Consider the following 45,141-nt stretch of genomic DNA (forward strand, 5'->3'; position numbering starts at 1 on the left):
GGTAGTGCTGGATTGGTTTAATGGCCGCCGCACCCCCAATGCCAATCAGCGGCTAAAAGGGGTGATTACCGATCTGAATCTGGGCACCGATGCCCCGACACTATTTGGTGGTTTTATCGCCGCCACGGCGTTTGGCGCGCGAGCCATTATGGAGTGTTTTGAACAGCAGAATATTCCGGTGGAGAATGTGTTGGCGCTGGGCGGTATCGCCCGCAAATCACCGGTTATCATGCAGGTTTGTGCCGATGTGATGAACCGCCCGCTACAGATAGTGGCGTCGGATCAATGTTGTGCGCTGGGGGCGGCGATTTTTGCCGCCGTTGCGGCGGGCGTTTTTGCTGATGTCCCCACGGCACAGCGCCATATGGCCTGTAAAATTGAGCGGACTTTGACGCCAAATGCCGAGCAAGTTGCACGTTATCAGCAGCTTTATCAGCGCTATCAACAGTGGTGTTTATCAGCAGAACCACACTACGCCCCGTTAGCGAGGCTATGCACTGATCTTAATGATTAGCCTGATTTATAACTGCATATTATTTGTACCCTATATATTAATTGGAGTATCAGATGGACGTATTCAAACAATCAGAAGTGTGGTTCGTCATCGGCAGCCAGAACCTGTATGGCCCTAAAACCCTGCAACAAGTGATGGATAATGCCCATCAGGTGGTCAACAGCCTCAACAGCGAAGCGGGTTTGCCGATCAAGCTGGTACTGAAACCCTTGGTCACTACGCCGGATGAAATTACCGCCCTGTGCCGTGAGGCGAATTACGATACTGCCTGTATCGGGGTGATGACCTGGCTGCACACCTTCTCTCCAGCCAAAATGTGGATTGGTGGCCTGACTATCCTGAACAAGCCATTGTTGCAATTCCACACGCAGTTTAATGCGCAAATTCCGTGGGAAACCATGGATATGGACTTTATGAATCTAAACCAAACCGCCCATGGTGGTCGTGAGTTTGGTTTCATCGGCGCACGTATGCGTCAGCAACACAGTGTGATCACCGGTCACTGGCAGGATAAAGCAGCACATCAGCGTATCGGTCAATGGATGCGCGTTGCAGCCGCCAAACAAGAGAGCCAACAGCTGAAAGTGGCCCGTTTTGGCGACAATATGCGCGAAGTAGCCGTGACGGATGGCGACAAAGTGGCAGCCCAAATCCAGTTTGGCTACTCGGTTAACGCCTATGGTATTGGTGATCTGGTCACGGTAGTGGATGCCGTCAGCCAGGGCGATATTAATGCTCTGGTGGAGGAGTATGAAGCCACCTACCGCTTGACTGATGCGGTGAAACTCAATGGCAATAAACGCGAAAACTTGCTGGATGCCGCGCGAATTGAGTTAGGCATGAAGCGTTTTCTGGAGCAAGGCGGCTTTAAAGCCTTTACCACCAATTTTGAAAACCTATATGGCCTGAAACAGTTACCTGGCCTGGCGGTGCAGCGCCTGATGCAACAAGGTTACGGCTTTGGTGGCGAAGGTGACTGGAAAACCGCAGCACTGCTGCGCATTCTGAAAGTGATGGGCACCGGCCTGAAAGGCGGCACCTCATTTATGGAGGATTACACCTATAACTTCCAGCCGGGTAATGATCTGGTGGTCGGCTCCCATATGTTGGAAGTGTGCCCCTCGATTGCCAAAGAGGAGCAACCGCTGTTAGACGTCCAACATCTGGGCATCGGCGGTAAAGCGGATCCGGCGCGCTTGATCTTCTCGACGTCAGCAGGCCCCGCACTGAATGCCAGCTTGATTGATATGGGAGATCGCTTCCGCCTGTTGGTCAACGTGGTTGATACGGTTGAGCAACCGCACCCACTGCCAAAACTGCCAGTGGCACGGGCCATCTGGCAGGCGCAGCCCTCACTGGCAACCGCCGCCGAAGCCTGGATCATCGCTGGTGGCGCACATCATACCGTGTTCTCGCAAGCCATCGGGGTTGATGAGTTACGCCTGTATGCTGAGATGCACGGCATTGAGTTCCTGTTGATCGATAACGACACCACTCTGCCAGCATTCAAAAATGAGATCCGCTGGAACGAACTCTATTTCCATCTCAACCGCTAAGTTAACTGGTCACTCAAGGGCTTATCCCCCCTGAGTGACCAGAGTAATCACCCGGTTTGCAACCGCCACAAGCGGGCATAAACCCCCGCCTGCTCCACCAACGCCTGATGGTTGCCTTGCTCCAGTACTTGCCCATCTTTTATCACCAAAATGCGGTGACATTGACGCAGTGTGTTCAGCCGATGGGCGATACAGATAACCGTGCGATTACGGATGATCTCCGGCAACTGGCGCATAATGGCGGCCTCCGACTCATAATCCAGCGCACTAGTGGCCTCATCAAGGATCAGAATCTTAGGATCAGCCATCAGCGCCCTTGCCAGTGCCACCCGCTGCCGCTGCCCACCCGACAACATACAGCCCCTCTCCCCAACTTGCGTTTGATAGCCCTGCGGTAGCGACATAATAAAATCATGCGCCCCCGCCTGGCGGGCAATATGCTCCACCTGAGTCTCATCCGCATCCGGTCGGCACTGGCAAATGTTGTCCCTAATGGTGCCGGAGAACAACACGCTATCTTGCAAAACCACACTCATTTGGCGGCGTAACGTGGTGGCATCAGTAATGGCCAAATCCTGCCCATCCACCAGGATCTGTCCGTGCTGGGGGATATAGAGCCGCTGTAGCAGTTTAGTCAAGGTGGATTTCCCGCAGCCGGATGGCCCGGTAATGCCGATAAACTCGCCACCGGCAATCTCCAGATTGAGATTTTGCAACACTTCGGCGGTGTCGGGGCGATAGCGAAAGCGTACCTGTTTAAAGGCCAAACTCCCTGTCCGCTCACTCCCTGACGACAACCCCGCACTTCCCGGCTCGGTCGGGCAATCCAGAATAGTGCCAATCCGTTTCAGGGCCACTTGTGTGTGCTGGAAATCTTGCCATATCTGCGCCAGACGCAAGATAGGTTGGGTCACGTAACCTGAAAACATAGTAAACGCGATAAATTGACCAGGGCTGAGATCACCCACCAAAACCAGCTTCACCCCATACCACAGCAAGATAGCAGAGGTGACTTTATTGATGAGCATGATACCTTGCTCAGCAATATTTGCCGTGCGTGCGCAGGCAAACGACGCCCGGACATAGCCAGCTAATGATTGCCGCCATCCTCGATTAAACTGACGTTCTGTCGCCGAGGTTTTGATGGTCTCCAGCCCGCTGATGGCCTCCGTCAAAAACGAAGTATTCTGTGCACTGGCTTCATATTGACGTTCAACCCGCTTACGTAATACGCCACCCACCGCCCACCAAAATAGCAGGTAGCACACCAGTGAGAACAACACTATCCAGGTCAGTTGGCTGCTGTAGCAAAACATCACCGCAATAAATGTGCTGACAAAAACGAGATCCAGCAACATGGTCAATGCCGAACCGGTTAAAAAGCTGCGAATTTGCTCCATTTCGCGGACTTTGGCGATGGTTTGCCCGGTTTGTTGCGCACCAAAGTAACCCAGCGGTAATCCCAATAAGTGGCGATAAAGGCGGGTGTTGAGTTCTGCACCCACACGGCTGGAGAGATGGGAGAATAGCCAACCGCGCAAGAAGGTGTAGCATGGCTCGGCAATTGCCAGCGCAATCATGGCACTACCCAACACCATCAGGCTGCCGACGCCCCGACTCACCAACACTTTGTCGATCACGGTTTCAAACAGCATCGGTGTTACCAGCAAAATGCCCTGTAGCAGCAACGACACCAAAATAATGTTGCGCAATTGGTGACGATATTTGGCAATCACCGGAATAAACCAGCCAAAACCAAACGCGGTTTTCTTCTGCTCCTGTCGCTCGGCTTTCGCCAGTAAGATAGCCTCACCAGACCACAAGCTGGCAAGCTCCTGCTGGCTGACTTGCTGCTGTTGACCATTGGCCGCACAATAGATAACCGCCCCCTGCTCATTGAGAGCCAGCAACACATACCACTGCGGGCCATCACTGAACAGGATAGGCAGCGCCAAATTGCCCACCCGTTCAAGCTGTTGATACACCTTTCTGGCGCGTAAACCAATCCAGCCAGCGCAGCGGCACAGCGCGATGTTATCTATTTTATCCGGTGTTAATCCCAGTTGATGGGCTAATTGTGATGGCTCGACAGCCAGATCAAAACAGGCCGCAGCACGGGCTAATGCCGCCAGTGGCTGAATAAGCTCAGTTGAGGTTGAATTCGTCATATCAACGCTCCCTCATTGCTTCTGATTGGTACTCTTGCAGCGGGCTGAGTAGGTAGTCGATAACCCGCCGCTGGCCGGTTTTAATCTCTACGCTGACCGCCATCCCCGCAGATAGCCGCACCGGTTTCCCCTCTACCATTAAGGTATCGCTATCCAAGCGGATGCGCGCAGGAAACACCAGCCCCAGTTGTTGGTCCTCCATGGCATCACGGGAGACATGTTTGACTTCGCCAGAGAGTGTGCCAAATCGGGTGTAGGGGAAACTGTCGATCTTCACCTCCACCGCCTGCCCCGGTAACACAAAACCCACGTCTTTATTGAGGACCATGACGTCCAGCTCTAGCGGGTGGTTTTCCGGTACTAACACCATCAACGGCTGAGCAGCCGTCACCACGCCGCCCAGGGTGTGAACCGCCAACTGTTGGATAATCCCCGCCACCGGTGCGCGTAAGCTTTGTTGGCGCTGTTTTTCCATTAACTTAATCTGCTCCTGCTCTAGTTGGTTGATAACCTCATGGGCCTTATTTAAGCGCTCCTGATAGCTCCGTTTTTTTTCAGCCAAATAGTGCAAGCGGGTTTGGGTCAGGTTGAGCGTTTTCGCTTCTAAAATGGTTTGCTCACTCTGAAAACGGCTGGCTTCTGCGGTGGCATTTAGCCATTCGCGCTCCTGGACCAATAACTCGACTTCCGCAATTGATTTGGATTTAGCTAAGGTTCGCAGTGCCTGTAACCGCTGATGGATGTTTTTCATCAATACTTTTTGGTTGGCGATGTTGGCAATGCCTGCCTGTATATGGGCTTGATTCACGGATTGTTCGCTCTCCATACGGGATAGCTCGGCATTGACCTCATCATGCTCTTTCAATAACAGCGCCTGAGTCATCATGCGCAACTCTTGAGGGGTATCAGGGGGCGAGACGAAGTGTGTTTGCGGATCATCGCTCAGCAGTGCAACCATTCGCGCAGCCTCTAGCAAACGATGCATTAATTGCTTATTGATATTGCCCAGCTCCGCATCAATACCAATTGGGTTTAGCTCAATCAATACCTGACCCGCGTCAACTCTGTCGCCATCGCGAACATTGATGGCGGCCACCACGCCAGGCTCTAATGGCTGGATCACTTTCGAGTGTTCAGAAACAATCACTTTGCCATTGGCTGAGGCGTGAATATCGAGTTTCCCGACAATCGACCAGATCAAGACCAGCAGCAGTGTTAGCACCAGAAACCATGCCGTGCGCCGTGCCAGTGGGGCAACGGGGCGTTCCACGATATCCAGATATGCCGGGAGAAAATCATACTCATCACGGTGGCGATCAGCCGGAAAATAGTGTTGCCAGCGGCGTTTTATTGCCTTAATCAGTGGCGATTTAGCCAAAAATTGCATCAACTTCATTTTGATTCCTCATGGCTAAAATCAGCCTGTTGCTGCCACAGTCGGGCATAGACGCCATTACGCGCCAGCAGTTCGTCATGGTTAGCCAACTCAGTAATCTGGCCTTGGGTGATTACGCCAATACGATGGCAATGCCGCACAGTCGAAAGCCGATGCGCAATAGTGATAACTGTCCGATTGGCAATAATGCGTGCCATATTTTTCTGCACTTCAGCTTGCGACTCATCATCCAGTGCGCTGGTGGCCTCATCGAAAATCAGAATTCGGGGGTTGGCGAGCAGTGTGCGGGCAATGGCAATCCGCTGGCGTTGCCCACCAGAGAGGGATGATCCCCCCTCCGACAGCACTGTGTCGTAACCTAATGGCAGCGCCAGAATAAAGGTGTGCGCCCCCGCCAGAGATGCAGCTTCCACCACCTCACTTAGCGACGCGGTGGGTCGTGAATGAGCAATGTTTTCACGCACGGTGCGATTGAACAGATAGCTCTCCTGCATGACGACACCCACTTGCCGCCGCAAATATTCGGGGGAGAAATTGCCTATCGGGTATCCATCAAAACTGATGACCCCTTGTTCCGCGATATAGAGCCGTTGCAGTAGTCGGGCCACAGTACTTTTGCCCGAACCGGATGGCCCCACCAACCCAATATGCTCCCCCGCCCGCAGAGAGAGTGAGAAATTACGCAGTACCGGGTCTAAATCGGGGCGATAGCGGAAAAGCACATTTTGCAGCGAGATGTCACCGCGAATATGGCGGTCAGCGGGGGCGGCACCGGTGGCCTGCTCCACCGGTAAGCTTAAAATATCTGATATCAGCATCAGTCCGACTTGCGCCCGGATGCTCTGTTGCCACAGATCAACCAACTTGCTCATCGGCATTAATGCCTGTACCGCCAACATGTTAAAGGCGATCAATTGCCCAATACTGAGCTGAACAGACATCACCTGGTACGCGCCAACCACGATCACCACCGCACCGGCCAGCTTTTGCAATAACTGCGCCGTCTGGCTGCTGAGATTTTGCAGGTTTTGCACCTGAAAATTGGCTTGTGCATAGTCACGGGTTTGCGTCTCCCAGCGTTGCTGCATTTGTGGCTCTAGTGCCAAACTTTTTACAGTTTCAACACCAGCGACCGACTCGGTTAAAAAAGCACCATTTTGTGCTGCGCAACCGCACAACACTTCCACTCTCTTTTGCAATGGCCGGGTGGTGAGAGCCGCTAATAGCAGATAAAGCGGCAGTGCGCCCAGTATGATTGATGTCAATAAGGGAGAAATGCACCACATAACGACAAACAATATGAGAGTAAAAACCACATCCACACATAACGTCAAAGCTGAACCGGTGATAAATTCACGAATATTATCTAACTCCCGCACTCTGGCGACAATATTCCCGACATGGCGCTGCTTAAAATAGCTTAATGGCAACTTGATTAAATGCTTAAATAACTTACCGCCTAATAAAATATCAACACGGGTCGTGGTATGGGTGAAAATATATTCACGCAGGAATTTTAATACGACTTCATATACCCCAACCACCAGTAGTGTAATGATTAATACATCTAATGTTGTTAGTGCATTATGCACCAGCACTTTATCCATGATGACCTGAAAGAACAGCGGCGAAATTAATGCCAGGAACTGTAACAACATGGATAACACCAGCACTTGGATCAGCGATTTTTGATGCTGGAGTAAAACAGGAATAAACCAACGGATATTAAAGCGCGAATGGCTACAATAGATCACCACCCCACTCCACATATCAGCAAGCTCTTGATATGTAATAATTTCCGGCTTATTACTGTCGGCATATTGCAGCAAGACTTGCTTCTCATTAAACCGCGCCAGTAAAATAAAGTTGCCTTGCATATCACGAAATGCAAGGGGCAACTGTTCAGGTTTAATTTTACTTAATTGCTGTTTTTTTACTTTGAAACGCGCCGTTGTGGCACTTGAAAATTGCGACAAATATCGCTGCAATAAAGCAAGCGTGACCATCGTCGAACGATCTATTGCCGTATTCTGACCAAAATCCTCAGCAGTTTGCGAATTCAACCCCGCTAAACGGAGTAGCCGTGCAGCGCAGACTAGTGAGGAGTGAACATGGTTTTCCATAAATTACATTACCACCTAAATGTTTAGAGACGTCGGCCACTGAAAATAAATATCGGACCCGTCAAATAATATATAACGCAGGTATCATAGAGGGGGTTTTATATACAATCTGCATTAAGTAAGAGTGTGTAATATTTAATAATTAAAAAAATCTTGCTTACAGATTAAAAGAAACATTCAATTCATATCAGAAATACGCAAAGTAATAACATTAAATCTATATATTAATATTTCGCTATTAAGCATCATAGCCTAGAGCCAACGCACTATTTGCGCTGAGTCACTTCACATTTATTGATTTATATCGCCAATTACGGATCTTTTTATGTGATAATTTTGCGGTGATTTATAGCCATAGTGGTTGGTTGCCGCCGTTTTATCACTGATAACAGGACTTTTTCTCGCCATGATACCGACAATACCCGCTACTGCCGATGAGCTATCCCCTATTGCTGATTTCCCGACTCCTGATTTGGACCATGACACCCGCTTGCTACCGATCCAACAGATAGCGCAGCAATTGGGTCTGTCGGCGGATCACCTCATCCCTTATGGTCATCATATGGCGAAAGTCGATATCCGTGCATTACGACCGCAAGCCCCACAAGGTAAGCTGATTTTGGTCTCCAGTATTACGCCCACGCCATTGGGGGAAGGTAAAACCGTCACGACAATTGGGTTAAGTCAGGGGATCAATCGGTTAGGTTATCGCAGTGTCGCCTGTATCCGTCAACCCAGTCTTGGCCCGGTTTTTGGTGTTAAAGGCGGTGCAGCGGGCGGCGGCGCTTCACAAGTGATGCCGATGGAGAAACTGAACCTGCACCTGACTGGCGATATCCATGCGATTAGCGCCGCGCATAATCTGGCCGCTGCCGCACTGGATGCGCGGTTGTATCATGAGCAGCGCCTGGGCCAGTACTTTAGCCAACAAACCGGTATGCCATTGCTGAATATTGATCCACAGCAGATCCTCTGGCCACGCGTGGTTGATCATAACGATCGGGCGCTGCGGCATATTCGGGTAGCTATCGGCGGTGGCACCAATGGGGTTGAGCGGGCTGATCATGTGGAGATAACCGCAGCATCTGAATTGATGGCTATTTTGGCATTATCAGAGAATTTGCAAGAACTGCGCCAGCGTATTGGGCGCATTATTTTGGCTCACTCAATCACCGGCCAGCCGATTACTGCTGATAATCTGGGCGTCGCCGGTGCCATGACCGCACTCATGAAAGAGACTATCCACCCGACACTGATGCAAACCAGCGAACAGACACCGGTGCTGATCCACGCCGGGCCATTTGCCAATATCGCGCACGGAAACTCTTCAGTGCTGGCTGACCGTTTAGGGTTGCAATTAGCCGATTATGTGGTGACAGAAGCGGGTTTCGGTTCAGATATGGGGATGGAGAAATTCTTTAACATCAAATACCGCCAATCAGGTATCGCCCCCGCCTGTGTGGTGTTGGTGGCAACCGTGCGCAGCCTGAAAGCCAATAGCGGTGCTTTTGATATCAAACCGGGTCAGCCGCTACCTGCCGCGATCCTCCGCGAGAATATTCCGCTGCTGAATGCCGGCTGCGCCAATCTTAAGTGGCACATTAATAACGCCAAAAGCTACGGCTTACCGGTGGTGGTGGCGGTCAACCGTTTTCCTGACGATAGCGCCACAGAGCTGACACTGCTAGCGGACTATGCGCTGTCGGCTGGCGCACTGGCCTGTGAATACAGTGATGCTTTTGCCGAGGGGGGAGCCGGAACACTGGCGCTGTCCCAACAAGTTATCAAGGCCTGCGAACAGGCAACTAAGCCGCGGTTGCCCTACCCTGATAGCGCCTCGTTGGAACAAAAACTGCATATTTTGGCCCAAGGCTATGGCGCGCGGGAGGTGACCATGACCCCGCAGGCCCGGCAACAGTTAGATGAGATAAGCGCCGCCGGTTTTGCTCATTTACCCCTGTGCATAGCTAAAACACCGCTGTCGATTAGCGCCGATGCCAGCCTAAAGGGGGCGCCACATGATTTTGTGCTGCCAATCACCACCTGTGCACTGTCAGCCGGTGCCGGATTTGTCCGCATCTATGCCGGTAACATTATGACCATGCCTGGTCTGGGCGCTCAACCTGGGTATTGCCATATCGATATAGATGACGAAGGGCACATTTACGGGTTAAGCTAGATACATTAATTGAGGTGATGACTTGTGGATTGTCATCACTTTTTATCAGTAGATAAAAAAGGCTTGGCATGTCTCAACCGCAGGAATATCAACGTATCGGGGGCTGGTTATTGGCTCCATTGGCCTATCTTATTGTGACCCTACTGAGTGCCACCTTGATGTTGGCGCTGTATGCCATGGCCATTTTTACGCCAGCGTCGAGAGAGTATCTGGTGATCAACTCGCAGGCGTTTACCTTGCAGTGGTACTTCTCCGTCATCACCACTGTTTTGATGTGGGTTTATACGCTCTGGGTGATTTGGCTGTTTTGTAGCCGCTCCCGGCGCCTGGTGAAATGGTTCATTCTCTGGCTACTCATCACGGTATTATTGGCGCTAAAAGCCTTCGCTTTCTCACCCATCAGCGACGATATGGCGTTACGTACCTTAGGGTGGCCCCTATTAGCGGCGGCAATTTTCGTGCCTTACATCAAGCGATCCCAACGGGTGAAGCATACTTTTACCGAGGATTAAGGGAATTAAGCACATTTCCCTCCTAAAATCGCAATAACCCTGCACTTCATCTGTTGTCGTTAGGCCGCCAATTTTGGATAATAGGCGGCTTTTATTTTTTTAGGTTCCGCAATGACTGAATACCTGCTCCTGTTCGTCGGTACTGTGTTGGTAAACAACTTTGTTCTGGTCAAGTTTCTTGGCCTGTGCCCGTTTATGGGTGTCTCCAAAAAACTGGAGACCGCCATCGGTATGGGGCTGGCCACCACTTTTGTCCTGACACTGGCCTCGGTTTGCGCCTGGATGGTCAACAGCTTTATCCTGCTGCCCCTAGGTTTGGTCTATTTGCGGACCCTCTCATTCATTTTAGTTATCGCTGTTGTGGTGCAATTCACTGAATTGGTGGTACGCAAAACCAGTCCGGCACTTTATCGCCTGCTGGGTATCTTTTTGCCCCTGATCACCACCAACTGTGCGGTGTTAGGTGTCGCTTTGCTCAACGTGAATCAATCTCACAATTTCATGCAGTCGGCGGTTTATGGCTTCAGTGCGGCGGCCGGTTTTTCTCTGGTGATGGTGCTGTTCGCAGCTATTCGTGAACGGCTGGCGGTGGCCGACGTTCCTGCGCCCTTCCGTGGCTCCTCCATCGCCCTGATTACCGCAGGGCTAATGTCACTGGCCTTTATGGGCTTTACCGGATTGGTGAAGTTCTAATGATGTCGTTATGGATTGCCATTGGTGCATTAAGTACATTGGCGCTGATTTCAGGTGCCGTGCTGGGTTTTGCTGCCCGCCGTTTTCAGGTTGAGAGTGATCCGGTGGTTGAGCAAGTGGAAGCCATCTTGCCACAAAGCCAGTGCGGGCAATGCGGCTACCCAGGTTGTCGCCCTTATGCCGAAGCGGTCTCCAGCAATGGCGAAAAAATCAATAAATGCGCCCCCGGTGGCGAGCAAGTGATGCTCAAGCTGGCGGAGTTGCTGGCGGTGGAGCCACAACCGCTGGATGGCGATGAAGCGGCAGCCCATCCGCAGCGTAAAGTGGCGTTTATTGATGAGGCCAACTGTATTGGTTGCACCAAATGCATTCAGGCGTGCCCAGTCGATGCCATCGTCGGCGCAACCCGTGCCATGCATACCGTGTTGCCGGATCTCTGTACCGGCTGTGACCTTTGCGTCGCCCCTTGCCCGACCGACTGTATTGAGATGATCCCGGTGGCTACCACCACCGCCAACTGGAAGTGGGACCTGAACACCATCCCGGTGAAAAATCTTCCGGCTCAATTAGTTGCCTCGCAAATGATTCCGGTGAAAATGATAAGTGTGGAGCAAGATGTTTAAGCTGTTTACTGCCCGCCAACGCGACAATATTTGGGATTTTGACGGCGGTATTCATCCCCCAGAAATGAAGTTGCAATCCAGCACCGTGCCGATGCGGGTTGCCTCTTTGCCTGATCAGATGATCATTCCGTTGCAGCAACATCTTGGACCGGAAGGTGAATTGTGTGTTGAGGCCGGTGAACAGGTGTTAAAGGGCCAGCCACTAACTGTTGGCCGCGGCCGCACCGTGCCAGTACATGCATCGACCTCCGGAACCATCACCGCAATAGCACCCCATACCACCGCCCATCCATCCGGTCTGGCAGAGTTGTGCGTACATATTACCCCCGATGGCGAAGACCGCTGGCGTCAACAGCAGCCGTGGAGTGATTACCATCTGCGGGACAAAAACAGCCTGCTGGATCGCATTCATCAGGCGGGGATTGCCGGTTTAGGCGGCGCGGGTTTCCCAACCGCCAGTAAATTGCAGGGTGGCTTAAATAGCGTCACCACATTGATTATCAACGCCGCCGAATGTGAACCTTATATCACTGCCGATGATAGGTTAATGCAAGATCATGCCGATGAAGTGATCACTGGCATCGAGATTTTAATCCACTTGCTGCAACCTCAGCAGGTGTTGATTGGCATTGAAGACAATAAGCCGCAAGCCATTGAGGCACTGCAACAGGCCCTGCTCGGCCACGATGATATTCAGTTGCGGGTGGTGCCCACCAAGTATCCCTCCGGTGGGGCCAAGCAGCTCACCAAGCTGCTGACCGGTCAAGAGGTCCCCTGCGGTAAGCACTCCTCATCCATCGGCGTGTTAATGCAAAACGTCGGTACCGTGGTGGCTATCAAACGAGCCATTATTGACGATCAGCCGTTAATCGAGCGGGTGGTGACATTAACTGGCGATGCACTATCAAAACCAGGGAATTTCTGGGCCAGAATCGGCACGCCAGTGCTGCATTTGCTGAAGTTGGCGGGGTTTCAGCCACAGAGCCAGCCAATGGTGATTATGGGCGGGCCATTAATGGGCTTCACCCTGCCCAGTTTAGAGGTGCCGATCGTTAAGATCAGTAACTGCATTTTAGCCCCCGCAGAAGCGGAGATGGGGCTATCAGAAGCGGAGCAATCCTGCATTCGCTGTGGTTTATGTGTCGACGCCTGCCCAGCCGGCTTATTGCCGCAGCAACTCTACTGGTTCAGCCGTGGTGAAGAGCATGAGAAGGCGCGCAATCATAATTTATTTGATTGTATTGAGTGTGGTGCCTGCGCCTATGTCTGCCCGAGCAATATTCCGCTGGTGCAGTATTACCGCCAGGAAAAAGCTGAAATACGCGCCCTCGATATTGAGAGTGCGCGCGCGGCTGAAGCCAAAGCCCGTTTCGAGGCCAAACAAGCCCGTCTGGCGCGGGAAAAGTTGGCCCGTGAGTTGCGCCATCAGCAAGCGGCGGTCAAATTGACCGCTACTGACCAGCAGACCGTTGAGGCTGCCGTTAACCGTCTCGCCCGACAACCGGAGAGCGCAGATTCAGTTATCAAGGTCACCGCCGGGCAAACGCCGGATAACAGCGCGATGATCGCCGCCCGTGAGGCCCGTAAAGCCGAGGCTAGAGCGCGTCAGGCGGAGAAACAGCTAGCCGTCGAGGCTGCCACGCCAGCAGAGGGCGTTGATCCACGACAGGCCGCAGTTGCCGCCGCTATTGCCAGAGTGAAGGCCAAAAAAGCCGCGCAGGCAGAGCAATCGCCAGTGGTCGAGCGGCTTGAAACTGCCGCAGTTGAACAGGACCCGCGCAAGGCCGCAGTTGCCGCCGCCATTGCCAGAGTGAAGGCCAAAAAAGCCGCACAGGCAGAGCAATCGCCGGTGGTCGAGCAGCTTGAAACTGCCGCAGTTGAACAGGACCCACGCAAGGCCGCAGTTGCCGCCGCCATTGCCAGAGTGAAAGCCAAAAAAGCGGCGCAAACTGTTAACTCCGATTAAGGCGCGTTAACAGATAAAGAGTGTCAGCTCACTGACATAAGATAGTTGTAATTGCATGAAATATCGCGCATTTTCGATTCAGCATGGCAACTATCAACCTCAATAACCTCCATTTCCACACCTCGGCCAAACTCTTCACGCAGTTTGGGTAAGACGTCATTAAACAGATAAATTGAGAACTTCACGCACTCTTTGGCGCTGCCTTGATGGGATATCGACAAAAATTCGCCTGCAGGAATTGAAATATGATCTATTTCGCGATGCCCCTGAATTTCATGGCGTTTCTCTTTATCAATCGCCGTCGAATAGTGCACACTGTTCTGACCTTGCTGACACTCATCGGCAGAGAACAGGGAGTAGACTCGCTGGCAAGAGAAGTTAACTTCCTTAAAGAAATCGAGCAAAATTTCATCTTTCATCGCCATACAAGATGAGTGTTGACCGCTACAATGGTTGCGCTCATCAAAATCCAACCGCCGTGTAAAGCCTACCAGCTGTCGTTCTGGTAAAGATATCCGCTTGATTTCTGGCGTATAATTCTCATAGAAACCAAAACGGGGGATCATCCCCTGCACATCCCAATGTGCCATTTGGCGAAAACTATTCGGCGTGATACCAAAACGCTTCTTAAATGTGCGGGTGAAGGTCTGTTGTGAGTCAAAACCTAGCTCATCGGAGATCTCAATGATTGGCCGCCGAGATATGCGCAACGCAACCGCAGCGCGGGTCAGTACGCGCCCACGGATATAGGAGGCTAATTGTAACCCCACAATACTTTTAAATTTTCGTTGCAGATGCCATTTTGAATATCCTGAAATCTTCGCCACATCGTCCAATGTGGGTCTCTTTTCTAAATTGATTTCAATCCACTCAATTAACTCTTCTATAAACAATATGTCTTCGTTTATCATTTCATTATTCTTTAAATATATAATTATAATGCATACTACATTAATCTATCATTATGCCAATGCTTTTCTCAACTCTAAATCAACACGTTAACAAATCGTTAATTTACAATTGGTTACCCATGAATTGATGGATAAAAACTCCTATTAAAACAACGGCATCAAGTTATCTTTTTGATACAAATCACTAATTACCACCTCAGCTATCAATCCGTGCCAGTCGCTATATCCTTGTTACTATCGCGATATAAATTGCAAGTTAAATCTTTAAATTAGCGTTATTAATGAGAACATTTTGGGCGTTAATATTATCGTACTGGATGAATAATAACCCTATAATTAAGGCGTATTACACGCCGCTTGAATAGGGTAGAATGCGCAGCACTATTATCCCCGATGACGGCTAAGTGTATCGATGCCCGCAAGAGTCGCTTGCTCGCACGGTGCCTGCATTTAAGAGCCCAGTTAAGTATTCGACATATGGTTGCCATTTCATGAAATTCAGGCCAGTAACACCGACCCAGAACAGAGGGTTGCAGATCGCCAGTTCCCCTTTTACCCATAACCAGCGCAGCACGCGCAGCATCATGCTACTGGTGATTCTGGCCTCTATTCCCGGCATCCTCGCCCAGACCTACTTCTTTGGTTATGGCAGTTTGATACAGGTGGCATTAGCCATGATCACTGCCCTATTAGCTGAAGGGGCAGTTTTGCAGTTACGTAAACAACCGGTGCTGATCCGCCTGCAAGATAACTCTGCCCTGCTGACCGGCTTACTATTAGGGATAAGTCTGCCGCCGTTGGCTCCCTGGTGGATGATTGTTTTGGGCACCCTATTTGCTATCGTCATCGCCAAACAGCTTTATGGTGGTCTGGGGCAAAACCCATTTAACCCGGCGATGGTCGGCTATGTGGTTCTGCTGATTTCATTCCCGGTGCAAATGACCAGTTGGCTGCCACCATTGCCGCTACAGGGCACGCCGGTCGGATTTTATGACAGCTTTTTGACCATTTTCACCGGTTATACCCACAGTGGCGCAGATATTCATCAATTGCAGATTGGTTTTGATGGCGTCAGTCAGGCCACGCCACTGGATAGCTTCAAAACCGCCTTGCGCTCCCAACCCGCCGGGCAAATACTGCAACAGCCCATCTTTGGCGGAGCCTTAGCCGGCGTGGGCTGGCAATGGGTTAATCTCGGTTTTCTGGCGGGTGGCTTGTTACTGTTATGGCGCAGAGCCATTCACTGGCACATTCCCGTGAGCTTCCTGCTGGCATTGGTCGGTTGTGCCGCCATTAGCTGGATGATCGCCCCGCAAAGTTTCGCCTCACCAATGTTACATCTGTTTTCTGGTGCGACCATGTTAGGCGCTTTCTTTATTGCCACCGATCCGGTCAGTGCCTCCACCACCCCCCGTGGTCGCCTGATTTTCGGTGCATTAATTGGTATTTTAGTGTGGTTAATCCGGGTTTATGGCGGCTATCCTGACGGTGTCGCCTTTGCGGTGCTACTCGCCAATATTACTGTGCCACTAATTGACCACTATACCCAGCCACGGGTTTATGGCCACCATCGCTCCGATAAACGCAGCCGCATCAATAAATAGGGCCGATTATGCTAAAAACAATGAAGCGTCACGGTATCACGCTGGCCCTGTTTGCCGCTGGGGCCACCGGATTGACGGCGGTGGTTAATGCATTGACCGAGACCACCATCGCCCATCAGGCAGCTTTGCAACAAAAAGCGCTGCTAGATCAGGTGGTTCCGGCTGAAAACTACGACAATGACATGCAGGGTGAATGTTACGTTGTCACTGATCCTGCGCTGGGCAATATGGCCCCTCACCGCCTCTATCTGGCGCGCAAGGGAGAGAAACCGGTTGCCGCCGCCATTGAGACTACCGCGCCAGATGGCTATTCTGGTGCCATCCAATTATTGGTGGGTGCCGATTTTCAGGGTAATGTTTTGGGCAGCCGCGTGGTTGAACATCACGAAACACCGGGCCTCGGTGATAAAATTGATATCCGTATCTCTGATTGGATTAGCCATTTCAGCGGCAAACACCTTGATGGTGAGCAAGATAAGCGCTGGGCGGTGAAAAAAGATGGCGGTGATTTCGATCAGTTTACCGGTGCCACTATCACCCCCAGAGCGGTGGTTCGGGCGGTGAAAAACACCGCGCTCTATTTGGAAACCCTGCCCAACAAGCTTGATAGCTTGCCGGTCTGCGGAGAGAGTCAATGAGTGAAGCTAAAAATCTGTTAGCCCAAGGGCTATGGAAAAACAACTCGGCATTGGTGCAGCTACTGGGCCTCTGCCCACTGTTGGCGGTGTCCTCTACCGCCACCAATGCCCTCGGTTTGGGGCTAGCCACCACCCTGGTGTTGGTGTGCACCAATACCGCAGTATCGGCGCTGCGCCGCTGGGTGCCGAATGAGATCCGCATTCCTATCTACGTGATGATCATCGCTTCGGTGGTCAGTACCGTGCAAATGCTGATTAACGCCTATGCCTTTGGCTTATATCAATCGCTAGGGATATTCATCCCGCTTATTGTGACCAACTGCATCGTGATTGGTCGCGCGGAGGCGTATGCCGCCAAAAATCCGGTGGGATTATCGGCGCTGGATGGCCTGGCGATGGGGCTAGGGGCAACCTGCGCGCTCTTCGTGCTGGGTTCACTACGTGAAATTTTGGGTAACGGCACCCTATTTGATGGTGCCGATATGCTGCTGGGTAGCTGGGCAAAAGTGCTGCGCATTGAAGTGATGCATTTAGATAGCCCGTTCCTGCTGGCCATGCTACCACCGGGTGCCTTTATTGGCTTAGGATTGTTGCTAGCCGGTAAGTACGTCATTGATGAGAAAATAAAAGCGCGCAAAGCCAGTGCTCTGGCGACAGCGCCACAAGATCAGGATATCGCGGCAGAGAAAGCCCTATGAATAGAGAGAAACGTGTCGCCATTTTGACCCGTCTGCGGGACAACGACCCGCATCCCACCACCGAGTTGGTCTATACCACCCCTTTTGAGTTGCTCATTTCGGTGCTGCTTTCAGCACAGGCAACCGACGTCAGTGTCAATAAAGCCACCGCCAAACTCTATTCGGTGGCCAATACCCCACAAGCGATACTGGATCTTGGGGTTGATGGCCTGAAGTCATACATTAAAACTATAGGTCTGTTTAACACTAAAGCTGAAAATGTGATTAAAACCTGCCGTATCTTGCTGGAGAAGCATCACGGCGAGGTGCCTGAGGATCGCGCAGCACTGGAAGCCCTGCCCGGTGTAGGCCGGAAAACTGCCAATGTGGTGCTGAATACGGCCTTTGGCTGGCCGACCATCGCGGTAGATACCCATATATTTCGGGTCTGTAACCGCACCGGTTTTGCCCCCGGTAGCAATGTTGATCAGGTGGAAACCAAATTGCTCAAAGTGGTGCCCGCTGAATTTAAGCTCGATTGCCACCACTGGCTGATTCTCCATGGTCGCTATACCTGCATTGCCCGTAAGCCCCGCTGCGGTTCGTGCCTCATTGAGGATTTATGTGAGTATAAAGAGAAAGTTTATCCGGAACATTGATACATATCCCCTTTTGGTTTGGCAGGGCCAGCAATGATGGGGTACGGATAGGCCCATGAATTTAACTGGGAATTTCCTTGCAACGTGATATCTCGCTTGCCCGATGAGGCTGATTCGCGTAAAACTGTCAGCCGGATTAAACCCACTCACTACCGCATTCACTGGACGCTATGTTTCAAGATAACCCGCTGCTGGCGCAGCTAAAACAGCAACTTCACACTCAGACCCCGCGCGTTGAAGGCGTAGTGAAAGGTACTGAGAAAGGCTTTGGCTTTCTTGAGGTAGACGGACAGAAAAGTTATTTTATTCCGCCGCCGCAGATGAAGAAAGTGATGCATGGTGACCGGATTATTGCCACCCTGCACACCGATAAAGATCGCGAAATTGTTGAGCCAGAAACATTGGTTGAGCCATTTTTATCCCGCTTTGTCGGCCGCGTACAACGAAAAGATGACCGCCTCTCTATCGTTCCTGACCACCCACTGCTGCGTGATGCGATTCAGTGCCGTTCTGCCACTGAATTGCCCCATGACTTCCAGAGCGGTGATTGGGCAGTGGCTGAAATGCGCCGCCATCCATTAAAAGGTGATCGTGCTTTTCATGCAGATCTGACCGCCTTTATTACCCATGGCGAAGACCACTTCGTGCCTTGGTGGGTCACATTGGCCCGTCATAATCTGGAGCGTGAAGCCCCAGTGATGGTGGGATCCTCCCTGCATGATATTGATCTGCAACGTGAAGATCTTACCGCGCTCAATTTTGTTACTATCGACAGCGCCAGTACCGAAGATATGGATGATGCGCTCTATGTGGAAGACAAAGGTGACGGTTCCCTGTTGTTGACCATTGCCATTGCCGATCCTACCGCTTATGTCGATGAAAACAGTGAGTTGGATTTAATCGCCCGTAAACGGGCGTTTACCAACTATCTGCCGGGCTTTAACATCCCCATGCTGCCACGGGATTTGTCCGACAATCTCTGCTCACTGCGGCCAAATGAGCGCCGTCCGGTGCTGGTGTGTCGTGTCACTATCGCCGCTGACGGTGCTTTGGGTGACGATATTCACTTCTCTACCGCTTGGGTCGAATCTAAAGCCAAACTGGTTTATGACGAAGTCTCTGACTGGCTGGAGGGGCAAGGTAACTGGCAGCCGCAAAACCCAGAGATAGCACAGCAAATCACCCTGCTTAAACAGGTTTGTGAAGCCCGCAGCCATTGGCGTCAGGCACACGCGCTGGTGTTCAAAGACCGCCCAGACTACCGCTTCCTGCTAGGTGAGAAAGGCGAAGTGCTGGATATCATCGTTGAACATCGCCGCATCGCTAACCGCATTGTGGAAGAGTGCATGATTGCCGCCAACGTCTGTGCCGCCATTGCACTGCGTGATAATCTTGGTTTTGGTATTTATAACGTACATACCGGTTTTGATCCGGCGCTGGTTGAGCAAGCGGCGGCTGTGTTGCAAGCCAATGGGGTTGCAGCTGACCCACAGGCGCTGCTGACCCTGCCGGGCTTTTGTGAGTTGCGCCGCCATCTTGATGCGCTGCCAACCCAGTTCCTCGACAGCCGTATTCGCCGCTTCCAGACCTATGCCGAAATCAGCACCACTCCCGGCCCACACTTTGGTTTGGGGCTGGAGGCTTACGCCACCTGGACCTCACCTATTCGTAAATATGGCGATATGGTCAACCACCGCCTGCTGAAAGCCATTATTACCGGCCAGCAAGCAGAGAAGCCGCAAGATGAGATAACCGTGCAATTGGCTGAGCGCCGCCGGCTGAATCGGATGGCGGAACGTGATGTCGGTGATTGGCTATATGCCCGCTATCTGCAACCTCAGGCGGGTACTGATACTCGCTTCCCTGCGGAGATCATTGATGTGACCCGTGGTGGCCTGCGGGTGCGCTTGCTGGATAACGGCGCAGTGGCCTTTATCCCCGCGCCATTTATTCATGCGGTTCGTGATGAGATGGTGTGCAGTCAGGAGACCGGCACCGTGCAGATTAAAGGTGAGACGGTTTACAGCCAGAGCGACAAAATTGAGGTTCGTATTGCAGAAGTTCGCATGGAAACCCGCAATGTGGTGGCCCGCCCGGTGGCTTAATCTGAGTAACGGGCAGAAATAATCGCGTGAGTTTGATGATAAGCCGTGGTGATGCCAAACATCCCACGGCTTTTTCAATTTAGAGCCATGCAATTAACTTCCATTATAGTCACTAACAGATTGATTCACGCAAATAGCAGTATATGTAAAAAAGTGCTACCAATTATGACGTAAAAACATTTTACACATCACAAATTTCACTTCTGCTACTTTTTTTTTACATCAAACCTCCTAAGTTAAATGATCGTGATATCCCCCTACAAAACGAAGGAGTCGTTACCCATGAAGAACGTCAAGACTGTCGTCATTTGGCTGACCGTGGCGTTAATAGGTGCATTTGCCTTTGCCATGTTGGCACTTAGCCGGGGTGAGCATGTTAATGCCATCTGGTTGGTGATTGCATCGGTGGCCTGCTACAGCATCGCTTACCGCTTTTACAGCCTCTTTATTGCCAAGAATGTCTTTGAGCTGGATGATCGGCGCTTAACACCAGCGGAGCGCCGCAATGATGGTTTGGATTATGTCCCGACCAATAAGTGGGTGTTGTTCGGCCACCACTTTGCCGCAATCGCCGGGGCTGGGCCATTAGTGGGGCCAATTCTGGCCGCGCAGATGGGTTTTTTACCCGGTACTATTTGGATCCTGGTGGGAGTGATGATGGCCGGTGCGGTACAGGATTTCTTGATCCTGTTTATCTCCACCCGCCGCGACGGCCGCTCTCTGGGGGAGATGGCAAAACAGGAGCTGGGCGCATTTGCTGGGGTTATCACCATGCTAGGGGCATTGGGCGTGATGATTATCATCTTGTCTGCGCTGGCATTAGTGGTGGTCAAAGCCCTGGCTGATAGCCCATGGGGCCTGTTTACCATCGCGGCAACCATCCCGATCGCCCTGTTTATGGGCGTCTATATGCGCTTTATCCGCCCCGGTAAAATTGCTGAGGTGTCATTAATCGGTTTTGTACTGATGATGACCGCCATCATTTATGGTGGCAATATCGCCGCCGACCCTTACTGGGGGCCGTTCTTCACCTTGCACGGCACCACCCTGACCTGGGTGCTGATTATCTATGGTTTTATTGCCTCAGTGCTGCCAGTGTGGCTGCTGCTGGCACCACGGGATTACTTATCCACCTTCCTGAAAATTGGTGTCATTATCGGCTTGGCGGTGGGTATCGTCTTCGCCATGCCTGAAATGAAGATGCCCGCGGTGTCGCGCTTTATTGATGGTAGCGGCCCGGTATTCTCCGGCAGCTTGTTCCCGTTCCTGTTTATCACCATTGCCTGTGGCGCAATTTCGGGCTTCCATGCCTTGGTGGCCAGTGGCACCACACCGAAACTGATTGAGCGCGAAAGCCATATCCGCTTTATCGGCTACGGTGCGATGTTGATGGAGTCCTTTGTTGCCATTATGGCGTTAATCTGTGCCTCGGTTATTGATCCCGGCGTCTACTTCGCCATGAACTCGCCAGTGGCACTGATTGGTTCCACCGTCGAGAGCGCGGCGCTCGCCATCAATAGCTGGGGATTTGTGGTGACCCCGGAAACTTTGACGATGATAGCCCAGGATGTCGGCGAGAAGTCGATTCTATCGCGGGCAGGCGGCGCACCGACCTTTGCGGTTGGCATGGCCCATATCATCAGTGAAGTCTTTAACAGCCGCAACATGATGGCCTTCTGGTATCACTTCGCCATTCTGTTTGAAGCGATGTTTATTCTGACCGCCGTCGATGCCGGTACGCGCGCTTGCCGCTTTATGGTGCAGGATCTGGTGGGGGTGGTAGTACCCAGCCTCGCCAATAACCGCTCATGGCTGGGTAACTTATCCGGTACTACCGTCGCCGTGGCCTGTTGGGGCTTCTTCGTTTACCAGGGTGTGGTCGACCCATTAGGTGGGATCAATACTTTGTGGCCGCTGTTCGGCATTGGTAACCAGATGCTGGCATCAATGGCGCTGATTTTAGGGACGGTGGTACTGTTTAAAATGAAGAAGCAGCGCTATGCTTGGGTAACGATAGTGCCAACCATTGGGCTGTTTATCACCTCAATGACCGCCGGCTTCCAGAAGATTTTCCATGAGAAACCGAGTATTGGTTTCCTGGCTCAGGCGCGGAAATTCTCTGCCGGGGTTGAGCAAGGGGTATTGATCGCCCCAGCCAAGAGCATTAAGGATATGGAAACTATCGTGTTCAATAATCAGATCAACGCGGCTTTATGTGCCTTCTTTATGCTGGTTGCGATAACGATGTTGATCTCATCGGTCTTTGTGGTGCGTCGTGCGCTGAAATCCAGCAAACCAACCACCCATGAAACTGAAATTGTATTCCGTGAGGAGGCTCTCCGTGGCTAATGCAGGTATCCCTTTTCGCTCACGTTCAACAATCACACAGCCCCAGATTACGCGCTGTATTCCGCTGGTGCCGGTGGTCGCTCATCCCACCCATCTACGGGGTTGGCTGCGCTTGATTGCACAACGTGTGGCGCAGAGTTTTCGCCTGATGGTGGGGGTGCAGGATTACGGTAATTATGTGAATCATATGCGCCGCCATCATCCAGAAACCACACCTATGAGTGAACGGGAGTTCCACCGCTACTGTCTGGATGCTCGTTTCCCGAGTAAAGCAGGCAAGCTGGGGAAATGCCCTTGTTAAGCGAAAAAGAGTAAGTGACACCGTAACGCCCTGTTAACCATTCACAGGGCGTTTTTCTATGCTCGTAGCGCTGTCACCGCGATAACGCCTGCGGCCACATCAACAAAACACGCCTATTTTGCTAGCTAAGAATTGTCGAGCCAAATGCCCCCTGCCAATCATGCTCAAACTGCTCTACCGCCGCTTTTACCGCCGGCGTGCTGATAAACAGCTCAGCCACATCCACCGGGATGGTGACCGACTGGCAGCCCGCTAACAGACAGTCCAACACCTGGCGTGGGGTGCGGAAACTGGCCGCCAGCACTTTTGCCCCCGGCGCATGTAAAGTCAGTAACTGCTGCAACTCACGCACCATCGCGATGCCATCACCGCCTTGTGCATCCAGCCGATTAACATAGGGCGCGACATACTCTGCCCCAGCCAGAGCTGACAGCAAGCCTTGCCCCGCCCCATAGACCGCCGTACCGAGTGTCGGGATCGACATAGCTTTCAATTTTTTAATCGCCGCCAGCCCTTCCGCCGTGGCCGGAACTTTGATCACCAACCCAGGGACGCGCTGTGACAACAGTACCGCTTCAGAGACCATCAACTCGCAATCACTGGCCAGCACTTGCGCGAAAAGTTTGCCAGTGCCTCCCAGAGCTTCACGCAGTGCAGGTAGTACTTCCCAGATAGGTTTGCCTGCTTTCGCCAGAATAGTTGGGTTGGTGGTCACCCCTTGCAATGGCAATATACGTGCCAGCCGTTTTACTGCGGCCACATCTGCGGTGTCGAGATAGAGCTCCATAAAAACCTCCGGTTTGATGAGTTAAGCGGCCAGACGGGTAAAGAAAATAGCCCAACTGAGCGAATAGATTAGTGATGAATCATTAGCCGCAATCATAGACCAATCAGCAATTAATAGTGTGATCCACATCAATTAACTTTCATTCGAAAGTCATGTAGACTTCGAACGAAATAATTTACTCTTTTAGCCAACCCGATATCAACTACTCGCGGCTTTGTGGTTAGTTTCGCTTTTACCTGAGCAATAGCGCGTATTATCCTTGCTATCTAGGGTATTATTTGCCGACACTGAATTGACGAACAAGTGACAACGTCACTATTTACTCTCTTTATCTCTCTGGAGTGCCAATAAGAGTGCCATGAACCCAAGACAGCAGACAATTTTACAATTGGTCAATGAGCGGCAACGGATCAGCGTCAATGAGTTGGCGCAAACCACCCATGTCTCTGAGGTGACCATCCGGCAAGATCTCAACGTGCTGGAAAAACGGGGTTTGCTCAAGCGAGTCCACGGCTCAGCGGCGGCGCTGGAGAGTGACGATGTCGATGTTCGCATGATGACCCATTTTGCGATGAAGCAAAAACTGGCTAATTATGCCGCTTCACTGGTCAACGACGGCGAGACAATCTTTATCGAAAGTGGCAGTAGCAATGCCCTGCTGGCGCATCATCTGGCTCAACGACCAGAGATAACACTGGTGACCGTGAGCGGCTATATTGCCCGCCAATTGAAAGACTCTGCCTGTGAGGTCATCCTGCTCGGCGGTATTTATCAGAAAAAAAGTGACAGCATGGTTGGCCCATTGACACAACTCTGCCTACAGCATGTGCATTTTAGTAAGGCGTTTATCGGCATTGATGGTTATCAGTTGGATACCGGTTTCACTGGCCGTGACATATTGCGGGCGGAGGTCATCAACAGTGTGTTAGCGAAAGGCGCGGAAAATATTATTTTAGCCGATGCATCAAAATTTGGTCTGGTACATCAAAACTCACTGGCACCGCTATCGGCGATCCGTCGGGTGATCACTGATAGCCGCCTGCCCTTCAGCTATCAACAGCCGTTAATGGCTGAAGGTATTCACCTCGATATCCTCAGCGAATAACCCGTGCCAGCGTGAGCACGGGTTGCTTGATGGCTCAGCCATTACTGCCCGTAATAAGCATTTTCTCCGTGTTTACGCAGATAGTGTTTATCCAATAGCTGCGGTTGCATATCACCTAATTGTGGATTCAATTGGCGGGAGAAGATCCCCATATAGGCCAGCTCTTCCAGCACCACGGCATTGTGTACCGCGTTATTGGCACTGCTTCCCCACGCAAAGGGACCATGGGAGTTGACTAACACCGCTGGTACATCTTGCGGTTTAATGCCCCGCTGATGGAATGTCTCGACAATCACCCTACCGGTCTCCCACTCATAACGACCAGCAATCTCTTCGGGCGTCATCTGGCGGGTGCAGGGGATGGTGCCATAGAAATAGTCCGCGTGCGTGGTGCCCCACGCCGGGAGATCCAGCCCGGCTTGCGACCAAATGGTGGCATGGCGTGAATGGGTATGAACAATGCCGCCCACTTGCGGAAAATTAAGGTAGAGCACCCGATGAGTATCAGTGTCAGACGAGGGCTTTTTACTGCCCTCCACCACCTTACCGCTTTCCAGCTCCACCACCACCATGTCATCCAGCGCCATCACATCGTATTCCACACCGGAGGGCTTAATGACCAACAAACCACTTTGCCGGTCAACGGCACTGACATTACCCCAAGTGAATGTCACCAGATTATGGCGCGGAAGAGCCAGGTTAGCGGCAAGGACTTGCTGCTTCAGTTCGTTGAGCATCGTCATATCCTGAATAACTGAATTTCACTCATTTTCAGTGCCACAGGTCAGAACAGGTATGGGATAAATGGCTATAAACTGCGTAAGGATCGGCTGGAAAGCGCCGTCTGAGATCTGCGCGGACAAAAGGTAATATTTTATCTAGCACTGACAATGAGTTAATCGTGCCTTTTGCTTCAGATAATGCCTAATTGCCGCGTTTTCCCAGCCAAATTAAGACTATTTACCTATCAAATGACTCGCGGAGATTTATACTGGTTTCTATCGATGACAAAACGACTTTTTCAGTATTAATCTCGAATTTAAGCCAAAACGGCATTTTTTATTCTAAACACTCACAAATTGAGACGACGGCTAAAATTGATATAATGCCTATAATTAGTAAGGCAACTTCAATTTGGCACAGATAGATCAGGAAATAACCATTACAGGTGTAGCACCTGATCTATCCCTACCCAAAGCTAACGTCAGGAGAATAGCTATGATGACCACTAAACGATTTGCTACCGCAGCATTAGCGCTAACGCTAGCCTTTTCACTGTCTGCTTGTTCTAACATGTCCAAACGCGACCGTAATACCGCCATTGGTGCCGGTGCCGGTGCTGTCGGCGGGGCAGTACTGACCGGTAGTACGCTGGGGACATTAGGTGGTGCCGCTATTGGTGGGGTTATTGGCCATCAGGTCAGCAAATAACTTTAATCCTGCGTACTTGACGTTGCAGGGGTGTTAGCTACGTTTACTCACCCGAATCACTTACTTATGTAAGCTCATTGGGACTCGTTCACTTGCTGCCTACCTGCAACGCCAATTACTTTGGATAACATTTTATCTAGTTGAAACTGTGCTGATGAGAAAGTGGATAATTGCAGCACCCTTAGGGGTAATCACTCAGTCAAGCTCTAGGCAATAAATTGGGTTATCAATAACCTCATATTGTATATCAGCCCCCCGCCAGCTTAACTTTCATTCCTTTGGCTTCCAGCAGTTGCTTCAACAGGTCGCGCTTATCGCCCTGGATCTCAATGACGCCCTCTTTAACTGAGCCACCGCAACCACATTTTTTCTTCAATTCAGCCGCGAGTTTTTCTAGCTCGTCATCACTGACGTCAATACCCGTAATCAGGCTCACGCCTTTTCCTTTGCGACCACTGGTTTGGCGCTGAATGCGAACAGTGCCATCACCTTTAGGCCGTTCAACCTTAACCTCCGGCTCACTGATGCGGCCAGTGTCAGTAGAGTAAACCAGACGGCTATTATCATTACTCATTATGCCACCTGATTCAGTGATGCCAGAATATCACTCAGCGTCTTCTCTGGGTCAGCCGATTGGGTAATCGGACGCCCGATCACCATATAATCCACGCCGGCCACGACTGCCTGCTCTGGTGTCATGATGCGACGCTGGTCGCCGGCGTCGCTGCCCTGTGGGCGGATCCCTGGGGTCACCAGCTTGAAATCAGTGCCACAAACCTGTTTCAAGCGCACCGCTTCATGAGCAGAACAGACCACGCCGTCTAAACCGCAATCCCAGGTCAGTTTCGCCAAGCGCTCTGCTTGTTCAGCCGGGCTGATATTGATACCGATATCACGTAAATCCTCACCATCCATGCTGGTTAACACGGTGACGGCAATCAGTAAGGGTGCTTGCGGCCCATAGGGTAACAGGGCTTCTTTCGCCGCCGTCATCATGCGCGCGCCACCACTGGCATGGACATTCACCATCCAGACACCAAGTTCCGCGGCAGCGGCTACGGCATGGGCGGTGGTATTGGGGATATCGTGGAATTTCAAATCGAGAAAAACGTCGAAACCGCGCTGTTGAAGATCACGAACCAGCTGCGGGCCAAATAGGGTAAACATCTCTTTGCCCACTTTTAACCGGCAATCACGTGGGTTCACACGATCAGCAAAGGCTAACGCAGCGTCTTTATTGGCATAATCCAGTGCGACAACGATGGGGGAAGAGATCGGGCCACTGTTATTAGTTTTAGTTGCAGACGTCATTTTTAAGCCTTTTTCAGTCAAAAAATAGTAATAACGCCGACATTCTACAGGGTGTGTCACTTAAATTACAGCGATCGGGCAGCCCGGTGTTTGCCGCCGATGTGTCAGCCTTTGACAGGCTGAGTCAATTTACGTCAAGCGAGCACCAGCACCATACTCAGAGTTAAGTAAAATAGTTTCAAGAAGCGTAAATTTACAATCAAATAATTTGATTTAAATAGTCAGATCTTTGTGATTTTCATTCAACAGCAATGCTATATCATTCACTCCATCGCAAGGCATTGATTGTCTGGCAAACAAATAAATCAAACCTTAACTATACAAACAATATGTAATAAATGGAGTTTCACATGAAAAGCATCAAATACATCGTTCCAGCATTGGCCCTCTCTTTCGCATCATTTGCCAGCGTTGCCACAACGCAAATCCAGCACACACCATCAACTGGATTGAATGAAATTGGCGTAGTATCAGCCAGCAGCGCCGGTACATTAACTGATTTAGAGAATGCTTTGGCGAAAAAAGCGGAAGATGCCGGCGCAACCTCTTTCCTGATTACTTCAGCGACCGGCAATAACAAATTGCACGGCACAGCGGTTATTTATCGTTAACCCGATGGCCGATCTGAAACGGAGAGGACGGGTAGAAGATTAAAGCGTCCGCGCCAGGGATGGCGCGATTCGAGCCTCCAGGGGGGGATTTACGGCGTCTTTACGATCTAGCTGTTCTCTACGCAACCGGCACGTTGTCAATACCCTTAAGAGAGCGCTTTGGCGCTCTTTTGTCGTTTTCTAATGTGAATTTTTTGTGACAGTTGTGTTATCCCCTAGACAGCTCTTCGTCTCTCGCTTAGCTTGGTATTTTCCCCTAAATTGAAGGTTATATAATGAGTGAAATATCAACATTAACCATTAAAATCCCTCTGGAATTAAAAGAGAAAATCAAAGCAGCCGCCTTAGAAAAACAGTTTTCTCTCAGTACCGAAGTCTGCGAAAGATTAGAACAAAGTTTTGAGGTTGATGTTAAAAGCACCAAAGGCGGCCGTAAAGAGGCCAAATTGCATCACAGCGAGATTGATAACCAAGGTGTAGAAGAGATTTCAGAGCAGCCGCTAAGCCAAAAAGAGTTGAAGAAACTACGCCAATTACTGAAAGCGCCACAAAAGAAAAAGTAAGTTACCATCTCCTTTATTGCAATATACCCAATAGATTTCGAGGTGCAGGAAGGCGGCAAGTAAGTGCATCCCGATGAGCTGACATCAGTCAGTGACTCGGGTAAGCGAGCGCGGCCAACACACCTGCAACTTGAAAGATGACGACAACGTTGGGATACCCAATAGATTTCGAGGTGCAGGAAGGCGGCAAGCAAGTGCATCCCGATGAGCTGACATCAGTCAGTGATTCGGGTAAGCGAGCGCCGCCAACACACCTGCAACTTGAAAGATGACGGGTATCATTGGCCATCCAGCCCACGGATAGGCTTAATCGAAGCCCAGGCACGGCATGACGGGCAGTGCCAGTAAAGTGAGTGAGCAGTAAAACCACACTTATGGCAGCGGTAACGAGGTTTGGTCCGGATCTGTTCGCCGACCATATCCCGTAGCAGCAGCAAACTCTCTTTTGCTCGCCCCTCCTCTGCATCAGCCAAGTGATAATCCATCAAACGATAGAAAACACGCATGGTCGGATGGCGTTGTAATTGACGGTTAATATAAGTTTGCGCCACATCACGGCCTTCGTGCTGCTCCAAAATTTCTGCCAGCATCAATTCAGCCGTCGCACCGGTATTATCTTCTACGCAGCGCTTAAGAAAATTAGCCCAGGCTTGGGGTTGCTGTAAGTGTTGGTAGCAATCACTCAGCATCGGCAATGCCTCGCTGACCACCTCTTTATCTTGTTCCAACACCCGTTCTAGCGCTTCAACCCCTTTGGCATACTCGCCTCTGGCGATATGTACCCGGCCTTGCATGATGGAGACCCGAGCGCACTGTTTGTCAGCGGAGGCGGCTTTTTTCAGCAACCCCATCGCCTTATCCAAATCATCAATGCCCATCGCTTGCAGTGCTAGTTCACAATAAAAATGGGCAATTTCCAAACGCTGATTATCTTTGCCCATTTTGACCAGTTTTTCCGCCACTTCAATGGCGTTGTTCCAATCACTGGTGGCCTGATGGATAACTAATAACTGCTGCAATGCCCCAAGCCGAAAATCTTGCTCCTCAACCAATTGGTTGAACATATCTTCGGCACGATCATAAAAACCCGCCGCCATATAATCGCGACCGAGTTGCTGAATAGCCAGCAGCCGTTGTTCAAATGTCAGGGAGGCGCTCTCCATCAATGCCTGATGGATGCGGATAGCACGGTCAACCTCGCCACGTGAACGAAATAGATTGCCGAGCGTCAGATGTGCTTCAACCGTTGAACTGTCCTCTTTCAACATCTCAAGAAACAGGTCAACCGCTTTGTCCTGCTGATTGGAGAGAAGGAAGTTAACCCCTGCCACATATTCACGTGACAAGCGGTTTGCATCCTGCTGCTTATCCTGCTGAGCGCTTCTGCGCCCCATATACCAGCCATAAGCGGCCGCGACGGGCAACAGCAGAAACAGCATTTCTAACATAGAAAATTATTCCTTGCTGACAGCAGCGGTGGGCATAGTCGCACTGGATGCCATCGGCGGCTCTTGCTGTGATTCAAGGCGCTTAATTTTCCGCTCTGCACGACCCAGTAATATGCGGACTCGCAGATAAAAAAGCCCACAAATAACCCATCCCAGCACTAAACCCGCCGCAAAAAGCGTTGCCAATAACGTAGATACCCGGTATTCGCCCTGAGCCAATAAATAGTTAAAGGTCACAACCTGATCGTTATTCGCCCCTAACGTGACTGAAATCACGAAAATCACCAGCACTAACAAAAAAATCAGCAAATATTTCACGTTTTTTCCTAAAGGCCGAATCAACCTGATGAATTATGCCAAAAATGTGGCGTCGTTACTTGATAAATTAGCACTTCCTTACTCAGCAAAGAACCCTGCCCCAAGATAAAGCGCCGATTAAGCGGCCAATCGATACTATTTTAAGCAGCCAGATGGCGAATGGCCGCTAGCGGCTTACTCTTCCTTATGTTCTCGTTGTTCGATTTCATGCTGTTCTGGTGGTGCAATGGTGAGCGAACCGAACCAGCGTTGCACCAAACCACAGACAATGGCGACCAATAGTCCACTGATCAACGTCGCTGCCACCAAATCACGTGGCCAGTGCATCCCTAACGCCAAACGACTCATCATGACCGCTTGCGCCCATAGCATCAGTATGACGACTGTTTTATAATGTCGCCGTGACCATAGCAAGCCAACGGCTAACAGTGCCCAACTGGCAGCAAAAACCGTATGACCAGACGGGAAAGCAAAACCGGTTTCAAACTGCCAGTGACGGCTTAACCATGACGGAATAACGGATTGATTCTCCAGTTGTTGTTTGACCAGCGCACTGCGCTCAGCGCGGGGTAACGAATAGAAATAGCGGTCTTCAATATGATGCTCAGCTTCCAGCCATACCACAAATGGTCGAGGCGCTTGCACCTGCTCTTTAATCAATGATTTCACCCCCTGACCGACAATAATGACGCCGGCCAGTATCACCAACAAGCCGATGGCGGGCTTAATCCGAAAGCGCAAGCACCACAAAAACCAGCCACAGAGCAATGCGCTGGTCAGGATCCCCCATGGCGCAGTCACGGTTTCAGTGACCCAGAACAGCCCCTTCAGCCCGCTTTCATTACCGCCGGGCTGCCACTGCCAACCGGAAAACCAGATAATCAAAGTTGGCAGCAGCAAGATAACTGTTCCGATAGTAATGCGTTTTGCTATATTCCACATCTGAGATCCTTTCTGGCCTGTCCACATCCTATCACTCATGGTGATAGCACAATTTGCAACGATGCTATAGCGATAGAGTATAAGCCCCGCTAACCGTTGATAATATAAACAAATTTTTCTGATTATCGAAATAAGCTCCCACCTGACGTCTCCTCTTGGCTTATTGCTGTTTTCTTGAACAGCAGTCCGTCGGAAGTTATGGCAATATAGCTAATATTATTCGCAGCGAAACTTTTTATTTAATCCTATCCCTAATACGAACAGGTATAAGGTAGATCGCTGATTAGAGCGGGTATCCACAGTAGGATAGCAACAACTTCCCTAAGGGTCTGAAGTCAATAATATGAACAGTAAGATGCAGCTAAAACGTGTAGCAGAAGCCAAATTACCCACCCCATGGGGTGACTTTTTAATGGTTGGTTTTGAAGAGTTGGCCACGGGCCATGACCATCTGGCCTTAATATTTGGTGATATCAGCGGCGATAAGCCGGTGCTCTCCCGTGTTCACTCTGAGTGCCTGACCGGTGATGCACTGTTTAGCCTGCGTTGTGATTGTGGTTTTCAGCTAGAAGCGGCACTGGCACATATTGCCGAAGAGGGCCGTGGCGTACTGATCTATCACCGTCAGGAGGGGCGCAATATTGGTTTGCTAAATAAAATCCGCGCTTATGCCTTGCAGGATTTGGGGGCTGATACCGTTGAAGCCAACCACCAACTCGGTTTTGCCACTGATGAACGTGATTTCACCCTGTGTTCAGATATGTATAAATTATTGGGCGTCAAGGCTGTGCGCTTACTGACGAACAATCCGCAGAAAGTTGAAATTCTTTCTGAGGCGGGGATAAATATCGTCGAACGCGTGCCGTTGATTGTGGGTCGCAATCCGAAAAATGAGCAGTATATGGCCACCAAAGCCGCCAAAATGGGTCATTTATTGACCAAATAACCGGGCGCAATTTGGAAGAGTAAGGGTGATTTCTCAATCACCCTGAGGTTATTGACAAAGTGCCAGTTGCGGAGAGAACAGCTAGATCGTAAAGACGCCGTAAATCCGTCCCTGGAGGCTCGAACCGCGCCATCCCTGGCGCGGACGCTTTACTCTTCTACCCGTCCTCTCCGTTTCAGATCGCGTCATCGGGGTTTGTCAGCAGTCTGAAGGTGATTTCTCAATCACCCTTTTTACTGTGTTAACTGGATAGTGACAGTGTCACTAAAACTACAGCATTTTGCGGATCACGTAATGCAAAATGCCGCCATTCTCGAAGTAAACCAATTCATTACCTGTATCGATACGGCAGTGGGTATTGACGATTTGCTGTCGTCCATCGCCATAGCTTATCGCCACCGGCACGATTTGCCCAGGGGAGAGACTCTGTAAACCACTGACACTAATGGATTCGTCCCCCGTCAACCCCAGAGTTTTACGGTTTACCCCCGCTGGGAACTCAAGCGGCAAAATACCCATCCCGATTAAATTAGAGCGGTGAATACGTTCAAATGATTCGGCAATCACCACCCTCACCCCCAATAATCGCGGCCCTTTGGCTGCCCAGTCGCGACTGGAACCGGAGCCATACTCCTTGCCCGCAATCACCGCCAGTGGGACACTCTCCTGCTGGTAGCGCATAGCAGCATCATAGATAGCCATCTCATTTTGCGACGGAATATGTCGGGTCACCCCCCCTTCAATCCCCGGCACCATCTCATTGCGAATACGGATATTGGCGAATGTGCCGCGCATCATCACCTCATGGTTACCCCGGCGCGAACCGTAGGAGTTGAATTCATTGATTTCAACTCCGCGATCGCGCAAATAGCGACCCGCAGGGCTGTCCAGCTTGATATTACCGGCAGGTGAAATGTGGTCGGTGGTCACTGAATCGGCCAAAATCGCTAAAATGCGGGCATGATGGATATCCTGAACCGGCTCCGGCAAGGCTTTCATATCAGTAAAGAAAGGGGGTAAGCGGATATAAGTGGAGTCATTTTGCCAGTGGTAAGTTGGCGTGCTATCGACTTGAATCGCCTGCCAATCCTGGTCGCCATCAAATACAGCGGCATACTCCTTGCGGAACATCTCGGTTTTGACCTCTTCAACGGCTTTGGCTATCTCAAGCCCGCTCGGCCAGATATCCTTCAGATAGACCGGATTACCTTCGGGATCGTTACCCAGCGGGTCCTGAGTCAGATTAACATTCATATTTCCCGCCAGCGCATAGGCGACGACCAGCGGTGGCGAGGCGAGCCAGTTAGTCTTCACCAAGGGGTGGATGCGCCCTTCGAAGTTACGGTTACCCGAGAGCACCGCACCGACGGTTAAATCCCCTACTTTGATGGCTTTTTCTATTGGTTCCGGCAATGGGCCAGAGTTACCTATGCAGGTGGTGCAGCCATAACCCACCAGATTGAAACCCAAATTATCCAGATAAGGGGTTAGCCCCGCAGAATTAAGATACTCCGTCACCACTTTAGAACCGGGGGCCAGCGAGGTTTTCACCCAAGGTTTGGTTTTCAGCCCCCTCTCTGCCGCTTTCCTGGCTAATAATCCCGCCGCCATCAATACACTAGGATTGGAGGTGTTGGTGCATGAGGTAATGGCCGCAATCACCACCGCCCCCTGCTCCAGGTTGTGGGTTTTGCCCGCAAGGGTGAAGGAGACCTGGTTAACTTTATCTTTTTTGCTATTGAACTCCAGCTCTTCAAAAGCCTTAAATGCCAGGGGGACTTTTGGCAGCGCCACACGATCCTGAGGGCGCTTCGGCCCAGCCAGACTGGCTTCTACCGTGCTTAACTCCAGAGATAACTGGCTGGTAAACATGGGTTCATCACCGGGATTGCGCCATAAGCCTTGCGCTTTACTGTAGGCTTCTACCAAGGCAATTTGTTCATCACTGCGCCCACTTAGGCGCATATAGCCCAGCGTCACATCATCAACCGGGAAGAAACCGCAGGTGGCACCAAACTCCGGCGACATATTGGCAATAGTGGCGCGATCGGCGAGGGGTAAATCCGCCAGACCATCGCCGTAAAACTCGACAAACTTACCCACCACGCCATGTTTTCTCAACATTTGTGTGACCGTCAGCACCAGATCCGTGGCGGTGATCCCTTCACGCATTTTGCCGGTCATTTTGAAGCCGACAACATCGGGGATCAGCATCGAGACCGGTTGGCCCAACATCGCCGCCTCCGCCTCAATCCCGCCGACACCCCAGCCGAGGATCCCTAAACCATTGATCATGGTGGTGTGGGAGTCAGTCCCCACCAGCGTATCGGGATAGGCGACCCGCTTATCGCCCTGCTGTTCGTGCCAAACCGTTTGCCCCAGATACTCCAGGTTAACCTGATGGCAAATACCGGTGCCCGGCGGCACAACCCTAAAGCGGCTAAAGGCTTTCTGCCCCCAGCGCAGGAAGATATAGCGCTCATGGTTACGTTCCATCTCTAAGCGGACGTTTTCGCCAAACGCCGCTTTATCACCAAATTCATCGACAGTCACTGAGTGGTCAATGACTAAATCCACCGGTGACAAGGGGTTAACCTGCGCCACATCGCCCCCCAACCGCGCGACCGCTTCACGCATCGCCGCCAGATCCACTACCGCCGGCACGCCGGTAAAGTCCTGCATCAATACGCGGGCGGGCCGGTAAGCAATCTCTCGATCAGCATGGCCGCTCTGTTGCCAGGCGACTATGGCTTTAAGATCCTCCTCCTTAACCTGCTCACCATCCAGATGGCGCAGCAGATTTTCCAACAGCACTTTCAGTGACTTAGGTAAGCGGTCGATATCCCCCAGCACTGCCGCCAGTTGCGGCAGGCTGTAGTAGTGATATTCATTCTTCAGGGCAACCAACCTGGCCATACTCGTTTTTCGCAGATCCAACGACATAGTGCCTCCATTGTTTCTTATAAGTGTTCTGACTCCGCATTCATCTCAGGGGGTATATTCCCTTAAAATTATGTGGTCTAGATTAAATATAACACAAAGAAACATTAACATTTTGGCAACAATGGCGCTCGTTTGTAGCGATAGGTGGAAACGATGGTCGGGCCAATTTGTATGGCTTTTTTAAATTTACACTATTGTTGAGAAAGCGGAGACAAATCAAAATCGTCCCATTCAGGCTCCTGATCAGTTGAAGATTCATGAACAGTTGAAGATTCATGAACAGTTGAAGATTCGTGATTTGTGTTAGTTATCATATTACTATGCCTCTTAATATATTCATCAAATTTTGCAAAACACACTTCATCTGCATCTGCGTTTACAAGAAACTCTATTTTTTCTTCTTCCATGAAATTTTTAATTAGATATGCAAAATGGGTTTCATTTATATTTTCAATACTCTTTTTATCTCTCTCGTCATCTTTCTCAAACATTTCATCTGTTTCTTTTAATATTTTGTTAATTTCAATCCATTCTAGTTCCCCATCAATATCTTCGATTAGCCCATTAAGATCAACAGTAATACCTTTAATTACTGAACTAATGTCATGACCAAGGTTTTCATTTTTCCTTTCGCACTCAACTTTAAGATCTGAATTATTAAGTTTAACTGACTCACTAACCAATAGTGACATGTTAGGAATCAAACTATCACGCTTTTGTTCTGTCTTTTTCCTTTCGAAATTTTTCGCTAAGCTATGATTGTCATCAGCAGACTCGTCAAAATAATCTGGCGAAACGTTTTCTGTCCTAGAAAGACAACTATGGGTATTTATCATGATGTTATTATTTATTTTGTAAGTATTATTGGTAGTGTGTGAACGCTGAGGGAATAGATTTACAAGCCAATCAATAATCCTTTGCCATAGAGCTTTACAGTCCAGGTCTTTCTTTAAATCATCAGGACAATCCTTTTCAAACACAAAATCAACACATATTCCCTTTCCACTTAAATCGAAATTTTCTCCTAAAATAATCTGACAATTCAATGTAAAGAGATCACTTTCCCCATCGCCACAATTAACCGAATAACGCATTTCAAGCTCTGAGTCACTGGAGTATTTGAACTCCATTGAGATCTGGCTATCATGCTCTAAGAAAGGATACTTATTATCGTTATCGTGATGTTTAAGCATGAATCTCGTCATTGAGAATTTACTGATTAAATTCAATAAATTGACTCTTTCTTCACTTTCACCACAAGAATTTGCCGAATTTAGCCAGCCTTTATTAACCAACTGATTTAATACTTCACTGCTATTATCATGGTCTGATAAAATAACACCATCAATATAGATCTTGGTTTTATTAGCCATGAGATCATTTTTTTCCGACGCCTTAATATCTTTATGAAAATCTATATTTGAATATGATGCTGAGTAAGATGTTACACTGTAATTATCAATAGGACTCATACCCTCTCCTTGATTGCTTAACATAAAGAGACTGCTGTTCCTATATAAATATGTCACTCAGCAACTTTCTTTACTTTTAAATTCATCCTTATTACTTCTGTTATTGAAAATAACATTGTGAAATTATAAATAGAGCAACAGAAACCCCATTTATATATAAAGACTAAATGCAGAGAAAAATGCACTTTAAACTAAGATATTAAAAGGTTTTGAGAGGTATTTAACTTGACCCTGTTACTGGTTTTTAAATAGAGTTAAGTCAACATATAGTCTCTCTTAAGTTATTAAAATGCTATATGGAATACACCCTATATATAATACGAGATAATGATATGACTAATACAAAAAAAACTTCGGCCGCAGTAGCGTCACAAGCGGCAAAAACCCTAAAAGATCCTAATGCTTCCGCTATTGAAAAGAGCCTGGCGGGATCAGCACTCTCGCAAACTAGCACCAGTAACCAGACAGGTGCGCATATGGAAGATATTGCATCACAAGTTCTGGCAAGTCCTGAATATAACGAACAGACTAAAACTCTGGCAGGCTCGGTACTCGCTCAAGCAAATAAGAAACGCTAGAAAAGGATAAAAACCCTGTATTGGGGCTTTCAGACTGCTGACAAAGTTGATAAGCGGGGAAATGTGCCGAATGGGTCGTAACGGAGTGAGCCGTCGGAGCGCCCATCGGTGCAGTCGCCCCGCCAGTTTCGGAGTGACAAAATAGGTTTGTCATCAACCTCAAAGCCCCTGTATCGGGGCTTTATTTAGCTAGATAGATATCACTTGGTCGGCAACTTAATGTCCTTGAACATTGCCTCGATATCTTCATTGGAGCGCAGAGCAACGGCTTTATCCACCACATCACGGGTGAGGTGCGGTGCAAAGCGCAGAATAAAATCGTACATATAACTGCGCAAGAAAGTACTGCGACGAAAACCAATCTTGGTGGTGCTGTAGGTAAAGATATCACGGGCATCGACCGTGACCAGATCAGGGTCTTGAATCGGATCAACCGCCATACTGGCAATCACCCCCACTCCCAGCCCTAAACGCACGTAAGTTTTAATCACATCAGCATCGGTCGCGGTAAAGACGATGCGCGGTGTCAAGCCGGCGCGGTTGAACGCGGTGTCCAGCTCTGAACGACCCGTAAAACCAAAGGTGTAAGTCACGATGGGATAGGCGGCCAGCTCTTCAATACTGACGTGGGTTTTGCCTGCCAGTGGATGATCAGGCTTCACCACTACCGCGCGATTCCAGTGATAGCACGGCAACATAATCAGATCGTCATATAAATGTAGCGCTTCGGTGGCAATGGCGAAATCTGCACTGCCCTTGGAGACGGCCTCGGCGATTTGGGTCGGCGACCCCTGATGCATATGTAGCGACACACGCGGATAGCGCTCGATAAAGCCTTTAATCACATTTGGCAATGCATAGCGCGCCTGAGTATGGGTGGTCGCGACATACAAAGAGCCTTTATCTGGATAGGTGTGTTCACCGGCAACCGCTTTAATAGCATCCACTTTTGACAATACTTCGCGGGCGATGCGAATAATTTCCAGCCCTGCGGGGGTCACCTGCGTCAGATGTTTACCACTACGGGCAAAAATCTGGATACCCAGCTCATCCTCCAGCATTCTAACCTGTTTACTGATCCCCGGTTGCGAGGTGTACAGACCTTCGGCGGTGGACGATACGTTAAGGTTATGATTAACCACCTCAACAATATAACGGAGCTGCTGCAATTTCATAGCTATACCATCCTAGGTTAAACACTGTGAGAAGCCCACAGTTTGGTATATCGGAATCACCCGGTATGCCGCGAAGTTATTAACTGAAACCCATAACTGCCTAATGCCAAGCTGGTCAGTATTGACCTTATAATAACTATAGGTGATAAGAAAATGTTTTATATAACCAAATTACTATATCATTTCATCCATGCTTGTATATACCCTGAGTTATCAAGGGACGACATCAGCATAAAAATAGTTTTTTTGGATCATGCAGATGGCAGCCAAAGATGGACAACGCCGACGGATTAACTAAGACTATAAAGTACTTGGGTAGATTAGCCCAATAAAAAACCAGCCATAAAGGCTGGTTTTCAGTTGTGGCAGAGAGTATTTCATATGGAAGCATTTTTCTGCATAAAAGCCTTCGAGAGACTCAGGCATTTATTTTTTTGCTTCCACCCATTTGCCATCAATATAGAAAGCAGACCAACCAGTGGCTTTGCCCTCTTTTTCGGATGAAACATACTGCTGCTTGGTCTTACGACTAAAGCGCACCATGGTTTTGTTACCCTCTTTATCCGTGACTGGCGCATCAGCCAAATAACGTAATTTTTCAGGTAAACGATCTTTGAAGCGCACCAGCTCTTCTACCAATGGCGCACGGGTTTCGCGCGATTTAGGGAACGTATTGGCCGCCAGGAACACGCCAGCCGCGCCATCTCGCAACACGAAATAGGCATCTGACTTCTCACAAGGCAGCTCTGGCAGCGGAACCGGATCTTCCTTCGGTGGTGCAACCTCACCACTGCGCAAGATTTTACGGGTATTTTTACACTCGTCATTGGTACAACCCATGTACTTACCAAAACGCCCCATTTTCAGGTGCATTTCAGAACCACACTTCTCGCACTCAACAATCGGGCCTTCATACCCTTTAATGCGGAATTCGCCCTGCTCTATCTCATAACCATCACACGCGGGGTTATTACCACAGACGTGTAATTTACGCTGGTTATCGATAAGATAGCTGTCCATTGCCGTGCCGCATTTCTGGCAGCGACGACGGGCGCGCAATGCGTTAGTCTCCGCATCATCACCCTCCAGAATGTTCAGAATCTCCGCTTCCGGCACCAGATTAATGGTGGTTTTGCAGCGCTCTTTCGGCGGCAATGCGTAGCCAGAGCAGCCCAGGAACACCCCGGTGCTGGCAGTACGGATCCCCATCTGGCGACCACAAGTTGGGCAGTCGATACTGGTCATGACCATCTGGTTCGGGCGCATACCGCCCTCTTCAGGATCTTTCTCGGCTTTTTCAAGCTGTTCGCTAAATTCTGCGAAGAAGCCATCCAGCACCGCTTTCCACTCAGCCTGATTGTTGGCTACCTGATCGAGACCACTTTCCATGCGCGCGGTGAAATCGTAATTCATCAACTCACGGAAATTCTCTTCCAGCCGATCAGTGACGATTTCGCCCATTTTCTCAGCATAGAAGCGGCGGTTTTCTACCCGCACATAACCACGATCCTGAATGGTCGAAATAATCGACGCATAGGTGGATGGACGGCCAATCCCGCGTTTTTCCAGCTCTTTCACCAGAGAGGCTTCACTGTAACGCGCCGGTGGCTTGGTGAAGTGCTGGCTTGGGATCAGTTTCTGTAAATCCAGCTCACTGCCGACTTCAATCACTGGCAAGGTTCTGTCTTCATCGCCTTTACGCAGTGCTGGCATCACCTTGGTCCAACCATCAAAGCGCAAAGTACGGCCTTTGGCGCGCAGTTGGAAATCACCCGCCTGCACGGTTAACGTGGTGGAGTCATACTTGGCCGGTGTCATCTGGCAAGCCACAAACTGACGCCAAATCAGCTGATACAGCTTCTGGGCGTCGGTTTCCATATCTTTTAGCTGCTCAGCCAGCACATTCACATCCGATGGACGAATGGCTTCATGCGCTTCTTGCGAATTCTCTTTGCTGCTGTATTGATTTGGTGCAGGTGGCAAATATTTATCGCCGAAATTATCGCCGATATAGTCGCGCACCATGGTCAATGCATCCTGACTCAAATTGGTGGAGTCAGTACGCATATAGGTGATATGCCCCGCTTCATACAAACGTTGCGCCATCATCATGGTTTTCTTCACCCCAAAGCTCAGGCGGGTACTGGCAGCCTGTTGCAAGGTGGAGGTGATAAAGGGTGCGCCTGGCTTGCTGCTGGTCGGTTTATCTTCACGATCCAGCACCTTATAACGGGCGTTTTCCAGCAAATTCAGTGCAGCATGAGTCTGCTCACGATTGACCGGCTTAAACGGCTTATTGTGAGCATGGGTGACTTCCATTTGGATCGGAACTTCACCTTTTGCCAGCAAGTCAGCATGCAGTTCCCAGTACTCTTCAGGAACGAATGCTTTGATATCACGCTCGCGCTCCACCACCAAACGCACGGCAACAGACTGTACGCGCCCTGCGGACAAGCCACGGGCAATCTTTTTCCACAACAGTGGTGAAACCATATACCCCACAACCCGGTCCATAAAACGGCGGGCTTGTTGGGCATTAACTCGGTCGATATTCAATTCACCGGGTTGATTAAACGCCTGCTGGATCGCGTTTTTAGTGATTTCGTTAAATACCACACGGCTAAAACGCTTATCGTCACCACCAATCACCTCCCGCAAATGCCAGGCAATAGCCTCTCCTTCGCGGTCAAGGTCGGTTGCGAGATAGATGTGGTCAGCGTTTTCAGCTAATGCTTTCAGCTCGGCAACCACTTTCTCTTTGCCGGGCAAAATTTCATACTGCGCTTTCCAGCCATGGTAAGGGTCGACACCCATGCGATTGACCAAGGCAACCTTTTCATCTTTCTTTACTTTGGTTTTGGGTTTGTCAGCGGCTTTCTTGGCTTTATCTTCGGTTGAGTTCGCGCTCTTCTTACTGGCTGAGCCACTGGTCGGCAAATCACGAATGTGACCGACACTGGACTTAACCACGTAGTTATTCCCTAAATATTTATTAATAGTTTTGGCTTTTGCCGGGGACTCAACTATTACTAGAGCTTTACCCATAATTACCTTTACCTAAATTATTTCTTCTAAAAGAAGGTTTTTATCTTGCCGTACCGCGGCATTCTGTATCTCTTTTTTATATTGCGGTACTTTTTCAGGAGATCAACCTGTTTTTTTGATCGGGCAACAAAATAGCGTTCCGAATCTTAGCGGGTGAGCTCTTAAATTTTTTGCCGGCGCCCAGTGCTACCGCAGTGAATTCTGTCTTATGGCGTCAACAAAACCTTCCACCTAATAGTATAAAATCCCACACTGTACCTGATAAAAAGCGCTACGCAACCTAATTAGCCAGTAATCTCTATTTATCCAATAGAGAGGGTAAAACGGCGAAAGGCTCGAATAAACCTTAGCCTGTTTGCGAACAAATGCTAACCCGCAGTACAATAGTGAGAGAAATTGCCTTGTAATGAGGAAATATAATAGTCGTGAGGAGATATGATGCTCGGAAACACAGTACCGATTGAGCGTAATAAATTATTGGCAGAAGCCAATGAGATTATTCGTCAGCATGAAGATTATATGCAGGGTATGCAGGCAACTGAGGTTGAGCAAAAAGGCCCGGTATTGGTCTTTCGCGGAGAGTTCTTCCTTGATGCAGATGGCCTGCCAACGGCGAAAACAACGGCGGTATTTAATATGTTCAAACACTTGGCTCACGTCTTGTCAGCCAAATATCATTTGGTTGATTGATAGGTTATTGACAAAGTGCTGGTTGGGGAGAGAACAGATCCTGCCACCCGGTTTGTTCGCAGCCTGAGGGGGCTAAGCCCCCTGTTTTATTGGCTATCAAGACGTTACGTCGGTTTATAGCAGGGGTTTCTCACCACGTTGCCACCAACGTAGTAGCAGACGATCAGCACTTTCTGCTGCACTGCCGGTAAAACGATCCATCAGACGTTTACGACGAGCATAACGTACACCAATAACCTCATGGTTATCCATTTCAGCAATCAGTAAATCATCGCTGGTGCCAATGGCATCAACCAACCCTTTCTCTTTAGCTTGGGTACCAAACCAATGTTCACCGGTCGCGACAGCATCGATATCCAACGATGGACGTTGCTGCTGGACGAACTGCTTGAATAACAGATGAGTTTCATTCAGATCTTCGCGGAATTTCTCACGCCCTTGCTCAGTATTTTCACCAAACAGCGTTAGGGTTCGCTTAAACTCACCGGCAGTATGCAGCTCGACATCAATATCATTCTTTTTGAGCAAGCGGTGGAAGTTCGGAATTTGTGCCACAACGCCAATCGAGCCGATAATGGCGAAAGGTGCACTGATGATACGATCAGCCACACAGGCCATCATATAACCACCACTGGCCGCCACTTTATCTACCGCAACCGTCAGGCGAATACCTTTGTGACGCAGACGTTCGAGCTGTGACGCCGCCAGACCATAGCCATGTACCACACCACCAGGGCTTTCCAGTCGCAGCAGCACTTCATCCTGAGCGGTAGCCACCGCCAGTACTGCCGAAATCTCTTCACGTAAAGAAGTGACTTCATGTGCATCAATGCTGCCTTTAAAATCAATCACATACAAACAGGGTTTTATTGCAGCCACGGCACCTGCTTTTGCGCGTTGCTTTTTCAGCTTTTGATCTGCTTTTTGTTGCTTTTTAAACTCTTTAATCCAGGTTTTTTGCTCCCCATGGCTCATGCGCGCCAGTCGCATTTCGCGCTGCATTTCCTTATATTGCTCACCCAGATCAACCAGGTTCAGCTCTCCCCGTTGCCCTTGTTTCCTCATTCCCTGGCTGACAACCAGTAAAACTACCGCACCAATCGCAACCACTATGGTGACCACTTTTGCCAGAAACAGTCCGTACAGAGAAATCAACTCCACAAATACCGCCTTTATTCATCTGCTATTAGAGAGATACTTGCATTCTAGCGAACCACTGCGCCGCCGTCTTGCGCAAATGAAAAATTGCATTGGTTTCGCTTAAATATAAGAATGTAAGAGATATCGCGGCCTGCTTGGGTAAAATACCCGCCGCCAGTAAGAGGAATAATTATGCATTATCAGCCTAAAGATAACCTGCTCGACAATCACTCTATTTTAGTAACGGGCGCAGGTGATGGCATTGGTCGTGAAGCCGCGTTGACCTATGCGCGTTTTGGTGCCCGCTTGATTTTAGTTGGCCGCACCGAAAGCAAATTAATTGCCGTACAACAACAGATTGCGGCTGCCAATGGCTTACCTGCATTGGTAATGACATTGGATCTGCTGCACACAACCGCGCAAGATTGCCAACAGTTAGCCAATACCTTAAGCCAACAGATCCCCCATTTGGATGGCGTCTTACACAATGCGGGCTTGTTGGGTGATATCGCCCCGATGTCTGAGCAGAACATCGCCGTTTGGCAAGATGTGATGCAAGTGAATGTCAATGCGACTTTTATGCTTACTCAAGCACTGCTACCTTTGTTGCTGAAATCTCCCAGTGCCTCGCTGGTTTTCACCAGTTCAAGCGTCGGTCGTCAGGGTCGTGCTGGCTGGGGAGCCTATGCCGTATCCAAATTTGCCACTGAAGGCATGATGCAGGTGCTGGCAGAAGAGTATAAGCAGAGTCATCTACGGGTTAATTGTATCAATCCAGGGGGCACCAAAACTCAAATGCGGGCCACCGCCTTTCCTGATGAAGATGCGAACAAACTAAAAACACCGGCTGATATTATGCCGCTGTATCTTTACCTGATGGGCGATGATAGCCGGAGAAAAACCGGAATCAGCTTTGATGCACAACCTGGCCGTAAACCCGGCCCCGCAGAGTAAAAGGAACCTTTAATGTCTGAAGAACGCCACCAGCAGCGCCAACAAAAAATAAAAGAAAAGGTTGAATCTCGGGTTGCCGCCGCACAGGAGATCCGCGGCATCATGATTGTTTTTACCGGTAACGGCAAAGGCAAAACTACCGCCGCTTTTGGTACCGTCACCCGGGCGGTCGGTCATGGGTTAACCGCGGGCGTCATTCAGTTCATAAAGGGCGAATGGCCGAACGGGGAGAAAAATTTGTTGCAGCAACATGGGGTTGAGTTTCAGGTGATGGCGACTGGCTTTACCTGGAATACCCAGAACAGAGAAACAGATACCGCCGCCTGTCAGGGCGTTTGGCAGCACGCTTTGCGTATGTTGGCTGATCCGGCATTAGATTTAGTGGTGCTGGATGAGCTGACTTATATGGTCGCTTATGACTATCTGCCACTGGATGAGGTGGTTAATGCCCTTCAACAGCGCCCTGCCCATCAAACAGTGATTATTACTGGCCGTGGTTGCCATCGTGATTTACTGGAGATGGCTGATACCGTGAGTGAGTTACGCCCGGTAAAACACGCTTTTGATGCCGGAATTAAAGCTCAGCAAGGTATTGATTGGTAATTTAGCGCAACTCTGCCCCCTATATCCGCGCAGTAAAAAGCCGCAGTGATTGAACTGCACCCCAAATGTTGGACACTCAACAAAGTAAGGTGCAGTTTTTTATGA

At 49.9% G+C, this 45,141-nt stretch carries 40 protein-coding genes (1 of these 40 cut by a window edge); 24 read left to right on the plus strand and 16 right to left on the minus strand.

Going from position 1 to position 45,141, the window contains the following annotated elements:
• A protein-coding gene (locus AACW11_RS01220) for a ribulokinase (protein WP_212585620.1) crosses the window boundary here: on the plus strand, positions 1 to 514 show its 3' portion. Its footprint begins 1,220 nt before the window's first position; only the last 514 of its 1,734 coding nucleotides appear in the window; its start codon lies off the left edge, out of view; it ends in the stop codon at positions 512 to 514.
• A 53-nt stretch (positions 515 to 567) separates the two neighbouring features.
• Complete coding sequence (gene araA / locus AACW11_RS01225) at positions 568 to 2,070, plus strand: L-arabinose isomerase (protein WP_212585621.1); 1,503 nt, start codon at positions 568 to 570, stop codon at positions 2,068 to 2,070.
• Between the two features lie 47 nt (positions 2,071 to 2,117).
• Here araA and AACW11_RS01230 read toward each other — a convergent pair whose 3' ends face one another.
• The 3 genes from AACW11_RS01230 to AACW11_RS01240 are packed head-to-tail and all read right to left on the minus strand — an operon-like array spanning position 2,118 to position 7,757.
• Positions 2,118 to 4,238 (minus strand): type I secretion system permease/ATPase, encoded by a 2,121-nt coding sequence (locus tag AACW11_RS01230; protein WP_212585622.1) that lies wholly within the window; start codon positions 4,236 to 4,238, stop codon positions 2,118 to 2,120.
• Between the two features lies 1 nt (position 4,239).
• On the minus strand, positions 4,240 to 5,634 hold the full coding sequence (locus AACW11_RS01235) for an HlyD family type I secretion periplasmic adaptor subunit (RefSeq protein WP_212585623.1): 1,395 nt from the start codon (positions 5,632 to 5,634) through the stop codon (positions 4,240 to 4,242).
• On the minus strand, positions 5,631 to 7,757 hold the full coding sequence (locus tag AACW11_RS01240; protein WP_212585624.1) for a peptidase domain-containing ABC transporter: 2,127 nt from the start codon (positions 7,755 to 7,757) through the stop codon (positions 5,631 to 5,633). The genes AACW11_RS01235 and AACW11_RS01240 overlap by 4 nt, the downstream gene beginning before the upstream one ends.
• A gap of 406 nt (positions 7,758 to 8,163) precedes the next feature.
• On the opposite strand from AACW11_RS01240, the gene AACW11_RS01245 reads away from it, so the two are divergent.
• From AACW11_RS01245 to rsxC, 5 genes are all read left to right on the plus strand, one after another.
• A complete protein-coding gene (locus AACW11_RS01245) occupies positions 8,164 to 9,936 on the plus strand; it encodes a formate--tetrahydrofolate ligase (RefSeq protein ID WP_212585625.1) in 1,773 nt (590 codons plus the stop codon).
• A gap of 68 nt (positions 9,937 to 10,004) precedes the next feature.
• The gene (locus AACW11_RS01250) at positions 10,005 to 10,448 is read left to right on the plus strand and encodes a DUF2569 domain-containing protein (protein ID WP_212585626.1); all 444 of its coding nucleotides are present in this window, start codon (positions 10,005 to 10,007) and stop codon (positions 10,446 to 10,448) included.
• 111 nt (positions 10,449 to 10,559) lie between these two features.
• Entirely contained in the window at positions 10,560 to 11,141 is a 582-nt protein-coding gene (rsxA, locus tag AACW11_RS01255; protein WP_032817551.1) for an electron transport complex subunit RsxA, read from the plus strand.
• Entirely contained in the window at positions 11,141 to 11,764 is a 624-nt protein-coding gene (gene rsxB / locus AACW11_RS01260) for an electron transport complex subunit RsxB (RefSeq protein WP_212585627.1), read from the plus strand. The genes rsxA and rsxB overlap by 1 nt, the downstream gene beginning before the upstream one ends.
• Entirely contained in the window at positions 11,757 to 13,730 is a 1,974-nt protein-coding gene (rsxC, locus tag AACW11_RS01265; RefSeq protein ID WP_212585628.1) for an electron transport complex subunit RsxC, read from the plus strand. Before rsxB ends, rsxC begins: the two co-directional genes overlap by 8 nt.
• Before the next feature lie 23 nt (positions 13,731 to 13,753).
• Here rsxC and AACW11_RS01270 read toward each other — a convergent pair whose 3' ends face one another.
• Positions 13,754 to 14,641, minus strand: coding sequence for a helix-turn-helix domain-containing protein (locus AACW11_RS01270; RefSeq protein ID WP_212585629.1), 888 nt, complete (start codon positions 14,639 to 14,641; stop codon positions 13,754 to 13,756).
• A 491-nt stretch (positions 14,642 to 15,132) separates the two neighbouring features.
• Between AACW11_RS01270 and rsxD the strand changes: the two genes are divergently transcribed.
• The 7 genes from rsxD (at position 15,133) to AACW11_RS01305 (ending at position 22,974) form a co-directional block, all read left to right on the plus strand.
• A complete protein-coding gene (gene rsxD, locus AACW11_RS01275) occupies positions 15,133 to 16,245 on the plus strand; it encodes an electron transport complex subunit RsxD (protein WP_212585630.1) in 1,113 nt (370 codons plus the stop codon).
• Positions 16,246 to 16,253: 8 nt separating this feature from the next.
• Entirely contained in the window at positions 16,254 to 16,883 is a 630-nt protein-coding gene (gene rsxG, locus AACW11_RS01280) for an electron transport complex subunit RsxG (protein WP_212585631.1), read from the plus strand.
• Positions 16,880 to 17,581 (plus strand): electron transport complex subunit E, encoded by a 702-nt coding sequence (locus tag AACW11_RS01285; protein ID WP_032898929.1) that lies wholly within the window; start codon positions 16,880 to 16,882, stop codon positions 17,579 to 17,581. The genes rsxG and AACW11_RS01285 overlap by 4 nt, the downstream gene beginning before the upstream one ends.
• Entirely contained in the window at positions 17,578 to 18,219 is a 642-nt protein-coding gene (nth, locus tag AACW11_RS01290) for an endonuclease III (RefSeq protein WP_212585632.1), read from the plus strand. The genes AACW11_RS01285 and nth overlap by 4 nt, the downstream gene beginning before the upstream one ends.
• A gap of 170 nt (positions 18,220 to 18,389) precedes the next feature.
• Positions 18,390 to 20,324 (plus strand): exoribonuclease II, encoded by a 1,935-nt coding sequence (locus tag AACW11_RS01295; protein WP_212585633.1) that lies wholly within the window; start codon positions 18,390 to 18,392, stop codon positions 20,322 to 20,324.
• Positions 20,325 to 20,606: 282 nt separating this feature from the next.
• On the plus strand, positions 20,607 to 22,673 hold the full coding sequence (locus tag AACW11_RS01300) for a carbon starvation CstA family protein (RefSeq protein ID WP_212585634.1): 2,067 nt from the start codon (positions 20,607 to 20,609) through the stop codon (positions 22,671 to 22,673).
• Positions 22,666 to 22,974 carry a YbdD/YjiX family protein gene (locus AACW11_RS01305; protein ID WP_212585635.1) on the plus strand — a complete coding sequence of 103 codons (309 nt, stop codon included), beginning with the start codon at positions 22,666 to 22,668 and terminating at the stop codon, positions 22,972 to 22,974. Before AACW11_RS01300 ends, AACW11_RS01305 begins: the two co-directional genes overlap by 8 nt.
• 121 nt (positions 22,975 to 23,095) lie before the next feature.
• Here AACW11_RS01305 and fsa read toward each other — a convergent pair whose 3' ends face one another.
• The gene (gene fsa, locus AACW11_RS01310; protein ID WP_212585636.1) at positions 23,096 to 23,761 is read right to left on the minus strand and encodes a fructose-6-phosphate aldolase; all 666 of its coding nucleotides are present in this window, start codon (positions 23,759 to 23,761) and stop codon (positions 23,096 to 23,098) included.
• A 358-nt stretch (positions 23,762 to 24,119) separates the two neighbouring features.
• On the opposite strand from fsa, the gene AACW11_RS01315 reads away from it, so the two are divergent.
• Complete coding sequence (locus tag AACW11_RS01315; protein WP_212585637.1) at positions 24,120 to 24,866, plus strand: DeoR/GlpR family DNA-binding transcription regulator; 747 nt, start codon at positions 24,120 to 24,122, stop codon at positions 24,864 to 24,866.
• A gap of 41 nt (positions 24,867 to 24,907) precedes the next feature.
• On the opposite strand, the gene araD is transcribed toward AACW11_RS01315, so the two are convergent.
• The gene (gene araD / locus AACW11_RS01320) at positions 24,908 to 25,603 is read right to left on the minus strand and encodes an L-ribulose-5-phosphate 4-epimerase (RefSeq protein WP_212585638.1); all 696 of its coding nucleotides are present in this window, start codon (positions 25,601 to 25,603) and stop codon (positions 24,908 to 24,910) included.
• A 481-nt stretch (positions 25,604 to 26,084) separates the two neighbouring features.
• On the opposite strand from araD, the gene osmB reads away from it, so the two are divergent.
• Positions 26,085 to 26,297, plus strand: coding sequence for an osmotically-inducible lipoprotein OsmB (gene osmB, locus AACW11_RS01325; protein WP_050125137.1), 213 nt, complete (start codon positions 26,085 to 26,087; stop codon positions 26,295 to 26,297).
• Positions 26,298 to 26,544: 247 nt separating this feature from the next.
• Here osmB and yciH read toward each other — a convergent pair whose 3' ends face one another.
• Positions 26,545 to 26,871 (minus strand): stress response translation initiation inhibitor YciH, encoded by a 327-nt coding sequence (gene yciH, locus AACW11_RS01330; RefSeq protein ID WP_212585639.1) that lies wholly within the window; start codon positions 26,869 to 26,871, stop codon positions 26,545 to 26,547.
• The gene (gene pyrF, locus AACW11_RS01335) at positions 26,871 to 27,608 is read right to left on the minus strand and encodes an orotidine-5'-phosphate decarboxylase (protein ID WP_212585640.1); all 738 of its coding nucleotides are present in this window, start codon (positions 27,606 to 27,608) and stop codon (positions 26,871 to 26,873) included. The genes yciH and pyrF overlap by 1 nt, the downstream gene beginning before the upstream one ends.
• Before the next feature lie 350 nt (positions 27,609 to 27,958).
• Between pyrF and bhsA the strand changes: the two genes are divergently transcribed.
• From bhsA to AACW11_RS01350, 3 genes are all read left to right on the plus strand, one after another.
• Positions 27,959 to 28,219, plus strand: coding sequence for a multiple stress resistance protein BhsA (gene bhsA, locus AACW11_RS01340; protein WP_212585641.1), 261 nt, complete (start codon positions 27,959 to 27,961; stop codon positions 28,217 to 28,219).
• A 275-nt stretch (positions 28,220 to 28,494) separates the two neighbouring features.
• Entirely contained in the window at positions 28,495 to 28,782 is a 288-nt protein-coding gene (locus AACW11_RS01345; RefSeq protein ID WP_005279081.1) for a hypothetical protein, read from the plus strand.
• 137 nt (positions 28,783 to 28,919) lie between these two features.
• Complete coding sequence (locus AACW11_RS01350; protein WP_283049873.1) at positions 28,920 to 29,054, plus strand: hypothetical protein; 135 nt, start codon at positions 28,920 to 28,922, stop codon at positions 29,052 to 29,054.
• Positions 29,055 to 29,060: 6 nt separating this feature from the next.
• On the opposite strand, the gene lapB is transcribed toward AACW11_RS01350, so the two are convergent.
• From lapB to pgpB, 3 genes are all read right to left on the minus strand, one after another.
• Positions 29,061 to 30,230 (minus strand): lipopolysaccharide assembly protein LapB, encoded by a 1,170-nt coding sequence (gene lapB / locus AACW11_RS01355; protein WP_005279082.1) that lies wholly within the window; start codon positions 30,228 to 30,230, stop codon positions 29,061 to 29,063.
• Positions 30,231 to 30,236: 6 nt separating this feature from the next.
• Entirely contained in the window at positions 30,237 to 30,548 is a 312-nt protein-coding gene (locus tag AACW11_RS01360) for a LapA family protein (RefSeq protein ID WP_212585642.1), read from the minus strand.
• A 174-nt stretch (positions 30,549 to 30,722) separates the two neighbouring features.
• A complete protein-coding gene (gene pgpB, locus AACW11_RS01365) occupies positions 30,723 to 31,490 on the minus strand; it encodes a phosphatidylglycerophosphatase B (RefSeq protein WP_212585643.1) in 768 nt (255 codons plus the stop codon).
• Positions 31,491 to 31,845: 355 nt separating this feature from the next.
• On the opposite strand from pgpB, the gene ribA reads away from it, so the two are divergent.
• Positions 31,846 to 32,436, plus strand: coding sequence for a GTP cyclohydrolase II (gene ribA, locus AACW11_RS01370; protein ID WP_212585658.1), 591 nt, complete (start codon positions 31,846 to 31,848; stop codon positions 32,434 to 32,436).
• A gap of 270 nt (positions 32,437 to 32,706) precedes the next feature.
• On the opposite strand, the gene acnA is transcribed toward ribA, so the two are convergent.
• Both acnA and AACW11_RS01380 read right to left on the minus strand, forming a co-directional pair.
• A complete protein-coding gene (gene acnA / locus AACW11_RS01375) occupies positions 32,707 to 35,379 on the minus strand; it encodes an aconitate hydratase AcnA (protein ID WP_212585644.1) in 2,673 nt (890 codons plus the stop codon).
• A gap of 191 nt (positions 35,380 to 35,570) precedes the next feature.
• The gene (locus AACW11_RS01380; protein WP_212585645.1) at positions 35,571 to 36,851 is read right to left on the minus strand and encodes a hypothetical protein; all 1,281 of its coding nucleotides are present in this window, start codon (positions 36,849 to 36,851) and stop codon (positions 35,571 to 35,573) included.
• A gap of 332 nt (positions 36,852 to 37,183) precedes the next feature.
• On the opposite strand from AACW11_RS01380, the gene AACW11_RS01385 reads away from it, so the two are divergent.
• Positions 37,184 to 37,429 (plus strand): hypothetical protein, encoded by a 246-nt coding sequence (locus AACW11_RS01385; RefSeq protein ID WP_212585646.1) that lies wholly within the window; start codon positions 37,184 to 37,186, stop codon positions 37,427 to 37,429.
• A 200-nt stretch (positions 37,430 to 37,629) separates the two neighbouring features.
• Here the strand turns inward: AACW11_RS01385 and cysB are convergent, their stop codons facing one another.
• Together cysB and topA are read right to left on the minus strand one after the other, a co-directional pair.
• Positions 37,630 to 38,604, minus strand: coding sequence for an HTH-type transcriptional regulator CysB (cysB, locus tag AACW11_RS01390; protein ID WP_005278296.1), 975 nt, complete (start codon positions 38,602 to 38,604; stop codon positions 37,630 to 37,632).
• 426 nt (positions 38,605 to 39,030) lie between these two features.
• A complete protein-coding gene (gene topA, locus AACW11_RS01395) occupies positions 39,031 to 41,649 on the minus strand; it encodes a type I DNA topoisomerase (RefSeq protein WP_212585647.1) in 2,619 nt (872 codons plus the stop codon).
• Between the two features lie 438 nt (positions 41,650 to 42,087).
• On the opposite strand from topA, the gene AACW11_RS01400 reads away from it, so the two are divergent.
• Positions 42,088 to 42,339: a YciN family protein gene (locus AACW11_RS01400; protein WP_212585659.1), complete on the plus strand. Its 252-nt coding sequence runs from the start codon at positions 42,088 to 42,090 to the stop codon at positions 42,337 to 42,339.
• A gap of 114 nt (positions 42,340 to 42,453) precedes the next feature.
• Here AACW11_RS01400 and sohB read toward each other — a convergent pair whose 3' ends face one another.
• Complete coding sequence (gene sohB, locus AACW11_RS01405) at positions 42,454 to 43,500, minus strand: protease SohB (protein WP_212585648.1); 1,047 nt, start codon at positions 43,498 to 43,500, stop codon at positions 42,454 to 42,456.
• A gap of 171 nt (positions 43,501 to 43,671) precedes the next feature.
• Between sohB and AACW11_RS01410 the strand changes: the two genes are divergently transcribed.
• Both AACW11_RS01410 and cobO read left to right on the plus strand, forming a co-directional pair.
• Positions 43,672 to 44,433: a YciK family oxidoreductase gene (locus AACW11_RS01410; protein WP_212585649.1), complete on the plus strand. Its 762-nt coding sequence runs from the start codon at positions 43,672 to 43,674 to the stop codon at positions 44,431 to 44,433.
• A gap of 12 nt (positions 44,434 to 44,445) precedes the next feature.
• Positions 44,446 to 45,036 carry a cob(I)yrinic acid a,c-diamide adenosyltransferase gene (gene cobO, locus AACW11_RS01415; protein ID WP_212585650.1) on the plus strand — a complete coding sequence of 197 codons (591 nt, stop codon included), beginning with the start codon at positions 44,446 to 44,448 and terminating at the stop codon, positions 45,034 to 45,036.
• Positions 45,037 to 45,141: the final 105 nt, after the last annotated feature.

Origin of the sequence: Yersinia sp. Marseille-Q3913, assembly GCF_963892745.1 — a bacterium.
Lineage (GTDB): Bacteria > Pseudomonadota > Gammaproteobacteria > Enterobacterales > Enterobacteriaceae > Yersinia > Yersinia bercovieri.

Coding starts and splice junctions, on each gene's coding strand:
- ribA (WP_212585658.1), top strand. CDS start 31,846: ATGCAGCTAAAACGTGTAGCAGAAGCCAAATTACCCACCCCATGGGGT.
- osmB (WP_050125137.1), top strand. CDS start 26,085: ATGATGACCACTAAACGATTTGCTACCGCAGCATTAGCGCTAACGCTA.
- nth (WP_212585632.1), top strand. CDS start 17,578: ATGAATAGAGAGAAACGTGTCGCCATTTTGACCCGTCTGCGGGACAAC.
- AACW11_RS01230 (WP_212585622.1), bottom strand. CDS start 4,238: ATGACGAATTCAACCTCAACTGAGCTTATTCAGCCACTGGCGGCATTA.
- rsxC (WP_212585628.1), top strand. CDS start 11,757: ATGTTTAAGCTGTTTACTGCCCGCCAACGCGACAATATTTGGGATTTT.
- pgpB (WP_212585643.1), bottom strand. CDS start 31,490: ATGTGGAATATAGCAAAACGCATTACTATCGGAACAGTTATCTTGCTG.
- AACW11_RS01380 (WP_212585645.1), bottom strand. CDS start 36,851: ATGAGTCCTATTGATAATTACAGTGTAACATCTTACTCAGCATCATAT.
- AACW11_RS01285 (WP_032898929.1), top strand. CDS start 16,880: ATGAGTGAAGCTAAAAATCTGTTAGCCCAAGGGCTATGGAAAAACAAC.
- pyrF (WP_212585640.1), bottom strand. CDS start 27,608: ATGACGTCTGCAACTAAAACTAATAACAGTGGCCCGATCTCTTCCCCC.
- acnA (WP_212585644.1), bottom strand. CDS start 35,379: ATGTCGTTGGATCTGCGAAAAACGAGTATGGCCAGGTTGGTTGCCCTG.
- rsxB (WP_212585627.1), top strand. CDS start 11,141: ATGATGTCGTTATGGATTGCCATTGGTGCATTAAGTACATTGGCGCTG.
- rsxD (WP_212585630.1), top strand. CDS start 15,133: ATGAAATTCAGGCCAGTAACACCGACCCAGAACAGAGGGTTGCAGATC.
- AACW11_RS01315 (WP_212585637.1), top strand. CDS start 24,120: ATGAACCCAAGACAGCAGACAATTTTACAATTGGTCAATGAGCGGCAA.
- AACW11_RS01345 (WP_005279081.1), top strand. CDS start 28,495: ATGAGTGAAATATCAACATTAACCATTAAAATCCCTCTGGAATTAAAA.
- AACW11_RS01295 (WP_212585633.1), top strand. CDS start 18,390: ATGTTTCAAGATAACCCGCTGCTGGCGCAGCTAAAACAGCAACTTCAC.
- AACW11_RS01245 (WP_212585625.1), top strand. CDS start 8,164: ATGATACCGACAATACCCGCTACTGCCGATGAGCTATCCCCTATTGCT.
- fsa (WP_212585636.1), bottom strand. CDS start 23,761: ATGGAGCTCTATCTCGACACCGCAGATGTGGCCGCAGTAAAACGGCTG.
- AACW11_RS01250 (WP_212585626.1), top strand. CDS start 10,005: ATGTCTCAACCGCAGGAATATCAACGTATCGGGGGCTGGTTATTGGCT.
- AACW11_RS01270 (WP_212585629.1), bottom strand. CDS start 14,641: ATGATAAACGAAGACATATTGTTTATAGAAGAGTTAATTGAGTGGATT.
- cysB (WP_005278296.1), bottom strand. CDS start 38,604: ATGAAATTGCAGCAGCTCCGTTATATTGTTGAGGTGGTTAATCATAAC.
- AACW11_RS01240 (WP_212585624.1), bottom strand. CDS start 7,757: ATGGAAAACCATGTTCACTCCTCACTAGTCTGCGCTGCACGGCTACTC.
- araD (WP_212585638.1), bottom strand. CDS start 25,603: ATGCTCAACGAACTGAAGCAGCAAGTCCTTGCCGCTAACCTGGCTCTT.
- cobO (WP_212585650.1), top strand. CDS start 44,446: ATGTCTGAAGAACGCCACCAGCAGCGCCAACAAAAAATAAAAGAAAAG.
- AACW11_RS01410 (WP_212585649.1), top strand. CDS start 43,672: ATGCATTATCAGCCTAAAGATAACCTGCTCGACAATCACTCTATTTTA.
- AACW11_RS01235 (WP_212585623.1), bottom strand. CDS start 5,634: ATGAAGTTGATGCAATTTTTGGCTAAATCGCCACTGATTAAGGCAATA.
- bhsA (WP_212585641.1), top strand. CDS start 27,959: ATGAAAAGCATCAAATACATCGTTCCAGCATTGGCCCTCTCTTTCGCA.
- rsxG (WP_212585631.1), top strand. CDS start 16,254: ATGCTAAAAACAATGAAGCGTCACGGTATCACGCTGGCCCTGTTTGCC.
- lapB (WP_005279082.1), bottom strand. CDS start 30,230: ATGTTAGAAATGCTGTTTCTGCTGTTGCCCGTCGCGGCCGCTTATGGC.
- AACW11_RS01385 (WP_212585646.1), top strand. CDS start 37,184: ATGACTAATACAAAAAAAACTTCGGCCGCAGTAGCGTCACAAGCGGCA.
- topA (WP_212585647.1), bottom strand. CDS start 41,649: ATGGGTAAAGCTCTAGTAATAGTTGAGTCCCCGGCAAAAGCCAAAACT.
- yciH (WP_212585639.1), bottom strand. CDS start 26,871: ATGAGTAATGATAATAGCCGTCTGGTTTACTCTACTGACACTGGCCGC.
- AACW11_RS01400 (WP_212585659.1), top strand. CDS start 42,088: ATGCTCGGAAACACAGTACCGATTGAGCGTAATAAATTATTGGCAGAA.
- AACW11_RS01300 (WP_212585634.1), top strand. CDS start 20,607: ATGAAGAACGTCAAGACTGTCGTCATTTGGCTGACCGTGGCGTTAATA.
- araA (WP_212585621.1), top strand. CDS start 568: ATGGACGTATTCAAACAATCAGAAGTGTGGTTCGTCATCGGCAGCCAG.
- rsxA (WP_032817551.1), top strand. CDS start 10,560: ATGACTGAATACCTGCTCCTGTTCGTCGGTACTGTGTTGGTAAACAAC.
- AACW11_RS01350 (WP_283049873.1), top strand. CDS start 28,920: ATGACGACAACGTTGGGATACCCAATAGATTTCGAGGTGCAGGAAGGC.